This window comes from Kitasatospora sp. NPDC048545, from assembly GCF_040651155.1.
Classification (GTDB): domain Bacteria; phylum Actinomycetota; class Actinomycetes; order Streptomycetales; family Streptomycetaceae; genus Kitasatospora.
On sequence record NZ_JBEZIQ010000018.1, the window covers coordinates 55559 to 111795 of the forward strand.

Annotated in this window: 54 protein-coding genes (2 of these 54 running past the window's edge); 31 read left to right on the forward strand and 23 right to left on the reverse strand. The window is 74.7% G+C overall.

From position 1 onward, the window contains the following. Positions 1–281, reverse strand: partial view of a sensor histidine kinase gene (locus AB0D10_RS18820; protein ID WP_360257427.1) — the 5' end (the start) only. Its footprint begins 1138 nt before the window's first position; the window shows 281 of its 1419 coding nt (coding positions 1–281); it begins with the start codon at positions 279–281; the stop codon falls past the left edge of the window. 291 nt (positions 282–572) lie between these two features. Next, complete coding sequence (locus AB0D10_RS18825) at positions 573–2774, reverse strand: MMPL family transporter (RefSeq protein WP_360257429.1); 2202 nt, start codon at positions 2772–2774, stop codon at positions 573–575. 383 nt (positions 2775–3157) lie between these two features. Between AB0D10_RS18825 and AB0D10_RS18830 the strand changes: the two genes are divergently transcribed. The 4 genes from AB0D10_RS18830 to AB0D10_RS18845 all read left to right on the forward strand — a co-directional run bounded on the left by AB0D10_RS18830 (position 3158) and on the right by AB0D10_RS18845 (position 7475). After that, complete coding sequence (locus tag AB0D10_RS18830; RefSeq protein ID WP_360257431.1) at positions 3158–4282, forward strand: DegT/DnrJ/EryC1/StrS family aminotransferase; 1125 nt, start codon at positions 3158–3160, stop codon at positions 4280–4282. 27 nt (positions 4283–4309) lie between these two features. After that, positions 4310–5254, forward strand: a complete 945-nt coding sequence (locus AB0D10_RS18835) for an NAD-dependent epimerase/dehydratase family protein (protein WP_360257433.1) — start codon at positions 4310–4312, stop codon at positions 5252–5254. 13 nt (positions 5255–5267) lie between these two features. Next, on the forward strand, positions 5268–6359 hold the full coding sequence (locus tag AB0D10_RS18840; protein WP_360257435.1) for a hypothetical protein: 1092 nt from the start codon (positions 5268–5270) through the stop codon (positions 6357–6359). A gap of 285 nt (positions 6360–6644) precedes the next feature. Continuing rightward, on the forward strand, positions 6645–7475 hold the full coding sequence (locus AB0D10_RS18845) for an excalibur calcium-binding domain-containing protein (protein WP_360257438.1): 831 nt from the start codon (positions 6645–6647) through the stop codon (positions 7473–7475). 94 nt (positions 7476–7569) lie between these two features. Here the strand turns inward: AB0D10_RS18845 and AB0D10_RS18850 are convergent, their stop codons facing one another. From AB0D10_RS18850 to AB0D10_RS18870, 5 genes are all read right to left on the reverse strand, one after another. Next, positions 7570–8292 (reverse strand): polysaccharide deacetylase family protein, encoded by a 723-nt coding sequence (locus AB0D10_RS18850; protein WP_360257440.1) that lies wholly within the window; start codon positions 8290–8292, stop codon positions 7570–7572. 7 nt (positions 8293–8299) lie between these two features. Beyond that, positions 8300–9100 carry an SDR family NAD(P)-dependent oxidoreductase gene (locus tag AB0D10_RS18855; RefSeq protein ID WP_360257442.1) on the reverse strand — a complete coding sequence of 267 codons (801 nt, stop codon included), beginning with the start codon at positions 9098–9100 and terminating at the stop codon, positions 8300–8302. A 168-nt stretch (positions 9101–9268) separates the two neighbouring features. Then, on the reverse strand, positions 9269–10156 hold the full coding sequence (locus tag AB0D10_RS18860) for a hypothetical protein (protein ID WP_360257444.1): 888 nt from the start codon (positions 10154–10156) through the stop codon (positions 9269–9271). A gap of 184 nt (positions 10157–10340) precedes the next feature. Beyond that, a complete protein-coding gene (gene bla / locus AB0D10_RS18865; protein ID WP_360257446.1) occupies positions 10341–11288 on the reverse strand; it encodes a class A beta-lactamase in 948 nt (315 codons plus the stop codon). An 88-nt stretch (positions 11289–11376) separates the two neighbouring features. Beyond that, the gene (locus AB0D10_RS18870; protein ID WP_360257448.1) at positions 11377–12180 is read right to left on the reverse strand and encodes an SAM-dependent methyltransferase; all 804 of its coding nucleotides are present in this window, start codon (positions 12178–12180) and stop codon (positions 11377–11379) included. A 226-nt stretch (positions 12181–12406) separates the two neighbouring features. On the opposite strand from AB0D10_RS18870, the gene AB0D10_RS18875 reads away from it, so the two are divergent. Further along, the gene (locus AB0D10_RS18875) at positions 12407–13039 is read left to right on the forward strand and encodes a sigma-70 family RNA polymerase sigma factor (RefSeq protein WP_360257450.1); all 633 of its coding nucleotides are present in this window, start codon (positions 12407–12409) and stop codon (positions 13037–13039) included. Positions 13040–13101: 62 nt separating this feature from the next. Beyond that, positions 13102–13770 carry a hypothetical protein gene (locus AB0D10_RS18880; RefSeq protein WP_360257452.1) on the forward strand — a complete coding sequence of 223 codons (669 nt, stop codon included), beginning with the start codon at positions 13102–13104 and terminating at the stop codon, positions 13768–13770. A gap of 150 nt (positions 13771–13920) precedes the next feature. Here the strand turns inward: AB0D10_RS18880 and AB0D10_RS18885 are convergent, their stop codons facing one another. The 5 genes from AB0D10_RS18885 to AB0D10_RS18905 form a co-directional block, all read right to left on the reverse strand. After that, positions 13921–15750: a condensation domain-containing protein gene (locus AB0D10_RS18885; RefSeq protein ID WP_360257454.1), complete on the reverse strand. Its 1830-nt coding sequence runs from the start codon at positions 15748–15750 to the stop codon at positions 13921–13923. 112 nt (positions 15751–15862) lie between these two features. Then, positions 15863–16540, reverse strand: coding sequence for a 4'-phosphopantetheinyl transferase superfamily protein (locus AB0D10_RS18890; protein WP_360257456.1), 678 nt, complete (start codon positions 16538–16540; stop codon positions 15863–15865). Next, a complete protein-coding gene (locus tag AB0D10_RS18895) occupies positions 16537–17319 on the reverse strand; it encodes a hypothetical protein (RefSeq protein ID WP_360257458.1) in 783 nt (260 codons plus the stop codon). Before AB0D10_RS18895 ends, AB0D10_RS18890 begins: the two co-directional genes overlap by 4 nt. 4 nt (positions 17320–17323) lie before the next feature. After that, the gene (locus AB0D10_RS18900; RefSeq protein ID WP_360257461.1) at positions 17324–17614 is read right to left on the reverse strand and encodes a phosphopantetheine-binding protein; all 291 of its coding nucleotides are present in this window, start codon (positions 17612–17614) and stop codon (positions 17324–17326) included. A gap of 83 nt (positions 17615–17697) precedes the next feature. After that, on the reverse strand, positions 17698–18630 hold the full coding sequence (locus AB0D10_RS18905) for a 3-oxoacyl-[acyl-carrier-protein] synthase III C-terminal domain-containing protein (RefSeq protein ID WP_360257463.1): 933 nt from the start codon (positions 18628–18630) through the stop codon (positions 17698–17700). 190 nt (positions 18631–18820) lie between these two features. On the opposite strand from AB0D10_RS18905, the gene AB0D10_RS18910 reads away from it, so the two are divergent. The 4 genes from AB0D10_RS18910 to AB0D10_RS18925 all read left to right on the forward strand — a co-directional run bounded on the left by AB0D10_RS18910 (position 18821) and on the right by AB0D10_RS18925 (position 22304). Continuing rightward, on the forward strand, positions 18821–19120 hold the full coding sequence (locus tag AB0D10_RS18910) for a hypothetical protein (protein WP_360257465.1): 300 nt from the start codon (positions 18821–18823) through the stop codon (positions 19118–19120). Next, positions 19117–20262: a glycosyltransferase gene (locus AB0D10_RS18915; RefSeq protein ID WP_360257467.1), complete on the forward strand. Its 1146-nt coding sequence runs from the start codon at positions 19117–19119 to the stop codon at positions 20260–20262. Before AB0D10_RS18910 ends, AB0D10_RS18915 begins: the two co-directional genes overlap by 4 nt. Positions 20263–20454: 192 nt before the next feature. After that, complete coding sequence (locus AB0D10_RS18920; protein WP_360257656.1) at positions 20455–21411, forward strand: ATP-binding cassette domain-containing protein; 957 nt, start codon at positions 20455–20457, stop codon at positions 21409–21411. A gap of 128 nt (positions 21412–21539) precedes the next feature. After that, complete coding sequence (locus tag AB0D10_RS18925) at positions 21540–22304, forward strand: ABC transporter permease (protein WP_360257470.1); 765 nt, start codon at positions 21540–21542, stop codon at positions 22302–22304. A 110-nt stretch (positions 22305–22414) separates the two neighbouring features. Here AB0D10_RS18925 and AB0D10_RS18930 read toward each other — a convergent pair whose 3' ends face one another. From AB0D10_RS18930 to AB0D10_RS18945, 4 genes are all read right to left on the reverse strand, one after another. Continuing rightward, positions 22415–23701, reverse strand: a complete 1287-nt coding sequence (locus AB0D10_RS18930; RefSeq protein WP_360257472.1) for a PLP-dependent aminotransferase family protein — start codon at positions 23699–23701, stop codon at positions 22415–22417. Beyond that, entirely contained in the window at positions 23698–24633 is a 936-nt protein-coding gene (locus tag AB0D10_RS18935; RefSeq protein WP_360257474.1) for an alpha/beta hydrolase, read from the reverse strand. The genes AB0D10_RS18930 and AB0D10_RS18935 overlap by 4 nt, the downstream gene beginning before the upstream one ends. Before the next feature lie 186 nt (positions 24634–24819). Continuing rightward, positions 24820–25614, reverse strand: coding sequence for a methyltransferase domain-containing protein (locus AB0D10_RS18940; protein ID WP_360257476.1), 795 nt, complete (start codon positions 25612–25614; stop codon positions 24820–24822). Positions 25615–25659: 45 nt separating this feature from the next. Beyond that, a complete protein-coding gene (locus AB0D10_RS18945; protein WP_360257478.1) occupies positions 25660–26760 on the reverse strand; it encodes an alpha-hydroxy acid oxidase in 1101 nt (366 codons plus the stop codon). Between the two features lie 178 nt (positions 26761–26938). Between AB0D10_RS18945 and AB0D10_RS18950 the strand changes: the two genes are divergently transcribed. From AB0D10_RS18950 to AB0D10_RS19005, 12 genes are all read left to right on the forward strand, one after another. Then, positions 26939–28393 carry an AMP-binding protein gene (locus AB0D10_RS18950; protein ID WP_360257480.1) on the forward strand — a complete coding sequence of 485 codons (1455 nt, stop codon included), beginning with the start codon at positions 26939–26941 and terminating at the stop codon, positions 28391–28393. A gap of 81 nt (positions 28394–28474) precedes the next feature. Next, on the forward strand, positions 28475–28750 hold the full coding sequence (locus tag AB0D10_RS18955) for a phosphopantetheine-binding protein (RefSeq protein WP_360257482.1): 276 nt from the start codon (positions 28475–28477) through the stop codon (positions 28748–28750). Further along, positions 28747–29031, forward strand: coding sequence for an acyl carrier protein (locus tag AB0D10_RS18960; RefSeq protein WP_360257484.1), 285 nt, complete (start codon positions 28747–28749; stop codon positions 29029–29031). Before AB0D10_RS18955 ends, AB0D10_RS18960 begins: the two co-directional genes overlap by 4 nt. A gap of 56 nt (positions 29032–29087) precedes the next feature. Then, complete coding sequence (locus tag AB0D10_RS18965) at positions 29088–30338, forward strand: beta-ketoacyl synthase N-terminal-like domain-containing protein (protein WP_360257486.1); 1251 nt, start codon at positions 29088–29090, stop codon at positions 30336–30338. Between the two features lie 13 nt (positions 30339–30351). After that, positions 30352–30879, forward strand: coding sequence for a hypothetical protein (locus AB0D10_RS18970; protein WP_360257489.1), 528 nt, complete (start codon positions 30352–30354; stop codon positions 30877–30879). A gap of 257 nt (positions 30880–31136) precedes the next feature. Further along, positions 31137–32753 (forward strand): class I adenylate-forming enzyme family protein, encoded by a 1617-nt coding sequence (locus AB0D10_RS18975; RefSeq protein WP_360257492.1) that lies wholly within the window; start codon positions 31137–31139, stop codon positions 32751–32753. Then, positions 32750–34150 carry a beta-ketoacyl-[acyl-carrier-protein] synthase family protein gene (locus AB0D10_RS18980; protein WP_360257495.1) on the forward strand — a complete coding sequence of 467 codons (1401 nt, stop codon included), beginning with the start codon at positions 32750–32752 and terminating at the stop codon, positions 34148–34150. The genes AB0D10_RS18975 and AB0D10_RS18980 overlap by 4 nt, the downstream gene beginning before the upstream one ends. Positions 34151–34228: 78 nt before the next feature. Next, positions 34229–35215, forward strand: coding sequence for a 4-hydroxyphenylpyruvate dioxygenase (gene hppD, locus AB0D10_RS18985; protein WP_360257497.1), 987 nt, complete (start codon positions 34229–34231; stop codon positions 35213–35215). A 31-nt stretch (positions 35216–35246) separates the two neighbouring features. Further along, positions 35247–36161 carry a phytanoyl-CoA dioxygenase family protein gene (locus tag AB0D10_RS18990; protein ID WP_360257500.1) on the forward strand — a complete coding sequence of 305 codons (915 nt, stop codon included), beginning with the start codon at positions 35247–35249 and terminating at the stop codon, positions 36159–36161. Continuing rightward, entirely contained in the window at positions 36158–37231 is a 1074-nt protein-coding gene (locus AB0D10_RS18995; RefSeq protein WP_360257502.1) for a thiamine pyrophosphate-dependent dehydrogenase E1 component subunit alpha, read from the forward strand. The genes AB0D10_RS18990 and AB0D10_RS18995 overlap by 4 nt, the downstream gene beginning before the upstream one ends. Then, positions 37228–38199 (forward strand): transketolase C-terminal domain-containing protein, encoded by a 972-nt coding sequence (locus AB0D10_RS19000; protein WP_360257505.1) that lies wholly within the window; start codon positions 37228–37230, stop codon positions 38197–38199. Before AB0D10_RS18995 ends, AB0D10_RS19000 begins: the two co-directional genes overlap by 4 nt. Positions 38200–38415: 216 nt before the next feature. Beyond that, entirely contained in the window at positions 38416–39204 is a 789-nt protein-coding gene (locus tag AB0D10_RS19005) for a DUF3050 domain-containing protein (RefSeq protein WP_360257508.1), read from the forward strand. Positions 39205–39267: 63 nt separating this feature from the next. Here the strand turns inward: AB0D10_RS19005 and AB0D10_RS19010 are convergent, their stop codons facing one another. Continuing rightward, positions 39268–40617: an acyltransferase gene (locus tag AB0D10_RS19010; RefSeq protein WP_360257511.1), complete on the reverse strand. Its 1350-nt coding sequence runs from the start codon at positions 40615–40617 to the stop codon at positions 39268–39270. A 158-nt stretch (positions 40618–40775) separates the two neighbouring features. Here AB0D10_RS19010 and AB0D10_RS19015 point away from each other — a divergent pair, with 158 nt between their 5' ends. The 5 genes from AB0D10_RS19015 to AB0D10_RS19035 all read left to right on the forward strand — a co-directional run bounded on the left by AB0D10_RS19015 (position 40776) and on the right by AB0D10_RS19035 (position 46034). Further along, positions 40776–43160 carry an ATP-binding cassette domain-containing protein gene (locus tag AB0D10_RS19015; protein ID WP_360257513.1) on the forward strand — a complete coding sequence of 795 codons (2385 nt, stop codon included), beginning with the start codon at positions 40776–40778 and terminating at the stop codon, positions 43158–43160. 172 nt (positions 43161–43332) lie between these two features. Then, the gene (locus tag AB0D10_RS19020) at positions 43333–44028 is read left to right on the forward strand and encodes a hypothetical protein (protein ID WP_360257515.1); all 696 of its coding nucleotides are present in this window, start codon (positions 43333–43335) and stop codon (positions 44026–44028) included. Next, positions 44025–45089 (forward strand): serine/threonine-protein kinase, encoded by a 1065-nt coding sequence (locus AB0D10_RS19025; protein ID WP_360257518.1) that lies wholly within the window; start codon positions 44025–44027, stop codon positions 45087–45089. Before AB0D10_RS19020 ends, AB0D10_RS19025 begins: the two co-directional genes overlap by 4 nt. Continuing rightward, a complete protein-coding gene (locus tag AB0D10_RS19030) occupies positions 45077–45451 on the forward strand; it encodes a DUF1304 domain-containing protein (protein ID WP_360257521.1) in 375 nt (124 codons plus the stop codon). The genes AB0D10_RS19025 and AB0D10_RS19030 overlap by 13 nt, the downstream gene beginning before the upstream one ends. Before the next feature lie 85 nt (positions 45452–45536). Beyond that, positions 45537–46034, forward strand: a complete 498-nt coding sequence (locus tag AB0D10_RS19035; RefSeq protein ID WP_360257523.1) for a hypothetical protein — start codon at positions 45537–45539, stop codon at positions 46032–46034. A gap of 87 nt (positions 46035–46121) precedes the next feature. On the opposite strand, the gene AB0D10_RS19040 is transcribed toward AB0D10_RS19035, so the two are convergent. After that, positions 46122–47498 (reverse strand): streptophobe family protein, encoded by a 1377-nt coding sequence (locus AB0D10_RS19040; protein ID WP_360257525.1) that lies wholly within the window; start codon positions 47496–47498, stop codon positions 46122–46124. 453 nt (positions 47499–47951) lie between these two features. On the opposite strand from AB0D10_RS19040, the gene AB0D10_RS19045 reads away from it, so the two are divergent. After that, the gene (locus tag AB0D10_RS19045; RefSeq protein WP_360257527.1) at positions 47952–49148 is read left to right on the forward strand and encodes a DUF6777 domain-containing protein; all 1197 of its coding nucleotides are present in this window, start codon (positions 47952–47954) and stop codon (positions 49146–49148) included. 221 nt (positions 49149–49369) lie between these two features. On the opposite strand, the gene AB0D10_RS19050 is transcribed toward AB0D10_RS19045, so the two are convergent. Then, a complete protein-coding gene (locus AB0D10_RS19050) occupies positions 49370–49807 on the reverse strand; it encodes a DUF4259 domain-containing protein (protein WP_360257529.1) in 438 nt (145 codons plus the stop codon). Between the two features lie 123 nt (positions 49808–49930). Between AB0D10_RS19050 and AB0D10_RS19055 the strand changes: the two genes are divergently transcribed. Continuing rightward, a complete protein-coding gene (locus AB0D10_RS19055; protein WP_360257531.1) occupies positions 49931–50758 on the forward strand; it encodes a nucleotidyltransferase in 828 nt (275 codons plus the stop codon). Positions 50759–50794: 36 nt separating this feature from the next. Here the strand turns inward: AB0D10_RS19055 and AB0D10_RS19060 are convergent, their stop codons facing one another. Together AB0D10_RS19060 and AB0D10_RS19065 are read right to left on the reverse strand one after the other, a co-directional pair. Next, positions 50795–52447 (reverse strand): LCP family protein, encoded by a 1653-nt coding sequence (locus AB0D10_RS19060; protein WP_360257534.1) that lies wholly within the window; start codon positions 52445–52447, stop codon positions 50795–50797. Continuing rightward, a complete protein-coding gene (locus AB0D10_RS19065; protein WP_360257536.1) occupies positions 52440–53057 on the reverse strand; it encodes a DUF6542 domain-containing protein in 618 nt (205 codons plus the stop codon). Before AB0D10_RS19065 ends, AB0D10_RS19060 begins: the two co-directional genes overlap by 8 nt. 258 nt (positions 53058–53315) lie before the next feature. Between AB0D10_RS19065 and AB0D10_RS19070 the strand changes: the two genes are divergently transcribed. Both AB0D10_RS19070 and AB0D10_RS19075 read left to right on the forward strand, forming a co-directional pair. Beyond that, on the forward strand, positions 53316–53522 hold the full coding sequence (locus AB0D10_RS19070; protein WP_360257538.1) for an antitoxin: 207 nt from the start codon (positions 53316–53318) through the stop codon (positions 53520–53522). A 72-nt stretch (positions 53523–53594) separates the two neighbouring features. Then, on the forward strand, positions 53595–54281 hold the full coding sequence (locus tag AB0D10_RS19075) for a transglycosylase SLT domain-containing protein (RefSeq protein WP_360257540.1): 687 nt from the start codon (positions 53595–53597) through the stop codon (positions 54279–54281). Positions 54282–54414: 133 nt separating this feature from the next. Here AB0D10_RS19075 and galE read toward each other — a convergent pair whose 3' ends face one another. Next, complete coding sequence (galE, locus tag AB0D10_RS19080; protein ID WP_360257543.1) at positions 54415–55428, reverse strand: UDP-glucose 4-epimerase GalE; 1014 nt, start codon at positions 55426–55428, stop codon at positions 54415–54417. 154 nt (positions 55429–55582) lie between these two features. Beyond that, positions 55583–56237: the 3' portion of a hypothetical protein gene (locus AB0D10_RS19085; RefSeq protein WP_360257545.1), read on the reverse strand. The gene runs 8 nt beyond the window's last position; 655 of the gene's 663 nt are visible here — the last part of the coding sequence; its start codon lies beyond the right edge, outside the window; its stop codon occupies positions 55583–55585.

Below are 56237 nucleotides of genomic sequence, written 5' to 3' on the forward strand. Positions count from 1 at the left end.
GGGGTGGCCAGCGTGGGGGTGAGCCGGGGGCTGGCCCAGGCGAGCGTCATCGTGCAGAGCAGCGTGACCGCGACCACCGCGCGCGGGTGGCGGCGGTGGGCGAACACGGCGGCGGCGGAGACCATTGCGATGACGCCGGTGGTCGGGTCGAACGGGGTGAGGTGGCCGCCGGTCTGGTCGATGGTGGCGCCGAGCGCGGTGACCGTGATCATCGCCGCTCCGCCGACGGCGTCGAGCAGCCGGGGGTGGTCGCGGCGCAGGCGCTGCCAGGTGGTGGTCATGCTCGTGCTCTCCGGGTCGGGGCCCCAGGGGAACGGAGGCCCTGGGGTGGGGTGCCCTGAGGGTCGGGGTGCCCTGGCCGCACCCTCGCCGGGCTCCGCCAGTTCGTGCCGTGCCGCCTCCGTGGGGGCGGCGGGCCGGGTCGGGGCCTCCGCACGGGCGGCGGCCCCCGACAGCAACGGTAACGGCAGGTGCTCGAACCGGTGTCCGAGTCGGCCGGTGCCGGGCCGGGCGTTGTCCGCCCGGCCCGGCGGGCCCGTTCCGTTGCCTGGACGAGCGCTACCGCGAGGCCGTCAGACCGTGACCGACTCCCGGGGCGGGGCCGGTTCGGGGGCGAGCGTCTGCAGCTTGCTGCCCTCGACGTCCACGTCGGGTACCAGCCGGTCCAGTCGCCGCGGCAGCCACCAGGCGCGGCGGCCGAGCAGGGCGAGGACGGCGGGGACGATGGTCATCCGGACGACGAAGGCATCGAAGGCGACGGCCGTGGCGAGCCCCAGGCCCATCATCTTGATCATCGGCTCGCTCATCCCGATGAACCCCGCGAAGACGGCGATCATGATGAACGCGGCGGCGGTGACCACCCGGGCGTTGTGCCGGAAGCCCGTGACGATCGCCTGGTCGGGCTCCTCCCCGTGGACGAAGGCCTCCCGGATCCGGGTGACCAGGAACACCTCGTAGTCCATGGCGAGGCCGAAGACCACACCGATCATGAAGATCGGCATCATGCTCATCACCGGACCGGTCTGCTCCACGCCGATCAGGTCGGCCAGCCAGCCCCACTGGAAGACCGCGACCACGGCGCCGAGGGCGGCGGCCACCGAGAGCAGGAAGCCGAGCGCCGCCTTCAGCGGGACCGACACGGAGCGGAAGACCACCAGCAGCAGCAGGACGGCGAGGCCGACCACCACGGCGAGGTAGGGCAGCAGCGCGTCCGTGAGCTTCTGCGAGACGTCGATGTTCATCGCCGTCGTACCGCTCACCAGGACCGTCGCGCCGGTGGCCGACTTCAGGGCGGCCGCGTCACCGCGGATGACGTGCACGATGTCCTTGGTCTCGGCCTCGCTCGGGCCGGTCGCCGGTATCGCGTTGAGCAGCGCCGTGTCACCGGCCTTGTTGAAGATCGGCGGTGCCACGGTGACGACGCCCGACAGGGCGGCGAGCTTCTTGGACACCGCGTCCGCCGCCGCCTTCGGGTCAGCGACGCCCTTGGCGTCCACCAGGACGGTCAGCGGGCCGTTGAAGCCCGGGCCGAAGCCCTCGGAGAGCAGGTCGTAGGCGCGGCGCTGGGTGGTGGAGGTCGGCTTGGCCTCGTCACCGGGCAGGCCGAGCCGCAGGTCCAGCGCGGGCGCCGCGAGCACGCCGAGGCCGATCACACCGCCCAGCAGCACCGCGAGCGGGCGGCGCAGCACGAACCGGGCCCAGCGGGCACCGCCGTTCTCCTTCGCCGCCGCGCGCGCCGGGTCGCCGCCAGCCTTGCGGGCCTTGCGCGGCAGCACCTTGCGGCCGAGGAAGCCGAGCAGCGCCGGGACCAGGGTGAGCGCGACCAGCACGGCGATGACGACCGTCCCGGCGGCGGCCATGCCCATCTTGGCCAGGATCGGGATGCCGACCACGGAGAGCCCGGCGAGGGCGATCACCACGGTGAGGCCGGCGAACACCACCGCGGACCCGGCGGTGCCGACGGCCCGGCCTGCCGCCTCCTGGGGCGTCCGGCCCTCGGTGAGCTCGGCCCGGTAGCGGGAGACGATGAAGACCGCGTAGTCGATGCCGACCGCGAGGCCGAGCATCATGGCGAGCGTGCCGGTGGTGCCGGACAGGCCGAGGGTGCTGCCGAGGGCGGTGATCAGCGCCATGCCGAGGCCGACGCCGACGATCGCGGTGAGCAGCGGCAGGCCGGCCGCGACCAGCGAGCCGAAGGTGATCACCAGGACGACGGCGGACAGCGCCATGCCGATCGCCTCGCTGCTGCCGCCCGCGTCGGGCTTGGCCATCAGCGCGTTGCCGCCGACCTCGACATTCAGCCCGGCGTCCCGGCCGTGCCGGGCGGCCTGCTCCAGCGCGTCGGTGGCGCCCTTGGAGAGCTCGCCCGCCTTGGCGGAGTAGCTCACGGTCGCGTACGCGGTGGTGCCGTCCTTGGAGACGGCGCCGGCCTTGTACGGGCTGACCGCCGCGGTGACCTGCTCGGCGTGGACGAGCTCGTCGACCGTCCGCTCGACCGCCTGCTGGTTGGGCCCGGCGGTGATCTTCTGACCGGAGGGGGCGACGAACACCAGCCGGGCCGAGGCGCCGTCGGCGTGCCCGCCGGGGAAGCGCTCGTTCATCAGATCGAAGGCCTTCTGCGCGTCCGTGCCGGGCATCGCGAAGCCGTCGTCGGGGGCGGCGGGGGCCTTGGCCGCCAGGACTCCGCCGACCGCCAGCACGGCGACCCAGAGGAAGGTCACCAGCCGGCGCCGGACGAAGGCCCATCGGCCCAGGCGGTAGAGGAACGTGGCCACGGGAGAGCGGACTCCTTCGGATGCGGTTTTCGCGGTACGGGCGCGCTGCGGGCGGGCCGTACGTCCCCCGGGGACGCGGTCCGCCGCAGCGTGACCAATCCTTGATCGCCGGCCCCTGCTCCGTCGTCGTCCCGGTGCAGGCCGTTTGCGTACTGCGGACGCAGTACGGCCCTCCCCCGTTCGGAGGAGCGCACGCCCCGCATCGGGAGTAGCCCTCCTACCTGCGGAGGAAGCAGCCGGATCACCCGTGCGGGCGGCGACGACGGGCCGCGACCCGGCCGGGCGAAGTAGCGTGATGTGCCTGACCCGACCGCTTTCCGTGCGGTTCGGGAGGATCCGACCCGATCGGTGCTGCTCGCGCAGCCCGCCGCCGGAGGTGCCCCATGGGCGTTCCAGCCGCCCGCATCGTGTTCGACGAGAGCGACCGCGCTGCCGTCGCCGAGGCGGTGACCGAGATGCTCACCACCGGCGCCCTCACCCTCGGTCCGTGGACCGAACGCTTCGAGCAGGCCTTCGCCGCCGAACACGGCGCCTCGCACGCCGTCGCGGTGAGCAGCGGCACAGCCGCGCTGGAGGTGATCCTGCGCACCGTCGACGTCCGGGGCCGCGACGTGGTCGTCCCCGCCGTCTCCTTCTACGCGACCGCCGGCGCGGTGGTCCACGCGGGCGGGCGCCCGGTGTTCGCCGACGTCGACCCGGCCACCCTCGCGCTCTCCCCCGAGACCCTCGCGGCGGCCCTCACCCCGGACACCGCAGCCGTCGTCCTGGTCCACATCGGCGGGCTGGTCACCCCGCAGGTCGACGCCCTGCGGGCGCTCTGCGACCGGCACGGCGTCCCGCTGGTCGAGGACGCCGCCCACGCCCACGGCAGCAGCGTCAACGGACGCGCCGCCGGGACCTTCGGGCTGGCCGCGGCGTTCTCCTTCTACCCGACCAAGGTCACCACCAGCGGCGAGGGCGGCATGATCCTCACCGAGTCGCCGGACCTGCGCGACGAGGCCCGGATCTACCGCGACCAGGGCAAGGGCTCCTTCACCACCAACCACCACGTGCTGCTCGGCTACTCCTGGCGGATGAGCGAGCTCCACGCGGCGGTCGGCGCGGTGCACCTGCGCCGGCTCAAGGAGTTCATCGAGACCCGCCGGGCCGTCGCCCGCCGCTACGACGAGGCGCTGGCCGGACCTGACGGTCCGCAGCCGGTGCTCGAACCGCCCGGGTGCCGCGGCAACTACTACAAGTACGTGGCGCTGCTGCCGCCCGGCACCGACCGCGCGGCGTTCAAGCGGGCGGTCGCCGAGGAGCACGGCGTGCGGCTGTCCGGCGAGGTCTACGACCTGCCGCTGCACCTGCAGCCCGTGTTCGCCCCGTACCGGCGCGGACCGCTGCCCGTCGCCGAGGACGTCTGCGCCCGGCAGGTCTGCCTGCCGGTGCACTCCGACATGACGGAGGACGAGGCGGAGCAGGTCATCGAGGCCGTCTCGGCCGTGCACCGGCGGCCGGCCCGATAACCGGCCGCGAGCGAAGGGAGCAAGAACGTGCGGATAGCCGTCACCGGGGGCTGCGGATTCATCGGCTCACACGTCGTCGACCACCTGGTCGCGGCCGGCCACGAAGTCCTCGCGGTGGACACCACCGACAAGTACCTCAACCCCGACGCCGAACACGCGCGGATCGACGTCCTCGACCTGAAGGCCCTCACCTCCGCGCTCGCGGGCAGCGAGGTGGTCTACCACCTCGCCGCGATGGCCGACGTCGAACAGATCTCCGCCGACCCGGTCAGGGCCGTGCGGACCAACATCGACGGCACCGAGGCCGTCCTGGAGGCCGCCCGGCGCAGCGGACTCAGCCGGACCGTGCTCGCCAGCACCGTCTGGGTCTACGGCGCCGCCCTCGCCGGCGAGCAACTCGGCGGCGAGGAGCAGGAACTGGACGAGCACGTGCCGATCGAGCTGGAGCACAGCGGCCACCTGTACGTTGCCACCAAGCTCTCCGCCGAGATGCTGGTGCACAGCTACCGCGAGCTGTACGGGCAGCACTTCACCATCCTGCGCTACGGCATCCCGTACGGTCCCCGGATGCGCGACGAACTCGTCGTCGCCCGGTTCGTCCAGGCCGCGCTGGCCGGACGGCCCATCACCATCGCCGGCGACGGGCGGCAGAGCCGCAACTTCGTCTACGTCGAGGACCTCGCCGACGCCCACGTCCGGGCCCTGTCCCCCGCCGCCGAGGACCAGACCTTCGCCCTGGAGGGGTCCACGGCCGTGTCCGTGCGCGACATCGCCGACACCGTCGACGACCTGCTCGGACCCGTCAGCATCGAGCACATCGGCGGCCGGAAGGCCGACTACACCGGGCGGCGGATCTCCTCCGCCCAGGCCAAACGACTGCTCGGCTGGTCGCCGCAGACCAACTTCACCGAAGGCGTGCGGCGGTACGCCGACTGGTACCGGAGCGCCACCGGCGCGTCCGCCACCACCTGACCGGGGCCGCCCGATGCCGCACGCCCTGCTGGTCTCCGGCTCGCTCGGCCAGGGCCACGACGTGATGGCCCAGGCCTGCGCGGACTCCCTGCGGGAGCGCGGCTGGACCACCACCACCGTCGACGCGATGGCCCTGCTCGGCGAACGCTCCGGCGCCGCCGGCGAAGCGGTGTTCCGGCGGCTGCTCGACCTGCCCGGGGTGTACGACGCCTTCCACTTCTCGGCGCTGCGGCCGGGCGCCCGGATCGCGCTGCTCGCCGACGCGGCCGCCCGCGCCCGGCTGGTCCCGGCGCTGCGCCGACTGGTCGAGGCGCAGCGGCCGCAGCTGGTCGTCTCGGTGTTCGCCACCGCGACGTCGGCGGTCAACCGCCTCCAGGAGTGGGGGCGGGGGCGGGAGTTCCGGCACTTCGTGTTCTGCACCGACGTGACGCCGCACCGGCTCTGGGTGCAGGAGGGGACCGACCTGTACCTGGTCACCTCCGAGGTCGCCGCCTGCGCGGTGCGCCGCTACCGGCCGGACGCCGACATCGCCGTCGTGCCCGCGCCGCTGCGGCAGCCGTTCTACCACCCGCCGGAACGGGCCGGGGCGCGGGCCGGGTTCGGCGTGCCGACGGACGCCCCGTGCGTGCTGCTGATGTCGGGCTCCTGGGGGCTCGGACCGCTCGCCCGGACCGCCGCCTCCCTCGCCGCCGCCGGACCGCACGTGCTCGCGGTGGCCGGGCGCAACCGGGAACTCGAACGCCGGCTGCGGGCCGCCGCGCGCCGGCAACCCCGGCTCCACCCGTTCGGCTACACCGACCGGGTCCCCGGGCTGATGACCGCCGCCGACCTCGTCGTCACCAGCTCCGGCGACACCTGCAGCGAAGCCCGCGCGCTCGGCCGGCGACTGCTGCTCCTCGACGTCGTCCAGGGGCACGGGCGCGACAACCTCCAGCACGAACTCGAACTCGGCCACGCCGACGTCACCTCCGCCCGACCGGCCGAGGTCGTGCGCAACGCCCTCGCGGCACTGAAGCGTCCCTCCCCCGCCCCCTCGCCCGGAGCCACCCCGGAAGGGTGGCGGACGGGCTTCGGCGAGGCCCTGCGGCGGGTCGGCCTGGCGTAGCCGGACGGCCGGTCAGCGGGACGACCTGGCATACCCGGACGGCGGGACGACCTGGCGTGGCGGGACGGCGGCCCGGGCCGCTACCCGCCCCTTACCGGTCCTATGCGAATCCTTTACACTCGGCGACGCCCTGCGGCGCCGGGTCCTCCCGGGACGCCCGCACCTTCCCGAGGAAGCAGCACTTTGACGCACGATTCGTTCCGGCCGCCCGCGACGCGGGCATTTCCTCCCCGGACACCCGCGAACCGGCTCGTACGCGCGGCCGCCCTGGTGTTCGTCCCGCCGGTGGCCGCGGTGTGGCTCTGGCGCTCCCGCCGCCTCCACGTCGCCGTCAAGGTGGCACTGACCGTCCTCTGCGTGCTGGGAACGTTCTTCTGGATCGGCGTCATGACCGGGCCGCCGAAGAAGGACCGGCCGGTCGCGGCTCCGACGGTGGCACCGATGACGACCGCCGCGACGCCGGTGCCCGCGCCCACGCTCGCGCCCACCGAGACTCCCGCCCCGGATCCTTCGCCGGTGGCGACGGAGGCACCGCGTCAGACCCTCATGCCCGAGGTCGGCGGACACACCGCCGTCGAGGCACGGACCCTGCTGATCGCCGCGGGCCTGACGGCCGATCGGATCCACGAGGTGAGCCGCTACCAGGACCTCGCGCTCCCGGCCGATCACGGGTCCTGGCTCGCGTGCACGAGCGAACTGCCGCAGGGAAGCCCGCTGGACCCGGGCACCGAAGCGACCCTGCGGCTGGTGCAACCGGGGAACTCCTGCCCCGCCGACCGGCAGCAGGCGCTCTACGCGGACCCGCGGAACGACCCGGCCGCCCCAGGCAACCAGGGCGGTTCCACCGGCGGCGGCGCTCCGACCGGAACCGGCGGCAGCAGCGGCGGGACCTCGGGCGGAACCGGCAGCACCGGCGGCACGACCGGCGGGACCTCGGGCGGCGGCTCCTCCGGCAGTGCGACCGGCGGCGACGGGGGCGGCACCGGCGGCGGCAGCGTCTACTTCAGGAACTGCGCCGACGCGAAGGCCGCGGGCAAGGCGCCCCTGCACCGGGGCGACCCCGGCTACCGGACCGGGCTGGACCGTGACAACGACGGTGTCGCCTGCGAACGTTGAGCCTCTCCGACGGAAGGCCCCGCGCGCACCGGTGCCGGTGCGGGTGGGGCCTTTCGCGCTTCGCCGGACCGTGTCCCGGCCGGGGGCGGTGCGCTCAGGAGGGCACCGCGTGGTCGCGGAGGGGGCCGAGGGTGAGGCGGTGGGCGCGGCAGTGGGCGGCGATCAGGGGCAGGGCGGCGAGGGTGGCGCGCCAGGAGTCGGGGGCGGAGGTGCAGTCGGAGTCGTGCAGGAGGAGGGTCGCGCCGGCGCTCAGTCCTGGGCGGGCGGTCGCGTAGACGGAGGCGCCGGTGGCGTCCGCGGTCCAGTCGCGACCCCAGGCGGTCCACAGCACGCTGCGCAGGCCGAGGCGGCGGGCGGCCAGGGCCGGGCCGGCGGTCAGGACTCCGTACGGCGGGCGGTACCAGAGCGGGCGGGCACCGCAGTGGTCGGTCACCGCCTCGGTGGCGCGCCGGAGTTCGCGCAGGTCACGAGCGGGGGCCGGGTACCACTGCGGCCGGTGGTGCCAGCCGTGGACGGCGACCTCGTGGCCGCGCCGCACCAGGTCGCGGCCGAGCCCCGGGGCGCGTTCCAGCATCGCGCCGAGCAGGAAGAAGGTGGCGCGGGCGCCGAGTTCCTCCAGCGCGTCGAGGACGTACGGGGTGCTGCGCGGGTCGGGGCCGTCGTCGAAGGTGAGGGCGACGTGGCGGGGGGCGGTGCCACGGCCGGCGGTGCGGCGGCACAGGGTGCGGCGCAGCGGCGGGAGGCGGACGGCGGCCGGGGCGAGGTGCAGGAATTCCACGCCGACCGCGGCGGCGAGGGCCCTGGTCGCGACGGTCACCGCGGGCTCACCCGAAGCGGGAGGCCATCCGGCGGAACACGCCCGGCGCGACGCCGTGGACGCGGGCCGGGAAGCCGAGCCAGTGCGGCACGTAGAGGCGGTCGCGCCCGGTGGTGATGGTCGCGACCACGGTGTCCGCGACCCGCTCCGCCGAGACGGGGCGCGGCCGTTCCCGCTGGTACGGAGTGCCGCGCCGGTCGAAGAACGGGGTGTCGACCGCGCCCGGGAGCACCAGGCGCACGCCCACGCCGGTGCCGCGCAGCTCGTACCAGAGGCTCTCCGCGAACATCGCCAGCCCGCCCTTGGTGGCCGAGTAACCCGACTCGTCGCGCACGCCGACCTGGCCGGCGATCGAGCCGAGCAGCACGATCCGGCCGTGGCGGCGCGCCAGCATGCCGGGCAGGAGGAGGCGGACCAGGCGCAGCGGGGCAGCGAAGTTGACCTCGACCATCCGGTCCAGGGTGTCGGAGGGGGTGTCCGCGTACGGGCCCCGCCAGCCGAGGCCGGCGCTCGCGACCAGGGCGTCGACCCGGCCGGTCTCGGCCAGGGCGGCCTCGGCGAGGCGGCTCGCGCCGTCCGGTTTGCTCAGGTCCTCGGGCAGGGCCAGGCCGCCGGTGCGGGCGGCGACCTCGTCGAGGCGGGCGCGGTCGGTGCCGGAGAGCAGGGTGTGCCAGCCGGCCTCGGCCAGCCGGACGGCGGTGGCGAGGCCGATGCCGGAGGAGGCGCCGGTGACCAGCGCGACGGGCCGCTCGGTCGCCGCCGGCCGCCGGGAGTGGGGGTCGGGCTCCGATCGGGGGCCTGGCCCCATTCGTGGGTCGAGGTCCGATCGGGGGCCGGGGCCCACTCGGGGGTCGAGGTCCGATCGGGGGTCGAGGTCCGATCGGGGTTCCTCCGCCATCGCCCACCTGCCGCTCTGAGGCCGTGTCGCCGTCCGTTTTGTCCGGCAAGTCACCTTCGCACGGCCGAGCCGGACGGGCTACCGGGGCGGGACGGCGGGCTCGGCGTCGGCGTCCGGGTGCGGGGCCGACGACTCGGCCGGACCGCCCTCCGGTTCACCGAAGCGGGACAGGAGGAAGGTCCCGCCGACCGCCACCGCGAAGCCCGTCAGCGCGCACCACTCGAACCCGGGGCGCGCGGCGTCGCCGAGCGCCACCACGCCGATCAGGGCCGGGCCGAAGGTCTCGACCACCGTCCCGGCGGCGGTCGCGGCCGTGACCGTGCCGCGCTGCAGGGCCAGCGCGTACGCGAGGTAGCCGCCGAGGCCGCCGGCGGCGAGGGCATACGCGGCCGGGTCGGTGAGGATCGCGAGCGGGCCGGACGCGTCCATGACGCGCACCGCGAGGCTGGTCACCCCGAACCCGACGCCGGCGAGCACGCCCAGCCCGGCGGCGGCCGCGGTGCCGTTCCGGCGCACCAGGACGAGGGTGGCGAGCAGCATGACGACGGTGGTGGCGAGCAGCGACCAGTGGAACGCGGCCGGGGCGTAGTTCCGGCCATCCCGGCCGGACCCGACGGCCAGCAGGGTCAGGCCGACGACGACGGCGATGATGCCCGTGACGTCGGCCCGGTGGAGCCGCGCGCCGAGCAGCCAGACGGCGGCCAGGGCGGTGACGGCCAGGCCCGCGTTGGTCACGGCCTGCACGAGGAACAGGGGGAGGCTGCGCAGGGCGACGATGCTCAGCACGAAGCCGGCGATGTCCAGCAGGGTCCCGACCAGGAACTGCCACGACCGCGCCAGGGCGGCCAGCAGCCCCGCCCGCACGCGGTCGGCGCGCGGGGCCGACCGCGCCCCGCGCGCCTGGAAGACCGCCCCGAAGCCGAAGCAGACGGTCGCGACCAGCGCGGTGGTGAGTCCCAGCAGCATGCGTCTCCCAGCGTCGTGGGGCTGCATCCGGTCCACCACCAGTCTGTGCCCGGGGTGGCGGGGGCGCACGGGTGCGACGGGAGGGACGACGGGGCCTGCCGGGGCCGACGTACGGGCCGGCGGCCCACGTCGAGCGGTGCGGGCCACCGGCCCGCCGGAGCCGGCCGGCGGGCCGTGCGCGGAGCTACCCGAGGGCGGCGGCGAGCAGGGCGGCGGTCGTGGCGACCAGGGGTTCGTCCATGGCGGCGGTGGCGTCCGCGGGCTTGGTGGTGAGGACGGCCAGGAGAACGGGGTCGCCGGACGGGGTCCAGGCGATGCCGACGTCGTTGGTGGTGCCGTAACTGCCGGTGCCGGTCTTGTCGGCGAGGGTCCAGTCCTGCGGGAGGCCCGCGCGGAACCGGCGGGTGCTGGTGGTGTTGGCCCGGAGCCAGCCGGTGAGCCGGTCGCGGTCGGCCGGCGGGAGGGCGCGGCCGAGGGCGAGCCGGCCGTAGGTGCGGCCGATGGCGTGCGGACTGGTGGTGTCGGTGACCCGGTCGGGCTCTGCCGTGTTGAGTTCGGGCTCCCAGCGGTCGAGGCGGGTGACGCGGTCGCCGATCGAGCGGCAGAAGCGGGTGACGGCCGTCGGCCCGCCGAGTTCGCGGAGCAGCAGGTTGGCCGCGACGTTGTCGCTGTAGTCGATGGCCGCCGCGCAGAGTTCGGCGACGGTCATGCCGTTCGCCAGGTTCTCGGGCTTGCCCGTGACCGGCGCGGCGCCGGCCCGGTCGACGTCGGCCCGGGTGTACCGGATCCGCCGGGCGAGGAACTCTCCGTCGCGGTCGAGGTCGCGCAGGACGGCGGCGACGGCGACGGTCTTGAAGACCGAGCAGATCGGGAACAACTCGTCCGCGCGGTGGCGGACGGTCCGGCCGGTGGTGAGGTTCCGGGCGTACACGCCGAGCCGGGCCGAGTGCTGCTGTTCGAGGGCGGCAAGCCGGTGGTGGAGGTCGGTGCCGCCGGGGCCGCCGGGTGTTCCGGTGGTGGCCGCCGCCTGCGCCGGTCCACCGGTCGCGGCCGTGACGGCGACGGCCGCCCCGAGGCCCAGGCCGAGGAGGGCGCGGCGGCTGTGGCGGGTTTCCGAAGGCTGCGCGTGCATGGTGCCCCTCTGTTCGAACGTCGCGGTGCGATACCGCCTACTCGATCACAGGACGCAGTCGGGGCGCCGATGGTTCGTCAACAGTCGGTCAGGGACGCACGGCGACCGCCGCGTAGGCCGAGGCCTCCGGGGCGGGAACGGTGGGCTCGTCCGCCGGCGGGCGCCACTGGGGGGTCGGGACGACACCCGGGGCGAGCAGGTCCCAGCCGTCGAAGAAGCGGGCGAACTCGGCGCGGGTGCGGGCCTGGACGGCGGTGCCGGCGGACCCGTAGATCCGGACCAGGTTGGTGATGTCCTCGGGCGCGAAGTCGGGGGTGACATGGGTCATCACCAGGGCGCTGCCGCGGGCGAGGACGGACTTGAGGTGTTCGACGAGGTCGTACGCGCCGCGCGCGTCGGGCACGAAGTGGAGCAGGGCGTTGAGGGAGAGGGCGACGGGGCGGTCGAGGTCGATGGTGTCGCGCAGCCCGGGGGCGCCGAGCAGGCGGGCGACGTCGGTGACGTCGGCCTCGACGTAGGCCGTGCGGCCCTCGGGGGTGCCGGTGAGCAGCGCCTGGGCGTGCGAGAGGACGATCGGGTCGTTGTCGGCGTAGACGACCCGGGCGTCCGGGCGGACGCCCTGGGCGACCTCGTGGAGGTTGGGCGAGGTGGGGATACCGGTGCCGATGTCGAGGAACTGGTCGAACCCGGCCTCGGCGAGGACGCGGGTCGAGCGGTGCATGAAGGAGCGGTTGGCCCGGGCGCCGGTGCGCAGCCAGGGCGCGACGGCGAGGGCGTGCCCGGCGGCCTCGCGGTCGGCGGCGAAGTTGGTGAAGCCTCCCAGGAAGTAGTCGTACATCCTGGCCGAGTGCGGCACGTTCAGCCGTAGATCCACCCCGTCGTAGAGCCCCATCGTTTCCCCCTCGGTACACCGCTCGCAACCGATCGAATTGCTGCCCACGGTATCCGGCAACCAATCACGGGCGGACCGACTCAAACAGTCACCAGATCACATGAGATGACAATCTGTGTTCGCATTGCAGCCTGGAGTGACAGGCCTGATGGAATGAGGATGGGCACGGACAGCCCGACCCTCGGATGGCCCGGCGAGCAGCCGACGGCCGCGGAAAGCAGGCTCGATGACGATCGACAGGGGCGCCCCCGCACGCGGGTACCGGGGCGGGACGGCAGTGGACTGGACCGGCGGAAGCGGCCCGGAGCGGACGGCCGGCGGGGACCTCGGCCTCCGCCTGGACCTCGCCTACGCCGCCTTCTGCGAGACGCACGAACCCGCCTGGCACGCCCTCGCGTTGACCAGGATAGGCAGCCACGCCGACGCCGCACTGGTGGTCGAGGCGGTGAAGTCCGACCTGGCCCGCTGCTGGCCCCAGGTGCTCCGGTTCGAGGAACCGGCCGCGTACGCCTGGCGGTTGGCCAACCGGCACGTCTCGGACTGGGTCGCCGCCGAGGAGCCGGTGCAGGTGGAGGCGGTCACCTTCGCGGCGGTGATCGGCGCGTTCAAGCAGGTGGCGAAGGGCCTGCTGCACAACGAGGCCGACGAGGTGCGGCTGTACGCGGCGATCCTCGAACTGCCGGACCGGCAGCGGGACGTGGTGATCCTGCGCTACCTGCTGGGCCTGCACCCCCGAGTGATCGCGGCGTACCTGGGACGGCCGGTGGCGACGGTGCACTCCAACCTGCGGCACGCCCGCGAACGGCTGGCGCGCCGACTCGGGGTGGGCGAACTCCCGGACCGCGGAGGCGAGCTGTGACGGAGCGACGGACGACCGGGGCACCGGCCGGGGCACCGTGCGCGACGGGCGGGGGGCGTGCGGTGTTCCGCGTGCCCCGGGCCGAACGCGCCCACGCCGAGCGGATCGCCGCGGTGCGCCAGGCCCGGCTGACCGCCGCGCCGACCCACCTCCCGTCGGAGTACGAGCAGGCCGCCTTCGAACTGGGCCTGGTGGTGGCCCTGGTCCTGGGCGCGCCGGACGCCTCGCGCGGGCTCGACCTCCTGGTGAACGCGCGCCGGATCCAGCCCGAGGGCGCGGAGGTGTTCGGCGCGCTGCTCTACGCCACCGGGAAGGAGGAGGGCGCCGAGTTCTGGTGGCGCTTCGCGGCCGGCTCCGGCAGCGGCACGGCCGCGTACTGCCTGCACCTGCACCACCTGATGCTCGGCGAGACCGACGACGCCGACTACTGGCGGGCCTGGTCGGACCAGCTGTCCACGGTCGAACACCCACCGGGGCCGGGGCCGCTGCGGATGAGCAGACCGCTGCTGCCGGAGGACGTGCGGCGCGACATCCTGTCCCGGGTGCACCGCGGACTGGCCCCGCAACTGCCGCCCGCGCTGGTCGCGGTGATCGACCGGCTGCCGCTGCAGGGGGACGACGACGCGGAGGAGGTCCCGAGCCCGTGGGGGCTCACCTCCGGGGCGACCTCCGCGTGCTCGTGGGACCTCCCCTGGGGGTTCGCCGAGGACGCGACGGACCCGCCGGGGTGACCGGCCGACCCGCCGCGACGACCGACCCGCCGCAACGACCGGCCTACCCGCCGATCTGCCGATCTCCCGGACCGAACGGCGGGCGACCGCCCGGGCGCCCGGCGGGGACCCGTGGGAGTGAGCCGCCCACGGCCGCCCGCGGTCATTCCTTCAGGTGAGCGTGGACAGCCGGGCGACGATCTCCGGATCGCGCCCGCTGCCGGCCTCGACCTCCTCGCCGTCCGGGGTGGTGCGACGGACCACGTAGCGGTGCGGCGCCATCGCGGTGTCCCGGCCGGGAAGGGCCGCCACGACGGCACGGTGCGCGGCGGCCGGGCCGAACGCGGCGTCGACGGTGGCGACCTCGGCCACCAGCTCGCCGTCGGCGAGCACGAGCCGGTGCGGGCCGATTGCGGATTCCAGCAGGGCTTCGACGGCGTCGAGGTCGACCCAGGAGCCGTCGACCAGCCGCCAGCGGTCACCCCGGCCGTCGACCGACGGGCCCAGCACGGCGGGCAGGTCGGCCAGCAGCACCGGGCCTTCGGCGGCGGCAGCGAGCAGGGCGAGCAGCGCCCGGGAGAAGCCCTCGGTCTCCTCCGGATCGAGCACCTGGGGGCAGGCGACCAGGACGAAGTCCAGGCTGCCGGTGATCCGCACGATGGCGAGCATCAGCCGCACCGGCAGCGGCGGACTGGGCATCGGGGTCAGTTCGGGATCGGCGGACGGGGGCGCCTGGGCGTCGGCGACGGCGGCCGGGACGGTGAGGCTCAGGTCGTTGACGACGACCTGCCGGGCGAACCGGGCGCCGCGCCGGTGGGCGATGTCCTCCACCAGCTGCCAGACCTGCTCGGCGTCCAGGATGCTGTGCCAGTAGGCCTTCAGCGAGGCCGCCTTGGCGCGGCCGATCAGCTGGTCGAGGTCGGCCGCGTCGGTGTCCAGCAGGACCAGCGCGTCCTGCGCGAGCGTGCCGACGTGGTCCATCAGCTCGGCCTGGTGCCGGTTGGCGGACAGCGCCGACATCACCAACTCGCCCCGGCGGCCGGCCCGGTGGGCCACCAGGGCGGCGAAGGCGGCGAGCAGGACGACGGACGGGCTCGCGCCGACACGGCGGCAGACGGCCGCCAGGTGGTCGGCCGCCCCGCGCGAGCGCACCAGCAGCGCGGTGTGGTCGCGCGGCGGGCCGGTGATGCGCGCGTCCGCGAAGACGGTCTGCGGGCCCGTGCCCAGCACCCGGGCCCAGTGCCGCAGGCCGGCCGCCGCCCTGCGCCGGCCCTGCGCGCTCTGCTCCGCGGCGGCGAGCCGCAGCGGCGTCGGGGCGACGACCGGCGGCAGCTCCTTCCCCGCGGCGAGGGCGTACCAGTCCTGGATCAGCACGGCGGTGGCGGCGCCGTCCGCGCCCGCATGGCAGACCACGGCGACCAGCCGGAGCAGCCGATCACCCCGGGCCACCAGGGTGAAGCGGATGCGGGGCGCCGCCGCCAGGTCCAGCGGGACAGCGATGTCGGCGCGGCCCAGCACCGCCGCCAGCGCGTCCAGCCGGCTGTCGTCGTGGTCGTCCGCCTCGACCACCGTCACGGCGAACCGGCCGCTCGGGTGCACCACTTGGCGGTCCGGGAAGCCGTCCCTGCCGGGCCCGGCAGGGAAGGAGGTCCGCAGCGACTCGTGCCGCTCGACCAGCAGCCGCAGGGCGACCAGACCGGCCGGGACGGAGGTGCCGGGCGGCACCGGCCAGACGGAGTCCTTGTTGATCTGCTCCGGGGCGTCGCTCCGGATGCAGCGGATCATGTTGTCCTGGCCGCGGGTGAGCGGGCCGGCGCCGCTGCTCGCGGCGGCGAACCGGACGGTGACCCGCCGGTCGGCTGTTCGCGGTGCGGCTTGGGGGTCCGGCGCCCGCGTGTCCGGGGTGGTCGCCCCGGTCGGCGTCGCCTGGCGCGGGGGCGTCTGGTGCGGGGCCGTTCCGTCCGGAGCCGCCTCGCGGGAAATCAGGTCGTGCGGAGTCACGTCGTACGCGCCTTTCGGCTCGCCGGGAGGGGCTCAGGGAGGGTGTGATCGGGACGCTACCAGCGGATCTCCAAGCTGGTCCAGACCACAGCGGGCCGGATTCGATTGAACGTCACATCGGCTTCCACACAAGCGAGTTGACATGTATCGGCGATTCACCGAGGGCCGCCACGGCCGCCCGGAACGGCCCGGGCACGGGCACGTCACAGAGCCGCGCCGGACCCGTTCCGAGCGCGCCGGGATCGGCCACCAGCAGCGGGGATGGGCCGCCCACGGACACACCGAAGGACTGCGCCAGCCGTCCGCCGTACGCCTTCGTACAGGCCTCCCGCCGGCACCACAGCGCGGTGAAGCGGGCCGCCCGCTCGGACGGCTCGGCGGGTTCGGCGACGGCGCACGCCTCCTCGAACGGGAACCAGCGGGCGGCCATCCGCTCGGCCGTCCGGGCCGCGTGGAGCCGCTCGACGTCGACACCGACCGCCCGGCCCTCGGCGAGGGCCAGCACCGCCAGCGCGCCCGAAGCCGACCAGTTCACCCGCAGTCCGCCGGCGTCCGCGGCCTCGGGCTTCCCGTTCGGCCCGTGCCGCCAGACCACCTCGGCCGGGGGCAGCCCGAGCCGGGCACCGACCAACTGCCGGACCGCGCCCCGCACCACCGTGAACCGGTCGCGCTGCCCGGGGTCCGCACCGGCGGTCCGGGCGCGCTCCCGCGCGTCGAGCGAGCGCCACAGCGCCGTGACGACACGCGAAGGCCGGTCGGTGTCGATGACCCAGAACTCGACCTCGGTCACGGCAGGGTCAGCGTGCTGAGCACCCCGAGCCGCCGGTCGTACCCGGCGAGCAGGACGGGCTGCTCCGCCTTCCGCCACCGCGGCAGGTCCTCGGCCACCCGCGCCCAGAGCCCGGTGAACGGCTGGGCCGGCAAGTCCTCGGCGTCGAAGCCGGCGCCGAGCACGACCTCCACCTCGGGCCCCGACTCCTCGGCGCGGGCCCGTACGGCTTCCTCCGGCGACCCGGCACCGGTGACCTGCCGGACCTCCAGGCCCGCACCCGGCGCCTCCTCGCAGACCAGCACGACCGCGGCGTGCCGCTCCGGCAGCGGGACCGGCACCGACGGCTCGTAGTGCAGCGCGGTCTGTTCGGCGAGCACCACCACGGCCCGGCGGCAGCCGCCGGTGCGGTGGTGGTCGGCGGCCAGCCGCAGGGCGGTGAACGCCGCGGCGGTGCCCTGGTCGCAGATCGCGAAGGCGAGCGGGTCGCCCGGGGCGGACCGGGCGAGCGCGAGCGAGGACGGCGCGCCGGGGCGCACGTCCGGGGTGTCGAAGGCGAGGATCAGCAGGTCCACCGGTTCGTCCTCGGCGAGCACCTCGCGCAGCAGTCCGGCGGCGAGCTCCTCGTAGGAGTGGCCGACGCCCTCGCGCAGCAGGTCCTCGCGCAGCGGCAGGCCGTAGGGGCGGACCAGGTCGGAGACGAACACCCGCAGGTCCGGGTCGAGCGAGGTCTCCGAGCGGCCGTCGAAGCGCCGGGCGAGCGCCCTGGTGATCCGCAGGCCGGAGGAGCCGGGGGCCACCCGGTCAGTCCTCGGGGATGACGTGCCCGGCGACGTAGTCGGCGAGCCTGGTGACCGAGCGCAGGTCGTCCTCGGTGATCTGCTCGACGTCGACCTGGATGTCCAGCGACTCCTCCAGCTCCAGGATGAGCTCGATGGTGCCGGCGGAGGTGAGGCCGAGGTCGTCGAAGAGGCAGGCGTCCTGCGGGATCTCGGGCAGTTCGCGCTTGAGGACGCGCGGCAGGAGTTCGCCGATGCCGTGCAGGATCCGCTCGCGCAGCGCGGGGTCAGTGGTCTGGACCACAGGTTCTGACATGGGGGTACCGTCCCGTCGTACGTGGGAAGTGCGCCCTGAGGGCTCTGGGGTGTGGCCGACGATCCCGGATGACTGACCGGTCGTCAGTACCGCATGGCCATCGCGGAGAAGGTGGCTCCGACACCGGCGGCGGCGATCAGGTAGTGGTCGCCGCGGCGGAGCAGCCCCCGCGTGACGGCGGTGTGAAGATTGATGAGGCTGTCTGCAGCGAAACTGTGCCCGACCGACCGCACGTTGTCCAGCACGACTTTGTCGATCGGGAAGCCGATGCGGCGCGCGATCATCCGCCAGGACGCCTGGTTGACGTTGTGCGGGAGGATCGCGGCCAGGTCGGAGAGGTCCAGACCGGCTCGGTCGAGGGCGGCCTCGATCGCCTCGACCATCACGTTCGGGTACTCGCGCTGGTAGCGGGCGAGCAGGTCCGGGTCCCCGGCCAGGCGGCCGTCGAACTCCGGGCGCTGGCGCACCTCGAAGGAAAGCACCCGGTGAGCCCCTCCCCCGGCACTGACCAGACAGGCGGCCGCGCCCTCGGCGAAGATTCCGGTCTCGGGCACCACCTGGGCGTCCTTGGTGAAGGTCTTCTCCCCCGCCAGGACCAGCGCGCGCGCCGCCGGGTCGGGGTCGGACGCGAGCAGCCGGCCGGCCAGGTCGATGGCCAGCAGGCCCACCGCGCAGGCGTGGTGGGTCACCGTGAAGGCGTTGGCGTGCCCGAGCCCGCGCGCGGCGAGCAGGTCGTGCAGCGGGTTGAGCGGGTGGGGCACCGCCACCGGCATGCTGCGGGCGTGGATCACGAAGCGGATGTCGCGTTCGCGTCCGCGCAGCTCCGGCAGGTCGTCCAGGGCGGCTTCGAGCAGGTCGGGCAGCGTCCCGGCCGGATCCAGACGCAGCTGGTCCAGGCCGTGGAAGCGGCGGAAGAGACGGAGTTGACGTGGGGTCAGGCCGATGCGCTCGCCCACCGCCTCGATGGGCACGGCGTGTGGGGGGAGGTGGACGGCCACTGCCTCCAGTGCGGTCACGCGGGCTAGTATTCCGACGCCCGCCGGGTCGCACAAGTGATCCCGGGCCCGTCTTCCGGCTCCCGTCCACGGGAGTCCGACGACGGGGAAGCGGGCCCTCCGCCGTCGTGGCCACACCCTGGAAGTCGTCAACTGCACTCCGGTGCGGCCACGTTCACCCCAGCGCCGTCGAGCAGGTGGGAAATCTCTCATGCCGAATCCTGAACCCCCTTCCTCCGCAGAACCGTTGGATCCCGAGCTGGTCGCACTCGTGGTCGAGGTGGCCGGTGCACCGCCCGGCTGGGCCCGCCACGTCACACCGGCCGCCCGACTGGACGGCGACCTGCTGCTGGACGAGACCGAACTCGCCGCGCTGGCCGGGCGCCTGCGCCAACGCTTCGGCCCGGCCGCCGACCTGGCCGCGCTGCGCGCCGGGCTGGACCTGGCCGGCCTGGAAGCGCTGACCGTCGCCGACCTGCAGCGACTGCTCCCCGAGGAGGGTGCCCGATGACCCGGTTCCTGTTGGTGATGCCCCCGTTGACCGGACACGTCAACCCGGCCGCGGGCATCGCCGCCGAACTGACCGCGCGCGGCCACGACGTCGCCTGGACCGGTACGGAGTCGGTGCTGCGGCTCCTGCTCGGCCCCGGCGCGCGGGTGCTCGGCACCGGCACCAGGGCGTTCCGGGCCCAGGGCGGACACGGGCTGGCCGCACTGCGCTCGCTCTGGGAGGGGTTCATCGTCCCGTACGCGCGGTTCACCGCGAAGCCGCTGGACACGGCCGTGCGGGAGTACCGGCCCGACGTGCTGCTGGTCGACCAGCACACCCCGGCGGGCGCACTGGTCGCGCACCGCCACGGCCTGCCGTGGGCGAGCTTCGCGCCCGGGGCGATGGAACTCGACCGGCCGTACCGCGCGTTGCCGCAGGTCGAGGCGTGGATGACCGGGCTGCTGCGCGGGTTGTGGGAGCGCGCGAGACTGCCCGGGGCGGAGTACGTGGACCCGCGTTTCTCCCCCGCGCTGGTGCTGGCGACCACCGGTCCGGCGCTGACCGGCACCGTCTCGCCGTCGCACCACGCTCCGGTCGGACCGGTGATCGCGGCACGGCCGCACGATCCGGAGTTCCCGTGGGAGCGACTGCGGCCGGACCGGCGCCGGGTGCTGGTCACCATGGGGACGCTGGCCGGGGACCTGGGCGCGGACTTCCTCGCCCGGGCCGTCCGGGCGCTGGAGCTGTGCGGCGAGGACGTGCAGGCCGTGTTCGCGGCGCCGCGCGAACTGCTGCCCGGACTCCCGGCGCACGCGGTCGCGGTGGACCGGGCGCCGGTGCTGGAGCTGATGGCCCGCGGCGAGCTGGACGCGGTGCTGTGCCACGGCGGCATGAACACCGTGGGCGAGGCGCTCGCGCACAGCCTGCCGCTGGTCACCGCGCCGATCCGGCACGACCAGCCGTTCGTCGCCGCCCGGGGGGCGGCGACCGGGGCCGGGCTGCGGGTGCCGTTCGCCCGGGTCGACCCGGAACGGCTGGCGCAGGCACTGCTGGCCGTACTCGGGACAACGGGCTACCGGGACGCCGCGGTTCAGGTCGGGAGGGACCTGCTGGCCGGGGGCGGCGCGGTGGCCGCGGCGGACCGCCTTGAGGCGCTCGCCTGACGGCTCCGGCGCGGGAGTGCCCTTAGCAGAAGCGGAGATCACACGTCTATTGGTCTAGGCCATTGTCTCCGGGCCGCACTTCGCCCTAGGGTGTCGCAGCAGCACCGCCCTCCGCAGGTGCCGAGCACCGCCTTCCCAGGTGCCGTGGCAGCCCACCCCGTCCGGGAGTTCCGGTTGATCAAGACCACGGGACTGCGCAAGTCCTACCGCAAGAAGACCTCCCGCCGCAGCGGCGACAGCCGGACCGTCGACGCCGTCCGCGGCATCGACCTCTCGGTCGCCGCCGGCGAGATCTACGGCTTCCTCGGCCCCAACGGCGCCGGGAAGACCACCACCCTGCGCATGCTGGCCACACTCATCCGCCCCGACGGCGGACAGGCCGACATCGCCGGTGCCGACCTGTTCACCGACCCCGCCGGGGTCCGCCGCCGGATCGGCTACGTCGCCCAAGGCGGCGGCACCACCGACAACGTCAGCGCCCGCGAGGAACTCGTCCTGCAGGCCCGGATGCACGGCGCCGCCAAGGCTCGGGCCGTCCAGGCCGCCGAGGACGCACTCAAGGCCTTCGACCTGGGCGAGTTCGGCGACCGGCCCTGCGCCACCTACTCCGGCGGCCAGCGCCGCCGGGTGGACATCGCGCTCGGGGTGATCCACCAGCCCCGGGTGCTGTTCCTGGACGAGCCGACGGTCGGGCTCGACCCGGCCAGCCGCGCCCACGTCTGGGAGGAGATCCGCCGGCTGCGCACCGAGGGCATGACGGTCGTCGTCACCACCCACTACCTCGACGAGGCCGACGCGCTCTGCGACCGGGTCGCCATCGTCGACCACGGACAGGTGGTGGCCGAGGGCACGCCCGAGGCGCTCAAGCGCGAGATCTCCGGCGACGTCGTCCTGGTCGGCCTGGACGCCGGGGAGGGCGCCACCGAACGCGCCGCGGAGGTGCTGCGCCCGCAGCCGTACCTGCACCGCATGGAGTCCGACGGGGACGGGGGGCTGCGGCTGTACCTGGAGGACGGCGCCGCCGCCATCCCCCAGCTGCTGCGCGCGCTGGACGCCGCGGGCGTGAGGCCCGGCACCGTCCAGCTCCAACGGCCCAGCCTCGACGACGTGTTCCTGGCCCGCACCGGACGCTCGCTGCGGCAGTCCTGACCCGCAGCGGTGGTCCCCGCAGCAGTTCCGGCCCGCCGCGGCACGCTCGCTCGCTGCGGCAGTCCCCGCACCGACACCCGGTGACCCCGCTCCCGCCACCCTGCCCCGAACGACCCCCTGGGGAGACCGTGAAGCTCGCCCGCGACACCTGGCTGGTCTTCCAGCGCCAGCTGCTGCTGATGATCCGCACCCCGGTCTGGATCGCCGTCGGCATCATCCAGCCCCTGTTCTACCTCCTGCTGTTCGCCCCGCTGTTGAAGAAGGTCCTCGCCCCCGACGGCGCGAGCAGCTACGCCGACGCCTACCAGGTGTACGTACCGGGCCTGTTGGCGGTGCTGTGCATCTTCGGCGGCCTGTTCACCGGCTTCAGCCTGCTCGGCGAGCTCAAGGCCGGGATCATCGAGCGCTCCCGGGTCACCCCGGTCAGCCGGCTGGCGCTGCTGCTCGGACGGGCGCTGCGGGAGATGGTGGCGCTGCTGGTGCAGGCCGTCCTGATCACGCTGATCGCGCTGCCGTTCGGACTGCGGGTGAGCCCGCTGAGCCTGCTGCTCGCCTACCTGCTGCTCGGGCTCCTGGCGCTGATGACCTCGGCGATCTCGTTCGGCATCGCCCTGATGGTGCCGGCGGACGCGGCGATGGCACCGGTCGTCAACACCATCGCGCAGCCGATCGCGCTGCTGTCCGGGGTGCTGCTGCCACTCACCCTGGCACCGGACTGGCTCCAGCAGCTCGCCAAGTGGAACCCCTTCTACTGGGCCGTGGAGGGCATGCGCGCGCTGTTCTCCGGGCACGCCGGGGACAGCGCGGTCTGGCAGGGGCTGCTGGTGGTCGTGGCGATGACCGTCCTCGCGGTGTACTGGTCGGCCCGGCTGTTCTCCACCCGGGTGCGCTGAGCCGCCCGGACACCGCGGCCCGCCGGACGCCGGACGCCGCACCGAAGGGGCCCTGCTCCCACGGGAGTTCCCGTGGGAGCAGGGCCCCTCCGCCGTGCTCGGACGCGCCCTCAGGAGGTGATGAAGGCCGCCAGCTTCGCCACCCCGTCGATGATCCGCGCCTGCGTCAGCGAGCTGACGGACAGCCGCAGCCGGTGCGCTCCGCCGCCCGCCGGGTAGAACGGCGCCATCGGCGTCCACAGCACCCCGTGGTCGCGGGCGCACCGCTCCATCGCCGCGTCGTCGGCCGTGAAGGGCACCGTGAGGACGGCGAAGAAGCCGCCGTCCGGCCGGTTCCAGGAGACGCCCAGCCGGCGCCGCTCGGAGGCCGGGAAGTGCCGGTCCAGCTCCCGCAGCAGGGTGTCCATGCCGGCCGCGTAGTGGGCCGTGGCCCGGGCGTTGGCGGCGCGCAGGCGGCAGTCGTGCGCCAGCAGCATGCCGCCGATGACGGCCTGGCTCAGCGCGGGCGTGTTGACCGTCGTCATGCTCTTCAGCTTGGCCAGCTCGTCGGCGAGCAGGCTGCAGCGCCCGTCGGGCCCGGTGACCTCCTGATCGGCGACGACGTAGCCGAGCCGGGCGCCGGGGAAGCAGGTCTTGGCGAAGGAGCCGAGGTAGACGACCCGGCCGTGACCGTCCAGCGCCTTGAGGGTGGGCCGCAGGCCCGGCGTGCGGGCGAAGAAGCCGTACGGGTTGTCCTCGATGACCAGGACGTCCTCCTCGGCGGCCGCCGCCAGCAGCCGGGTACGGGCCTCGACCGGCATGCTGGTGCCGGACGGGTTCGCGAAGTCGGGGACGACGTACAGGGCGCGGGGGCGCCGGCCCTCGGCGCGGACGGCCCGGGCCGCGGCGGCCACGGCCTCCGGGTCGGGTCCGCCCTCCGGCGCCTCGGGGACCGGCCGGGTGGTCAGGTCGAGCAGCCGGGCGGCGCCGGTGACCCCGACGTAGCAGGGCGAGCTGACCAGCAGGACATCGTCGGGGCCCGCGCAGAGCGCGCGCAGGGTGAGCAGCATGCCCTCCTGGGCGCCGACGGTGAGCACCAGCGACTCGGGAGCGACGGCCAGGCCCTCGTCGTTGGCGAGGGTGCGCGCGACCAGGTCGGCGATGATGCCCTTGGTGGGGCCGTACTGGAACAACGCGGTGCGCACGGCGTCCCGGTCGAGGCCGCGGTCGGCGAGGTGGGCGAGGAAGCGGTCCAGGTGCGCGGGGACGTCCTCGGGCTCGAAGAAGCCCTCGTAGGGGCGGCCGGGGGCGAACGAGACGGCGTCGGGGTAGCGGGTGGTGACCTCGTTGAGGAAGGTCATCGCGTCCAGCAGCGGGTCGGCCAGGGAGGCGTGCAGGTCTTCCAGCGGGAGCTTCACCGCAGGGCCTCCCGCAGCCGCCCGGCGGCGTACGCCTGGGCCTCGGCGGCGGCGTCCAGGGTGCCGGTCATGGCGAAGAAGCCGTGCGGCACGCCCGGGTAGCGGCGCAGCTCCACCGGGACCCCGGCCGCGCGCAGCGCCTCGGCGTACTGCTCCCCCTCGTCCCGCAACGGGTCGTACTCGGCGGTGAGCACGGTCGCGGGCGGCAGGCCGGCCAGCGTCGCGGCGCGCAGCGGGGAGGCGTACGGGCCGGCACCGTCGGCCGGGTCGGCCAGGTAGTGGCCCCAGTACCAGGCGACCGAGCGGCGGTTGAAGAGCAGCGGGTCGTCGTGTTCGCGCAGCGAGGGGGTGTCGGCGCCGTGGTCGGTGTTGGGGTAGACGAGCAGCTGGTGGCGCAGGGTGGGGCCGCCCTCGGCGCGCAGCAGGAGGGTCAGGGCGGCGGTGAGGTTGCCGCCGGCACTGTCGCCGCCGACCGCCAGCCGGTCCGGGTCGATGCCGAACTCCTCGGCGCGTTCGACGAGCCGGACGAGGACGGCCCGGCAGTCGTGCAGGGCCGCGGGGAAGGGGTGTTCGGGGGCCAGCCGGTAGCCGACCGAGGCGATGACGCAGCCGACGGCGTTGGTGAGCCGGCGGCAGATCGCGTCGCTGGTGTCGGGTGAGCCGAGGGTCCAGCCGCCGCCGAACAGGTAGAGCAGGGCGGGCAGTCGGCGGCCGGGCGGTTCGGGCCGGTAGAGCCGCAGGGCAAGTTCGCCGCCGGGGCCCTCGACGCGGTGATCCTCGACGGCGGCGACGCGCTCGGGGGTACCGGCCGCGGCGCGGATGTCGGCGAGGTCGGCGGCGCGGGCCTCGGCCAGGGTGAGGGTGTAGAGCGGCGGGGCGCCGCTGCGCGCGCGGCGGGCGCGCAGGGCCTCGGCCTGGGGGTGCAGGGGCATGGGTGGTCCCGTTCTGGAGCGGCGGGGTTCGGCGGGCGACAGAGGGTCGGCGGTCGGCCGGTGTTGCCGGGCGGCCGCGGTGGCCGGTGTTGCCGGGCGGCCGCGGTGGCCGGTGTTGTCCGGCGTGCTCGGCGCGCGGCCCGGGGGTCGTCATGGCCGTCGGCGGTCAGCAGCCGGCCGGGTCGGTCAGCGGTCGGCCTCGACGTAGACGGTCTCGTCGGTGCGGAAGGCCGTGTCGAGGTCGGCGACGTCCGACCGGACGCCCTCGCGGTAGGCGCAGTGGCGGATCTGCTCGGGGGCGAAGCCGGCGAGGGTGAGGACGTGCCGCAGCTCGTCCAGGTCGTAGATCCACTGGTGACCGTAGTAACGGAAGATCTGGTTGACCAGGAAGGCCGGGCGGGCCGGCATCGGCGGGCCGAAGCCCAGGGTGGTCAGGCGGCGCCGGTGCTTGGTGAGGAAGCCGTCGCCGGTGACGTAGCCGGCCAGGTAGCGGGCGAGGTCGGGGGTGGTCAGACGCAGGACGCCGCCGGGGCGCAGCACCCGGCGGGCCTCGCGCAGCCAGCCGACGGCGACCGGCATGGTGACGTGCTCGATGAGGTGCTCGGCGTACACCCAGTCGACGCTGGCGTCGGCGAAGGGCAGCGGCTCGGCGATGTCGAGCTGGGTGAACCAGCGGTCGCCGTCGACCCGGTAGAGGGTGCCGGGCTCGGTGCGGCTGCCGGTCCCGCTGACGGTGCCGGTGCCGCGCAGGGCGGTGAGGTCGGTGCCCAGGCCCTCCGGGTGGGCGGTCCGGAAGGCGGCGAACTCGATTCCGGTGAGGCCGAGTTCGCGGAAGCCCGCGTGGTCGCGCGGCAGCCCGCCGGGGTGAGCTTCGAGCGTGTCGCAGGTGGCGACCTGCGCGCTGAAGTCGTCCAGGCGGGCGGCCAGGCCGTCCTGATCGTCCCAGTCCCAGCCGGGGAATCGTTCGGTCTGTTCGGTCATGTCGGGTCTCTCTCTCGGAACTACGGGGTGCGGCCGCCGTACGGTTCAGCCGACCGCGCACGGCCAGGGAGCGAGGGCCGTGCGGTCCAGGTCGGCGAGCCGGGGGCGGCCCAACAGGGCCATGGTGTGCTCCAGTTCCTCGCGCAGCAGGGCGAGCACCCGGTGTACGCCGGTCTCGCCGTCGGTGGCGAGGCCCCAGAACGCCGGACGACCGACCAGCACGGCGCGGGCGCCGAGGGCGAGGGCCACGGCGATGTCCGCGCCGGTGCGCACGCCGCCGTCGAGCAGCACCGGCAGTTCGGCGGGGACGGCCTCGACCACCTCGGGCAGGGCGGCCAGGGCCGGGACGGCTCCGTCGAGTTGACGTCCGCCGTGGTTGGAGACCAGGACGGCGTCGGCGCCGTGCTCGACGGCCAGCCTGGCGTCCTCGGCGGTGAGGATGCCCTTGAGGACCAGGGGCAGCCGGGTGCGCTCGCGCAGCCAGGCGAGGTCCGCCCAGCTCAGGGTGGGGTCGAACTGCTCGCGGGCGTGCTCGGCGATGCCCGAACTGCCGCCCGGCGCACGGTGGCTGGCGGACATCAGGCCCGGGTCCAGGTTGACCGCGCGGACGGCGGGCGGGATGGCGAAGCCGTTGCGCAGGTCGCGCAGCCGGCGGCCGATCCTGGGGGCGTCCACGGTCAGCACCAACGCGTGGAACCCGGCCGCCTCGGCGCGTTCCACCAGGGCGGCGAGGGCGGCTCGTTCACGCAGCCAGTACAGCTGGAGCCAGAGCGGGCCGGTGGCGGCCCCGGCGATCTCCTCCAGGGTGCGGCTGGCGAACATCGCGGCGACGAACAGGGCGCCGGCCCGGCCGGCGGCGCGCGCGGTGGCGGTCTCGCCCTGCGGGTCGACCAGCCGGTGGTAGGCCATCGGGGCGATGCCGAGCGGGAGGCCGAGCGGTGCGCCGAGCAGGGTCAGCGCCGGGTCGCAGGCGGAGACGTCGACCAGGGTGCGCGGGCGCAGTGCATAGTGTCCGAACATCTGCCGGTTGGCTGCCAGGGTGCGTTCCGCACCGCTGCCGCCTTCGATGAAATCCCAGATTTCCGGGGAAAGTTGTGCGCGCGCCGCGCGCTCGATCCCGGTCAGCGTGAGTGCTCCCACGGGCATTCCTCGTTCCAGGACGGCCACGCGCGGACCAGTCCCGGTTCGGCAGCGTAGGAGCAACGAGCACATTGGTATAGACCTTGATTTGACCAAACGTCTGTGCCATGGTCTGGCAACGGAATTGACCGTTTTGGTTGCGAACGGCGTTCATGTCAAATCCCCTCGCTCGTATGGAGCCGCGTTGACCGGCTTTTCCCCTTCTTCACGTCCGCCCTCCGCTCCGCCGCACTCCGACGCCCCGGACGACTGGGTCGACCGGCTGCTGCTGGCCGGCGCCGGCGGCGAGGAGTGCCTGCACCTCGGCGCGCCGCTCGACCGGGACGCCCTGCGCGCCCTGGTCGACGAGCACTCCGTCCGCCTGGCGGCCGCCGGGCTGGGCCCCGGCGGCACGGCCGCGCTGCGGCTGCCACCCTCGGTGGCGTTCGTCGCGGTGCTGCTGGCATGCTGGCGGCTGGGCGCCCAAGTCGCCCTGCTCGACCACCGGTTGACCGACCACGAGATCGACGCGGCGGTCGCGCGGCTGGCCCCGCAGGTGCTGGTAGGCTCCGCCCACCGGCCCGCGGCGGCGCTGCGCGGCTTCTCCGAGGTGGAGCCGGTGGCCGTCCCGCTGCCGGACGGACGACTGGCCCGCACCGGGCACGCGTTGATCCAGCTCAGCTCCGGATCGACCGGACCGGCCAAGGTCATCGCCCGCACCGCCGGCGACCTGCTCCGCGAACTCGACTGCTACCGCAGGCTGGTGGAGTTTCCCGGCGAGGGCGAACGAGTCGTCCTGCTGTCGTCGGTGGTGCATGTGCTCGGCCTGGTCGGCGGGCTGCTCAACGGCCTGTACGCCCGTGCCGCGCTCACCGTGCCGGAGCGGATGACGGCCGCGGGCATCCTCGCCGCGGTGGCCGGCTCCGACCGGCCGACCACGGTCATCGGGGTGCCCTTCCACGCCGAGCTGCTGGCGGGGGCGGTCGCTCCCCCGCCGCTGCCCCGACTGCGACGGATGATCGTCGCGGGCGAACTGGTCCGCCCTGGCCTGCCCGCGCTGTTCACCGGGCGCTACGGCGTCCCGCTCGGCACCATGTACGGCATGACCGAGACCGGGGTCATCGCCACCGACCTCGACGGCACCCTCCACCCGGCCAAACGCCCCGTCCACGGGATGCGGATGCGCCTGGTGAAGGGCGAGTTGCAGCTCGGCGCTACGGCCTCCCCGTACCCCGGGCCGGACGACCCGACGCGCTGGTCGGACGGCTGGCTGCACACCCGGGACGCGGCCTGGCTGGACGAGGCCGGCGGCCTGGTCACCGTGCTCGGCCGGCTGGACTCCCAGGTGTCGATCGGCGGTCTGAAGGTCGACCTCACCGAGGTCGAACAGACCCTCACCGCACTGCCCGAGGTCCGCGAGGCCGTGGTCGTCTTCGACGGCGGCGCCATCGAGGCCTACCTGGCCACCGAGGCCGACGCCGACCTCTCCCTGCTCCAGGCCGGGCTGGCCCGCCGCCTCGCCGCCTACAAGCGGCCGCGCCGGCTCGCCCTGCTCCCCGTGCTCCCCCGCACCGCCACCGGAAAGCTGCTGCGCGACCCGGCCGCCCTGCGCGACACCGCCACGACCTCCGCGGCGACGTCCGCCGCGAACGTGCGCTGAGCACGCGCCCGACCGTCCGACCCCGCACGCACCGCGGCCCGACCCCGCAGGCACCACCACCCCGACAAGGAGCCCACCACCATGCAGGACCGCATCCGCGCCTTCGTCCTCGCCGCCCTCACCGAGATGCAGTACGACGTCTCCGAGGTCACCGGGGACACCGACCTCGGCCCGGCCGGGCTGGACCTCGAATCGCTCGCCCTGGCCGACCTGTCGGTGCAGGTCGAGGACGAGTTCGGGATCAAGTTCGACCTGGACGAGATGGAGACCACCGCGCTGATGACGCTGGACGAGTTCACCGCCGACGTCGCCCGGCGGATCGACGCGCTCGCCGCCACCTCCGGCAGCGCGGCATGACCGGCACCTCGCGTCCCGACGGCCTCCCGGACCGGGCCGAGGTGCTCACGATGCTGGCGGCGTTCGGGCAGCGCGCCGCCGACACCGTGCCCGAGGAGCTCGGCTCACTCGAACTCACCTGGCTCGTCGCCGAGTTCGAACAGCGTTACGGCCTGCAGCTGGACCTGGACGACGAGCAGTTCGGCGCGGTGCGGACGGTCGACGACGCCACCGCACTGCTGCGCGACGCCGTCCTGGCCGATCGGGCCGGCCCGGCCGAGCGCGCGGGCGCGCAGCCGTGAGCGGCCACGCCACGGGCGCCGGACCGCCCGGGCCGCCGGGGCGGACCCGGCCGGTCGTGACCGGCGTCGGCGTGCTCAGCGCCGCCGGCCGCGGGCTCGCCGCACTGACGACGGCCGCCACGCACGGCAGGGCGGCGTTCGGCGCGGTCACCCGCTTCGACGTCAGCGCCCGCCGCACCACCCGGGCCGCCCTGCTGCCCGCCGACCTGCCGGTCACCGACCTGCCGACCGATCCGCTGCGCTCCGATCCGGTGCTACCCGACCCCGTCCGGTCCGACGCCCCGGTCCAGGACACTCCGCTCCAGGACGCCCCGATCCAGGACACTCCGGGCCCCGACGCCCCGGTCCCGGAGGCCACGCCCGCGGCCGGCGCCGTCCCGTCGGCCGCGGCGGTGCTCGACGCCATCGGCCAGGCCTGTCGGCAGGCCGGGCTGACCGCCACCGAGGGCGCCGCGCTGCCCGTCCTGCTCGCGCTGCACAGTGACGAGCGGACCCGCGCGACCGCCGACGCCGTGGCCGCCGGGGTCCGCGCGGACTGGGGAGCCGCAGGCGTCACCCGGGTCTACACCGGTGCCTGCGTGGCCGCCGCGACCGCCGTCGCCGACGCCGCCGCACTGGTAGCCACCGGCCGGCACGAGCGGGTCCTGGTCGCGGCCGTCCACCTGGTCGGACCGGGCGTGTTCGCCGTCTTCGACGCCGGCCGCGCACTGGCCCGCGACGGCGAGCTGCGCCCGTTCAGCGCCGGACGGACCGGCACCCTGCTCGCGGACGCGGCCGCCGCCGTCGTGGTCGAGGCCGCACCGGCGGCCGAGCGGCGCGGTGCACCCGCACTCGCCCGGCTGGCCGGCTGGGGCCGCACCGGGGACGCCCACCACGTCTGCCGCCCCGAACCGGACGGCACCGGAGTGGCGCGCGCGGTCGAGGCCGCGCTCGCCCGCGCGGGCGTCGCACCGGCCGAGGTCGGCTACGTCAACGCCAACGGCACCGGCTCCGGCCTGTCCGACCAGGCCGAGGCCCGCGCCCTGCGGCGGGTGTTCGGCCCGCACACCGACCACCTGCCGGTCAGCTCCAGCAAGTCCGTGCACGGGCACGCCCTGGAGGCCTCCGCCCTGCTCGAACTGGCCGTCACCATCGGCGCGTTGGACAGCGGACTGCTCCCGGTCAACGCCGGTTGGCTGGGTCCGGACCCGGACGTCGGCCTGGACCTCGTCCTGGACGGCCCGCGAGCCGCCCGCCCCGCCTACGCACTCAGCCTCAACTCCGCCTTCGGCGGCGCCAACACCGCGCTGCTGCTGGCCCCTGGATGACACCGACACCACCATGACCACCCCTGCCGACGACACCCACCGCCTGCGGGTCCTCGCCGAGGCCCGCCGCCCCGCACCCGGCCTGGACGGGCCGCCGCCACCGCTGCCCGGCTTCTCCGCCTCCGGCTTCAACCCACTGGTCGCCGACACCGCCGACCGCTGCCTGCGCGAGCACCACGGCGCGCCCCCCGCCCCCGGGCGGACCGCCCTGCTGCTGGCCAGCGCGAGCGGCGACCCCGCCACCGCACGGGCCATCGAGCAGAGCTCCGAACCCGGACGACGGACCGGCCCGCTGCTGTTCTTCCAGTCCAACCCGAACGCCGTCCTCGGGCACATCGCCGCCCGCTGGGGTCTGACCGGCCCGGTCGTGGCGATCTGCCCGGCCGGGGCCGAACCCGGCCGCGTCCCGGCGGAGGCGTACGAACTCGCCGCGCTGCTGCTCGCCGACGGCGACGCCGACCGGGTGCTGGTCATCGCCGCCGAGCAGACACCCGACGGGGACCACGCCGCCGCGGTGCTGCTCACCGTCCCCGCCGCCTGAGCCCCCGAAGCGAACGAGGCCGACACCACCGACCCGAACCCGCCGAGAGCCTCCGGCCGTACCCGGCAGCGAGGCCCGGCGCCTGACGCAGCCGCACCCGGCACACCAGCCGCCCCGCCGACACGCCTCACCCCGACATGCCTCACCCCGACACCGCCCGGTCACCCGCCGCCCACACGGCCGACCGAACCCTGCCACCCGATCAGCCGATCAGCCGCCCGGGCCGTCCACCGGCCCCGATGGAGGGATCCACCCCCGTGACCATCCGCAGTCTCCGCACCCTGCTCGCGGACGACCCCGACGTCGGCGCCGGCAACGTCCTGACCGCCCGGATCGCGCTCGGGCTGGACGTCGACGAGCCGCTGCTCACCTTCGACACCCCGGTGGACGACCGCCCCGCCTGGCAGCCGCTCACCCTGCGCGAACTGGACCGTGCGGTCCGGGCCCGCGCCGCCGCCCTGCACTCCCTCGGCATCACCCGGCGCGACCCGGTCGTGGTCTACGCCGACGCCGCCGCCGACCACGTGCTCGCCTTCCTCGCGCTGGCCCGGCTCGGCGCCATCCCCGCCCTGCTCAACCCCAACCTGGACGGCGAACGCGCCGCCCGCTACATCACCCGCCTCGGCGCGGCCGGCGTCCTCGCCGACCCGGCCCACCTGGCCGCGCTGGCCGGCCACGACCCCGGCGCGCCCCTGCTGCCCGAGATCGGCACCCTCGGCGCGGGCGACCCGGAGGACGCGCTGGCGCCGTACCGGCACTGGTCCGGCGACCCGGTGGCGATCACCCACTCCTCCGGCACCACCGGCATGCCCAAGGCCGTCGTCCACTCCCACGCGAGCCTGTACGCGGCGATCCGCCACCGGCTGCGGCTGCCCCGCCCGCAGGGCCAGGACCGGATGCTCAGCGCCCTGCCCGCCCCGCACGCCGCGACCCTGATCGCGCTCAACCTCGCGCTCAGCTCGCACACCCGACTCGCCTTCCTGTCCCGGCAGTCCGGCGACGGCGTGCTCCGGGCGATCGAGCAGTGGCGGCCCACCGGGGTGGTCGGCTTCGCCGCCACCTGGGCCGACCTGGCCCGCCACGACCTCACCACCCGGGACCTCACCTCCGTCGCACTCTGGTGGAACACCGGCGACTGCGCCCACGAGGTGCACATCCGCCGGCTGATCGCCACCGGCAGCCGGGAGACCGTCACCCGCGCGGGCCGCGCCCGCACGCCCGGCTCGCAGTTCGTGGACGGCCTCGGCTCCACCGAGATGGGCCACTCGCACTTCTTCATCACCCACGGCCCCGGCACCGAGCGTTACGGCCGCTGCGTCGGACGCCCGCACACCTTCGTGGACTGCGCGGTCGTCGGTCCGGACGGCGAGCCGCTCGGGCCCGGCGAGGTCGGCGAACTCGCCACCGCCTCACCGACCCTGGCGCTCGGCTACTGGAACGACTCGGCCACCACCTTCCGGACCCGGATCCGCGGCCGCTTCCTCACCGGGGACCTGATGTACCGGGACGAGGAGGGCTACTACTACCACGTCGACCGGGCCGTCGACTCGGTCGAACTCGCCGACGGCGGAAGGCTGTTCACCGCGATGTCGGAGGAGCGGGTGCTGGCCGCCTGCCCGGACGTGCTGGACTGCACGGTGGTGGCGGTGCGGGACTGCGGGCGCGTGGTCACCGACGTCCTGCTGCTCCTCGCCGAGGACGCCGACCGGGCCGCGGACCGGACCGGGGCGGTCGTGGCCGCGCTGGACGAGGCCGCCGCCGCGACCGTCCGCCGGGTGCTGGTGGTCTCCCCCGACGACATCCCGCTCGGCCCGACCGGCAAGGTCCGCAAGGTCCTGCTGCGCGAGCGCCACCTCGCGGCGGTGGGCGCGTGAACGGCCGGAGCGAACGAGGCGCCGAACGAGCCGCCGAACGAGGCGACGGCCGGAGCGAACGCGTCGACGGACCGGGCGAGCCTGGTCACGGACCGAGCGGACCGAGCGGGCCGAGCGGGCCGAGCCGGCAGGGCGGGCGCACCGCCGCGCGCCGCGGAGCCGTCGTCACCGGCATCGGCCTGGTCTCCCCGCTCGGCCGCAAGCCCGCCGAGGTGTTCGAGGCCCTGGTTGCCGGGCGCTCCGGCGTCCGCGCCGTCCCCGAGGGCCACGCCGCGTACGGCTGGCTGCCCGCCGCCGGGATCGCCCCCGCCGTGGACGGCCGGGAGGTGCTGCCGCCCACCGAGACCCGCTGCGTGGACCGCTTCGTGCTGCTCGGCCTGGCCGCCGCCGACGACGCGCTCGCCGACGCCGCGCTGGTGGTCGGCCGGGACGCGGACCCGCACCGCACCGCCGTGGTCCTGGCGACGGGCGGCGGCGGGCTGGAGACCTTCGAGCAGCAGTCGCACCGTCGGCTGGAGCGCGGCCGCCCGGGCGTGAGCCCGTACCTGCTGCCGGGCATGCTCTCCAACATGGCCGCCGCCAGGGTCGCCATCAAGCACGGCATCCGGGGCTACAGCTCCGCCGTGGTGACGGCCTGCGCGGCCGGCGCCCAGGCGATCGCCGAGGGGCTGCGGCTGATCCGCGCCGGTGACGCGGACGTGGTGGTGTGCGGCGGCACCGAGTCCTCACTGCACCCGACCATCGCCGCCGCCTTCACCAACGCCCGTGCCCTGGCGCAGGGTTGGGAGGACGCCGAGCAGGCGAGCCGGCCCTTCGACACCCGCCGCAACGGCTTCGTGCTCGGCGAGGGCAGCGCCGTCCTCGTCCTGGAGAGCGCCGAGCACGCCGAGGCGCGGGGCGCCGCCGGCTACGCGGAGGTGATCGGCTGGGGCGCCTCCACCGACGCCCACCACCCGACCATGCCCCGGCCGGACGGCAGCGGCGCCGCCGACGCGATGCGCGCCGCGCTCGCCAACGCGGGCCTGGCCCCGGGCGACATCGACTACGTGAACGCCCACGGCACCGGCACCAAACTCGGTGACGTGGCCGAGACCGCGGCCCTGCACGCCGTCTTCGGCGCGCACCAGCCCGCGGTCAGCTCCGCCAAGGGCGCGACCGGCCATCTCCTGGGCGCCGCGGGCGCGTTGGAGGCGGCGGTCACCGCCCTGGCGGTGGCGAGGGGGACGCTGCCGCCCACGCTCAACCTGACCGACCCCGACCCGGCCTGCGACCTGGACCACGTCCGGGGCGCCGCCCGGCCCGCCCCGGTGCGCGCCGCGCTGAGCAACGCCTTCGCCTTCGGCGGCCACAACCTCAGCCTCGTCCTCGGCCCGACCAGCACGCGGGCCTCCCGGTAGCGACCGGGAGCGCCCAGCACCCGATCGACCGGCAACGCGCCGATCCACGACCTGCCATCCCTCCGGGGGGAGATCCCGATGTCCGTCCAGACCATCGCCCACACCGAGTTCCACTGCGCCGACGCCGACAAGACCGCGGCCGGACTCTGCGCCGACTACGGCTTCACCGCCGACGCCCCGGCGACCGCGCCCGACGGCACCCGCACCGTCGGGCTGCGCCAGGGCACCATCCGGCTGCACCTGTCCTCCGCCGCCGACCCCGCGCACCCGGTGGCCGAATTCGTCACCCGCCACGGGGACGGCGTCGCCGTCCTCGCCCTCGGCTGCACCGACCCGCGGGCCGCGCTGGAGCGCGCCGAGCGGCACGGCGCCCGGGTGCTCGACCGGGACGGCGCCCTGATCGCCGGCTTCGGCGACACCGCGCTGCGCTTCGTCCCGCTGCCGACCGGGGAACCCACCCCGGAGCCCCGTCTGCTGGACGAGCTCGACCACGTCGCGATCTGCCTCCCGGCCGGTCGACTGGTCGAGTCCGTACGGTTCTGCGAGGCCGCGCTGGGCTTCCGCACGATCTTCGAGGAGTACATCGAGGTCGGCGAGCAGGCCATGGACTCCAAGGTGGTGCAGAGCCCCTCCGGCGCGGTCACCTTCACCCTGATCGAGCCCGACACCGGCCGCCGGCCCGGCCAGATCGACGACTTCCTCGCCGCCCACGGCGGCGCCGGCGTGCAGCACCTCGCCTTCAACACCCGCGACATCACCACCGCCGTGCGCACCATCCGCGCGCGCGGCGTGGAGTTCCTGACCACCCCGGGCGCCTACTTCGACGTCCTGGCCGAACGCTTCGGCGAGACGGTCATCCCGGTGGAGACGCTGCGCGACCTGCACGTCCTGGTCGACCAGGACCACGGCGGCCAGCTGTTCCAGATCTTCGCCCGCTCGACGCACCCCCGGCGCACCTACTTCCTGGAGCTGATCGAGCGCCAGGGCGCCGGCACCTTCGGCACCGCGAACATCAAGGCCCTCTACGAGGCCATCAAGCGGCACAGCTCCGCCGCCTCGGTCTGACCACCCCCGCGCACCCGAAGGAGGCCCACGCATGACGACGACCGCCGAGTTCCGGCTCACCGAGGCCGAGCAGGCACTGCTGCCCACCCCCGACGAGGTGGCCCACTACCGCGAGCACGGCTGGTACCTGTCCCGCCGGCTGTTCAGCGACGAGGAACTGGACACCCTGCAGGCCGCCACCGAGCTGTACTACGCCGGCCACCGGGACCGCGAACTGCCCGTCCGCCCGCCCCGGTTGGCCTCCTGGAAGCCCTCGGACGGGCCGGTCCAGCGGCACAACGACTACGTCCACCACGAGAGCGACGCGATCGGCGCGGTCCTGCGCAAGCCGCTCGTCGGCGCGGTGGCCGCGCTGCTCGCCGGGGCCGAGGAGATCCGGATCTTCCAGGCGACCCTGATCTACAAGCCGCCGGTGCCCGGGGAGCCCAGCAACCGGGTGCCGTGGCACTTCGACAAGCACTACTGGCAGACCTGCACCTCGCAGGAGATGCTCACCGCCTTCGTCCCGTTCCACGACTGCCACGAGGAGAACGGCACCATCACCATGGTGGACGGCAGTCACCGCTGGCAGGAGCTGCCCTCCGGCGAGGACTCCACCCGGCACTTCGCCGACCGCGACGGCTCCGAGCTGGACGGCATCCTGGCCGCCAACGCGGCCCACAACGGGGCGCGGGTGACCAAGGTCCCGATGCGGATCCCGCGCGGCCACATGTCCTTCCACCACTGCCGCACCTATCACGGCAGCGGCCCCAACCTGGCCTCCTACCCGCGCCGCGCCGTCTCGCTGCACCTCCAGGACGGCGCCAACGAGTACCAGCGGCACGACAGGGCGGACGGCAGCCCGGTGGTGTACAACCACGACGTGCTGGTGCGCCGCACCGCGGACGGCCGACCGGACTACGCCGACCCGGAGTTCTGCCCGACGGTCTGGCGGGGACGGCCGTGACGGCCCCGCCGGCCGGCCCGGTCCGGCCGGCCACCGCGGCGGGCGGGCCGGGCCGGCCCGCCGACCTGGGCACGACCGCCGGGCGTTACCGGATGCTGCGGCTGATCCGCGGCTTCGAGGAACTGGCGCTCGGCCTGGTGAAGTCCGGCGCGATCCCCGGCGGCATCCACCCGTACATCGGGCAGGAGGCCGTCGCGGTCGGCGTCTGCTCCGCGCTGGGCCCGGCCGACCGGCTCACCAGCACCCACCGCGGCCACGGCCACGTGCTCGCCCGGGGCACCGCGCCGCACCGGCTGCTCGCCGAACTCCTGGGCCGCGTCGGCGGATCGAACGGCGGCCGGGGCGGCTCCATGCACGCCGCCGACGTCTCGCTGGGCATCCTCGGCGCCAACGGCATCGTCGGCGCCGGTGCCCCGATCGCGGTCGGCGCCGCCTGGGCGGCCCGCCAGGCCGCGGCCGACCGGGGGCCTGCGGAACCGGGGCCGGCGGAGCGGGTTCCGGTGGCCGTGGCCTTCTTCGGCGACGGCGCGCTCAACCAGGGCGTGCTGCTGGAGTCGTTCAACCTGGCCGCGATGTGGCGCCTCCCGGTGCTGTTCGTCTGCGAGAACAACGGTTACGCCACCACCCTGCCCGCCGCCACCGCCGTCGCGGGCAGCGCCACCGGGCGGGCGGCCGGCTTCGGCATCCCCGCCGAGGAGGTGGACGGCATGGACACCGAGGCCGTCCGCGCCGCCGCGCTGCGGGCCGTCGAACGGGCGCGTGGCGGCGACGGCCCCGGCTTCCTGGAGTGCCGCACCTACCGCTACGAGGGCCACCACACGATGGAGCGCCGGATGAAGCTGCGCTACCGCGCCCCCGAGGAGGTCGAGGCCTGGCGCGGGCGCGATCCGCTCCCCCGGGCCGCCGCCCTGCTCGATCCCGCGACGGTCGCCGAGCTGGACCGTTCGGTGGCCGAACAACTGTCGGCCGCCGAGGAGTTCGCACTCGCCTCCGAACACCCGGACCCGGCGGGCGCGTCGGACCACCTGTACGCCGACGGGCTGCGGCCCCGGGCGGGAGTGACACCGTGACCAGGCTCTCGTACACCAAGGCGCTCAACCGGGCGCTGGCCGACGAACTCGCCGCCGACCCGGCGGTCTGCGTCTTCGGCGAGGACATCGGCGCCGGCCTGGCCGGTCCCACCCTGGGCCTTCTGGACCGGTTCGGGCCGGGCCGGATCGTCGACACCCCGCTGTCCGAGCAGGCGTTCACCGCGATGGCGGTCGGCGCCGCACTGGCCGGCCGGCGGCCGGTGCTGGAGTTCCAGATCCCCTCGCTGCTGTTCCTGGTCTTCGAGCAACTCGTCAACCAGGCACACAAGTTCTCGCTGATGACCGGGGGCCAGGCGAGCGTTCCGCTGACCTGCCTGGTCCCCGGCTCCGGCTCCCGGGACGGCTGGGCCGGGCAGCACTCCGACCACCCGTACAGCCTGTTCGCGCACGCCGGGCTGAAGACCGTGGTGCCCGCCACCCCGACGGACGCCTACGGGCTGCTGCGCTCGGCGATCCGGGACCCGGACCCGGTCGTGGTGTTCGCGCCCGCCGCCGCCCTGCCGGTGCGCGAGACCGTCACCTGGGATCTGGTACCGGTGCCGCTCGGCCGGGCCCGGATCCACCGCCCGGGCACCGACGTCACCGTGGTCGCCCTCGGGCACCTGGTGCACGACGCGCTCGCGGTGGCCGAGGAGGTCGCGGCGGACATCTCGGTGGAGGTGTTCGACCCCCGCACCGTCCACCCCTTCGACTGGGACGCACTCGCCGATTCGCTGGAACGCACCGGCCGGCTGGTCGTGATCGACGACTCCAACCGCAGCTGCGGCTTCGGCGCGGAGGTGCTGGCCACCGCCGCGGAGGAACTGCGCCTGGTCGCCCCGCCGCGCCGGATCACCCGGCCCGACGGCGCCGTCCTGCCCTTCGCCCCGGCCCTGGACCGGGCCGTGCAGCCGAACCGCGAGCACCTACGGGCCGCGCTGCACGCCGTCATGAAACAGCCGTCATGAAACAGCCTTCATGGCACAGTTGAGGTGAAACAGCCGGCGCGGATCAGCCGTGACCGTCCCTTCCACGGCGCGGCCCGACCCGAACACCCGCCCCGCACCGCACCCGTCCTGGCCCCGCACCCGTTCTGGCCCCGCACCCGTTCTGTACCCGTCCTGCGCCCGTTTCCCGCCCGTTCCCCGCACCCGCGAAAGCCCGTGACCGACAAGGAGATCCGCATGTCCGCCAACCGCTACCACTGGGACCGCTCGCACCCCGGACTGACCAGCCTGCAGCAGGCCATCGACCCGCTGCGCCGCGAGGTGGTCGGCCACTCCGTCTACCACCGGCTCACCAGCATCGAGCGCGTCCGCACCTTCCTGGACAGCCACGTCTTCGCCGTCTGGGACTTCATGTCGCTGCTGAAGAGCCTGCAGCGCGACCTGACCTGCGTCGAGGTGCCGTGGGTCCCGAGCGGCCCGACGGCCAGCCGTCGGCTGATCAACGAGATCGTGCTGGTCGAGGAGAGCGACGAGCTCGGCGAGGGCTACACCAGCCACTTCGAGCTGTACCTGGAGGGCATGCGTCAGGCCGGCGCCGACGCCCGCCCGGTGGAGGAGTTCCTGACGCTGCTGGGCACCGGCACCGCCGTGCCCGAGGCGCTCAAGGCGGCCGAAGTCCCGCGGGCCGCCGTGGACTTCACCGGGACGACCTGGTCCATCATCGAGACCGCCCCGGTGCACTGCCGGGCCGCCGCCTTCGCCTTCGGCCGCGAGGACCTGATCCCTGACATGTTCGCCCAGGTGATCGCGATCGACGACCCGGCCGGTGTGCTGACGGTGTTCAAGGACTACCTGGCCCGGCACATCGAGGTCGACGGCGAGCAGCACACCCCGATGGCGATGCAGATGCTGATCGACCTGTGCGGCGACGACCAGGACAAGTGGGACTCCTGCGCCGAGACCGTGCGCACGGCGCTGAAGGCCCGCTCCCGGCTGTGGACCGCGATCGAGCAGTCCTTCCGGTAACCGTCCCTGCCGGTAGCCGTCCCGCCGGTAACCGTCCTGCGGTAACCGTCCGTCCGGCAGCGGTCAGACCACCTTCGGCAGCACGGCGGCCGACGCGGGCGGCTCGTCGGCCGCCGTCCGGTACCGGTGCAGCGCCGCCCGGCCCTCCGCCCCGCGGACCCGGGCGGCGAGCCGGGCCGGCAGCACCACCGTGGCGAGGTATCCCTCGCCGCGGAACCCCTCGACCGTCCAGCACACCCACGGCAAGGGGTAGTTGGCGGCCGGGCTGAAGAACACCGGGCGGTTCCCCTGGAAGCTGACCAGGTAGGCGCCGAAGCGGCTCCAGTTTGAGAAGCTGAACCGACGCGCCTGCGGGTCGAAGCCCAGCGGCACGCACTCGCGCAGCCGCGCCCGGCCGAGCGCAGCCAGGAACCCCAGATTGGCACGGAGGTTGAGGTGCGCGCTCGGGAACTCCTCGACCGCCGTCCGCAACGCGCCCGCGAGCGCCGCCGGCCCGTCCTTGGGCCGGTGCGCCACGTGGACCTCGCTCAGCAGGTTGCCCACCAGGGCGGGTGAGAGGCCGAGCCAGCGGCGCGCGTTGACCGGGACGGTCAGCATCCGCTCGGCGTCGTCGCCGTCCAACTCCCGCAGGGTGTCGACGAGATGGGCGCAGAGCACGTCCCCGGAGGAGAGCCGGCGCCCGGCCGCTGCACCGAACTCCTCGCGCATCCTGGCCACTTCGGCGTCCGTGAAGGCGATCTGGACGGTCCGGTTGGCGCGGGGACCGACGGCCACCTCCCGGGCCAGCAGCTCCGCCTCCGCCGCCGAGGGCACCCGGAAGCCGGGCCGGCCGCAGTCCTCGGCCGGCAGCGCCCGGTCCAGCAACTCGTCCTGGTCGCCGACGAGTTCGGCCTCCGGGAGCGGCTCCCCCTCGACCGCCGCCGACCAGATCCGCAGCAACAGCATGAAGCTGTTCAGATCGCCGATCGCGTGGTGCCAGGAGCAGCCGAGCACCGTCCCGCCGTCGGCGGTGCGGGTGACCCGGACGGTGAGCAGCGGCGCTCCGCCGCGCCGGGCGCCCGGGGCGTCGACCCGGTCGACGAGTTCGGAGCCGGCTGCCGTCACCCGGCCCATCGCCTCGGCGAGGGTGCCGTCCACGGTGTAGACGTCGAGCGGCACGCCGGAGTCGTCGCAGACCGCCTCCAGGACGCCGTCGACCGTGCGCAGCCGCCCGGCGAAGACCGGTACCCGGTCCAGGGCGCGGGCCAGGCCGGCCGCGAGCCGGTCGTCGTCCAGCGGCCGCTCGAAGCAGAGCACGACCGAGACGGCGAGGTCGGCGAGCATGGTGTCCATCAGGCCGCAGCGCAGCACCCGGCCGGTGGCGCGCCCGGCTCGGACGGTCCGGGATCGGCGCAACTGGGTCCAGATGCTCATGGGTTCCGTTCCGAAGCACTCGATGACACTCGGCGACACCCTGCGCTCGGCGACCCGCGCGGGCATGCCGAACGATAGTGCCGCCCCGGGGAAGTGGTCCAGTCCAATCCCGGAGTCCGAAGGGGCCGTCGGCATCCGTCGGCGATAGAATGCGCAGCATGGGAGAGCGCTCCGGCGCGCTCACCGCGCCACCCCTCGTCCTGGTCACCGACACCGACTCCCAGCTGATCGATCCGGCTCGGGCCTACCACGTCGGCCGCGACCCGACCAGCGAGATCGTGCTGGACGACCCCCGGGTGTCCTGGCACCACGCGGTCCTGCGCGCCACCGATGGTCACTGGCTGCTGGAGGACGTCGGCAGCACCAACGGCACCTACGACGAGGGCCACCGGGTCAGCCGCGACGACGTCGGCCCGGGCACCCGGCTGCGCTTCGGCGATCCGGTCGACGGCCCGGCCGCGAGCTTCGCCGGGCTCCCCGGCGCCGCCCCGGACGGCGGTCCGGGCCCGGGCGCGCGCACCGTCCTGCTCGCCCCGCAGTCCTCCGGCGTCTTCCGCAGCCCGAGTTCCGTGCTCCAGCTGCCCGGCCGCACCGTGCGGATCGGCCGCGCGCCGGACAACGAACTGGTCCTGGACGACCTGGTGGTCTCCCGCCACCACGCCGAGCTGCGCGAACTGCCGGACGGCGGCCACGAGATCGTCGACCTGGACAGTCACAACGGCACCTACCTCAACGGCCGCCCGGTCAGGCGCGCCCCGGTCGGCCCGGCGGACATCGTCGGCATCGGCCACTCCGCGCTGTGCCTGGTCGACGGCCGACTGGTCGAGTACACCGACACCGGCGAGATCTCGCTGGACGTCCAGCACCTGGTCGTCCACGTCGGCCCGGACCGGCGGGTCCTGCTGGACGACGTCAGCTTCCCGCTGCCCGAGAAGACCCTGCTCGCAGTGGCCGGCCCGAGCGGAGCGGGCAAGTCCACCCTGCTCAACGCGCTCACCGGGCTGCGCCCCGCCGACGAGGGCACCGTGCTGTACGACGGGCGTGACCTCTACCGCGACTACGCCGAGTTGCGCCGCAGGATCGGCCTGGTCCCGCAGGACGACATCCTGCACACCCAGCTCACCGTCCGCCGCGCGCTGTCCTACGCCGCGGAGCTGCGCTTCCCCGGCGACACCGACCCGCACGAGCGGGAGGCCCGGGTCCTGGAGGTGATGCACGAACTGGGTCTGGACAACCGGGCCGACCAGGTGATCGCCAGTCTCTCCGGCGGCCAGCGCAAGCGGGTCAGCGTCGCCCTGGAGCTGCTCACCAAGCCGTCCCTGCTCTTCCTCGACGAACCGACCTCGGGCCTGGACCCGGGGATGGAACGCTCGGTGATGCGCATGCTGCGCGGGCTCGCCGACGACGGCCGCACGGTGGTCGTGGTGACGCACAGCGTGCTGAGCCTGAACGTCTGCGACCGCCTGCTGGTCCTGGCGCCGGGCGGTCGCACGGCGTACTACGGACCGCCCGGCGAAGCCCTCGACTACTTCGGCCACGACGAGTGGCCGGAGGCCTTCGAGGCGTTCGAGAACGACACCGAGGGGGTCTGCCGGTCCCGCTTCCTCGCGTCCCCCCAGTACCAGCGGTACGTGACGGCCGAAGCCGCGCACCCGCTGCACCAACCCGCGGCCGCCGCGCCGACCATCGGCCACGAGAAGCCGCAGAGCTGGCTCTCCCAGCTGGGCACCCTGGTCCGCCGGTACGCCGCGGTGCTCGCCGCCGACCGGTTGTTCCTCACCGTCATGACGGTGCTGCCGTTCGTCATCGGCCTGATGTGCCGGGTGATGGCGGGCTCCCGGCTCACCGACGAGAACGCCATCAACTGCCTGCTCACGCTCTGCCTCGGCGGCGTGCTCACCGGCTCGGCCAACTCGGTGCGCGAGGTGGTCAAGGAACGCGCGATCTACCGGCGCGAACGCGTGGTCGGGCTGTCCAGATCGGCGTACCTGGTCTCGAAGGTCGTGGTGCTCGGCGCGGTCACGGTGGCGCAGGCCGCGGTGCTGACCGTGGTCGGCCTGGCCGGGGTCAAGCTCTCCGCGCTGCCGCGCCCGGGCGCCCCGCCGGGCGTGACGACGGGCGTGGTGATGCCGCAGCTGCCCGAGCTGATCATCGCGGTCGCGATGCTCGCGTTCACGGCGATGATGCTCGGCCTGGTGGTCTCCGCGTTCGTCGACAAGGAGGAGACCACGATGCCGCTGCTGGTGCTCCTCGCCATCGTGCAGATCGTCCTCAGCGGGCTGATGCTCAAGCTGTACGGCGTGCCCGGCCTGGAGCAGTTCGCCTGGCTGTTCCCGTCCCGGTGGGGCCTGTCGTCCATGGCCAGGACGGTCGATCTGAACCGGCTCACCGTGCCGTCCCCGATCACCGCGGACCCGCTGTTCCGCCACGACCGCACCGGCTGGCTGGTCGGCATGGGCGCGATGATCAGCCTGTCGGTGGCGTACGGGCTGGCGGTCCTCGCCCTGCTGCGGCAGCACGAGCCCGCGATCATGCGCAAGTAGTCCGGTGACCGTGCACCGTGCACCGCCCGCGACATCGGGCCGGCCCTCGACATCGGGTCGGCCCGCGACGCCGGGTCGACCGGGGCCCGCGCCGGTAGAGTGAGAACAGCCCTGTGGTGCGAGTCGTGCCGCGCGCGGCGGGGGTCGCGCGGCGGAGGAAATGTAGCCGCCCATGGACGAGTTCGCGTTCAACCCCACCCACGTCGTCCCGCCGGGCGGTCTGGCCTCCTGGACGGCCCCCGATCCGGCCCGGCCCACCGCCCGGCTCGACGAGCTGCTCCCGCTGCAGCTGCTCGCCCGCCAGGGCGACTGGGCGCAGGTCCTCTGCTCCAACGGCTGGATGACCTGGGTCGACGGCCGGCTGCTGGTCGCCCTGCCGCATCCACCGCCGGCGGCCGGGGGGCCGCCCGCCCGGACCGCCGACCCGCGCCCGGCGCTCGCCGAGGCGGAGGCCGCACTGGCCCGCTACCGGGCCCTGCTGGAGGACCTCGCGGCCGGGACCCTCGACCTGGAGGCCTTCCGGGAGCGCTCGCGCGGCCTGCGGGTGGGCCTGGCGGTCGACGGCGAGGCGCTCTGGGTGTTCGACCCCGTGCACGACCGCTGGTGCTACTGCGACGGGCTGCAGCTCCAGACGTACGCGGCCACCGACCGGCGCCCGCCGGCCTCCACGCCCACGCCCTCCCCCGCACCGTCCACGACGCCGCCCACGGCCGCACCGTCCGCGACGCCCTCCGAGACGCCGCCCACGGCCGCGGCACCGGCACCATCGCCCACTCCCCCGCCCGGAGCCGCACCGACGCCGGCCGCCTCGCCCGGACCCGCGCCGACGCCCGGCCCGTACGCCCCCACCCAGGCCGGTGAGCCGTGACCCCCGACGAACAGCTGTCCGCCCCGAGCCTGCCCGCCGGCCTGGTCGGGAGGAAGGTCGCGGGCTACCGGCTGGAGGGCGAGATCGGGCGCGGCGGCATGGCCGTGGTCTACCGGGCCAAGGACCTGCGGCTCGGGCGGACCGTCGCGGTCAAGCTGCTGGCACCGGAACTGGCCCGCAACGAGGTGTTCCGGAAGCGCTTCATGCACGAGTCCGAGGCCGCCGCGGCGATCGATCACCCGAACATCATCCCGGTCTTCGAGGCGGGTGAGCACGAGGGCATCCTGTTCATCGCGATGCGCTACGTCGACGGCGGGGACCTGCGGGCCCTGATCAACCGCAGCGGCCCCTTGCCGCTGGACCGGGCCACCCGGCTGGCCCTGCAGATCGCCTCCGCGCTGGACGCCGCGCACGACCGCGACCTGGTGCACCGGGACGTCAAACCGGGCAACGTGCTGGTCGCCGCCGGAACGGACAGTGAGCACCCCGAGCACCTGTACCTGGCGGACTTCGGGCTCACCAAGAAGTCCCTCTCGCTCAGCGGGCTGACCAGCGTCGGCCAGATCGTCGGGACCCTGGACTACGCGGCGCCCGAGCAGATCTCCGGCAAGCCGCTGGACGGCCGCTGCGACCAGTACAGCCTGGGCTGCGTGGTGTTCGAGATGCTCGCGGGCACCCCGCCGTTCCGCCGGGAGAGCGACCTCGCGCTGCTCTGGGCGCACCTCAACGACCCGCCGCCCACACTGGACGAGTACCGGCCCGACCTGCCCGCCCCGGTCGCGGCGGCGGTGGCCCGGTCGCTCGCCAAGACGCCGGGCGAACGGTTCGAGAGCTGTCGGCAGTTCGTCGCCGAGCTGCGCGCGGCGACGGCACCGGCCGGATCCGCCCCGAGCCCGTGGGAAGCGGGCGGTCCGCCCACCCGGGTCGTCCCGGCGGTCGCCCGGGGCGGGCCGCACGCGCCGCCGGAGCCGCCCGCCTGGGCCGCGCCGGTGGTCCGTCCGCCGTCCGCACCGCTGTCACCGTCGACCTCGGGAGGGAACCGCCCGCCATGGACGCCGTGAGCCAGGTCTTCGCCATGGTCGCCGCCGCGATCCACCTCGTCGCGTGGCCGCTGGAGAGCTTCCTGTACGGGCACCCGCGGGTGCGCTACCTGCTCACCGGCAACACCGCCGACGCCCCCGAGGTCCGGCTGTGGCGCTTCAACGTGGGTTTCTACAACCTGTTCCTGGCCCTCGGCCTGGTCACCGGCCTGGTCCTCCTGCACTCCGGGCACAGCGGCTCGGGCCGAGCGGTGATCCTCTACATCGCCGCGTTCATGGTCGCGGGCGGGATCACCCTGTTCGTCTCGGAACCGAAGCTGTGGCACGGCGCACTCGCTCAGATCGTCCCGGCCTCGGTCATCCTTTTGACCGAGGCTTTTTGACGATCAGTCACAGGTTTTACCACCCTTTTGCGCGGCTACAATCCGCCTGCCCCGCGACGGTCGCGGCGGCTGGGGGGAGACAACAGTGGCCGGATTCCCGATCACCGACCGGTACGTCGTCGGCCTCGGCTGCCGGGTGAGCGTCGAGCACAAGACCGGCATGACGAAGGTCAACTGGAGCATCTCGCACCTTCCGGAGGGCGGCTCGCCCCGGCCGACCGGCGGGTCCGAGGAGATCGGCGTCATCTGCCCGCGCTGCCGACGGTCGTTCTCGGTCCGGGTGGAGACCGCCGCCAGGGCGCGGGCCAAGCGACAGGTCCAACGGGTGCTGGGGTGGATGCTGCTGCTCTCGCTCCTGGCCACCGTCCCCATGCTGATCCACCTGGGCGGCCAGACCGTCGAGGAGGGGGACGACCAGGCCGTCGGCAACATCGGCATGCTCCTCGGCCTGGCCGCCCTGGGCGTGATCGTCGGCCCGTCGCTGGTGCTCAGCGCCGGCATGCACGACGGCGTCAACAAGCTCCGGCTCATTCGGAACACCGGCCGGAAGACCGTGTGGGTGCAGGGGCACCGACTGTTCTGAACACCCCGGCCGACCCGAGCGCCCCGGCCGGTCCGCCGGCCGGCGGCCCTCCGTCCGTCACCCGACCGACCGACGGCCACCCCGTCGTCACCTGCCCGACCACCCGTCCTCCGCCGCCTGCCCGGCAGCGCCTCCGTCGTCGACCTCGCCCCGGTGCTGCACCCGGGTGGCGAGCAGCGCGCCGAGCCCGCCGGTGACCAGCCCCCAGCCCGCCGCCAGCGGCACGGCCGTCCACAGTGACAGGTGCAGCGTGATGCTGCCGCCGCCGAGACCGGCCACCGGGTTCGAGTCGCCGAGGACGGAGCCGAGCAGGTCGCCGAGGCCGCCCTGGTCGAGGCCGACGCCGAGCACGGAGAGCCCGTACTCGGCGTCCATCCGGGTCCACAGGCCCACCAGCAGCATCGTGACGGCCGCGGAGAGCGCGAACCGTACCGCGTGCCGCCAGAGCCGGACGGTGCGGGGCGAGCGGCGGGCCGCCAGGAACGCGGCCGCGAACAGCACCACGGCGGCCAGCGGCAACAGCCACCAGCTGCGGGCGTCCTGCTCGGCCAGGGTGCCGAGGTCGACCGTCGCCGTCTGCCCCTTCGGGACGCGCAGCACGTCCGCAAGCGGCTTGGGGACCGGGAGGCCGAGCGCGCCGGAGAGCCTGCCCTGCCAGTCGGCGCCGAGGCCGATCCCGAAGGCCATCCAGACCAGGTCGGGCAGCACCAGCAGCACCACCGCCATGGTCTGCCGGGCGTTGCCGTTCACGATCGCGGTCAGCACCCCCGCCACCACACCGAGCGCCAGGTACGCCAACAGCACCATCCAGAGAGCGAACGCGGCCGGGCGGACGGCGAGTTGGTAGCGCACCAGGGCCGGCGGCAGCGGCGCGCGCCGGGACACCGCGAAGGTCGCCGCGAGCACCACCAGCATCCAGGCCAGGCCGATGCCGATGGTGCTCAAACCGTCCGCGTGGAAGCCGACCTCCGGGGTGAGCCCGAGCGCGCCGCCGATCGACTCCGCGAGGCCACCGCCGAGCGGGACGACGAAGCTGTGCCGGGCGGCGAGGGTCAGCAACACGAGGGCGAGCACCCAGAGCACGACCGTCCGGGCGATCCGGCCGAGCAGCTCGCCGCCGCCGGCCACCGCGCGAAAGCGCAGCTGCCGCAGGAACACCTCGGCCATCACGACCGCCCCGACCACCGACACGGACAGCGGCATCGCACTGATCCCGGCGTCCACGGCCGCGAAGTTACCCGCGCCACCGTCGAGTTGGACGGAACCGCCGACGGCGAGCGCCAGCGCCGCGGCGACCACCGAGGGGAAACCGCCGCCCGGGAGGTCGGCGGCCCCGGCCAGCCAGAGGCCGAGCGCGGCCACCGCCGCCATCGCGACCATTCCGGCCAGCACGACGGCGAGCGCGTCCAACCAGCCGCGGACGGCACCGGGTGGGCCCGCGGCCCCGGTCGTGGGCTGCTGCATGCCACCTCCTGGTCACTCGACGGGCGTCCCGGCCCCTCCGGCCCGGCCGCCTTCCCAGAGTGACCGACGGTGGCCGCGCACGCTCGGCGACCGCCGGGGCACCTGCTGTTGCGGCGATCGGGGCGCCGGGGGAGAAATGGAAGCCAGTGGCAGGAGCTTCCCGTGCCGGACGTGATCGCCGGCCGCCTGCGAAACGGAGCCTCGATGACCTCCCAACCGCCGCCGTCCGGCCCGCCGAGCGAGCCACCGTACGGCCCTCCCTCCGGTCCCCCGTCCGGCCCGCTGGCCGGTCCGCCCTCCGGCGGGGGGACGTCCGGACCGCCGTCCGTGCCCCCGCCGCCCTCGGGCCCCGGGGGTTCCAGGCCTGTCGGCGGAGGTGGCGGGCGGCGCAGGCCGTGGTGGCGCTCCGGGAAGGGGCTGGCCGCGGCGGCCGGGACCCTGGTGGTGGCCGTGGTGGCCACCGTTCTGATCGTCAGCAACCAGGGCAGCCACACCGAGGCCATCCCGGCCGCGAACGAGGTCGCGCTCCAGGCCCCGGCCGACCCCGGGCCCGCCCCGTTCACCCCGTCGGTGGAAACCCAGGGGATGACCGCCCCCGCCCCCGCGACCTCGGCGGCACAGCAGCCCGGCGGCGCGTCCCCCCACCCGGGCGGCGCAACCTCCAAGGGCGGCTCTCCGGCCACGCTCCACAGCGTCGAGGGCAGCTCCGCCGGGCTGTACGGCGCGCAGATGGGCAAGTCCAGCTGCGACACCGAGCGCCTGATCGGGATGGTCTCGGGCGGGGACACCGGGCGGGCCTGGGCCTCCGCGGCCGGCATCGCACAGGCCGACATCCCCGCCTACCTGCGGTCGCTGACCTCGGCGTACCTGCGGGTGGACACCCGGGTGACCAACCACAGCTACAAGAGCGGCGCCGTGGCCGAGTACCAGTCCGTGCTGCAGGCGGGCACGGCCGTCCTGGTGGACGCCCACGGAGTGCCCCGGGTGCGCTGCGCCTGCGGCAACCCGCTGGGGCCGCCGAAGCTGATGAGCAATGCCAAGTACACCGGCAAGGCCTGGACGGGCTTCCAGCCGAGCTCACTGATCGTGGTGGTGCCGGCGCCGCAGCCGGTGACCGAGATCGTCCTCGTGAACGTCGAGACCGGCAGCTGGTTCGCCCGGCTGACCGGACGGATCGAGGTCGTGGACAAGCGCGTCGAGCCGCCGAATGTGCTGGTGCCGGGCATCCCGCCGCCGGCGCCGTGGCAGCCGTCCACGCCGTCGGGGCCGGGGAAGACCTCGGGCCCCACGACGTCCGGCCCCACGACGTCCGGCTCGACCACCTCGGGCTCCACCACGTCCGGCCCCACGACCTCGGGATCGACGACCTCGGGCTCCACGACCTCGGGATCGACCACCTCCGGCTCCACGACGTCCGGCCCCACGACCTCGGGAGCGACCACCTCCTCGGGCGGGCCGTCGTCCCCCCCGGCGACCACCTCCACGGGCACTCCGTCCGAGACGAAGTCGACGTCGAGCGCCGCCACCTCGACCGCCACCACGGGTACGCCGACGAGCGCGGTCGCCACCACGACCACCGGCAAGCCCACCGTCACCAGTACGTCGGTCGCGAGCACCACCATCTCCCCGAAGACGCCGACCGCGACCTGAGCGACCACGGCGCCGTCGACCTCCCGCCGTGCCCGACCACGGTGACCGCCGCGTCGAGCTGACCCGGCGCCAGGCCGACCCCCGCTGCCACCGCCCGCCTCCCCGGCCGGTGGCAGCGGCACGTCCGCCGGGATCGGCTCCCTCGGTCTCGCCGGTCTCGCCGGTGCCGCCGGTGCCGCCGGTGCCGCCGGTGCCGCCGGTGCACCATCGTCGCCGGCCGCTCAGACCTCGAACAGCGGTCCGCCCACCGTCGGCGGCACCGGCTCCAGCACGTCGCGCAGCGCCCGAACGCCCCGCCGCCACGCCGGGCCCTCCTCCGTCTCGTCCCAGAGCTCCGCGAGCTCCGACTCCTCGGCCACCACGCGGTCCAGTGCCTCCACTGCGAGACCGCGCAGCTCGACGGCCGGCGGCGGTATCTCCGCCCCGGGACCGTAGGCGCTCTCCACCGCCGCGCCGCCCGGGCACTGCGCCGCCACCAGGGCGGCGGCGGCCACCGATTCGGCGCCCTCGTCGAAGTCCAGGTACTCCCCCGCCCGGGCGGCGCCCAGCAGCGCGGACCGGAGGATCGACTTCCGCTCGGCCGACTCCGCGTCGTCGAGGGCGCCGGCGAAGTCCGCCGCCGTGTCGTTGTCGAAGTGCCCGATGTCCCAGGTGCCCACGCCGATCCCCTCGCACGCCGTCCGTCCTCGTGTGCGACGCATGCTGGCACAGGCCGCTGACAATCCCTCGGACGGGCGGAAATTCGCTGGTCAGCGGTGCCGCCGTGGGGCAGGATGCGCCTCATGACGACCACCCGGGGACTGGACGCCGACGGACACATCGCGCGGGAGGGCTCGCTCGCCCGCGTGCCGGCGCCGTTCGCCCCGGTGGTGGCCGCCGCCCGGGAACGGATCGCCGAGGCATTCGGCCCCGGCCGGCTGCACAGCGCCTACCTCTACGGCAGCGTCCCGCGCGGCACCGCGGTGCCCGGCGTCTCCGACCTCGACCTGCTGCTGGCCCTGCACCACGAGCCCACGGCGGCGGACCGGGCGGACGCCGACGCCCTCCAGGCCGTGCTGGACGCCGAGTTCGCGCAGGTCGACGGCGTCGGCGTGCTGCTCTTCGACACGGGCACGCTGCTCAGCGAACTCGAACGGCACGACCTGGGCTGGTTCGTGGCCTGCCTCTGCACCCCGCTGCTGGGCCCGGACCTCGCCGCCGGGCTCCCCCGTTACCGCCCCACCTCGCTGCTCGCCCGGGAGACCAACGGCGATCTGGCCCTCGCCCTGCCGGGCTGGCGGGAACGCGCGGCTGCCGCCGCCACGGACGCCGACGTCCGCGTCCTCACCCGCACGGTCACCCGCCGGATCGTCCGCACCGGCTTCACGCTGGTCATGCCCCGCTGGGGCGGCTGGACCAGCGACCTCACCGCCTCCGCCGAGGCCTTCGCCGCCCACTACCCCGGGCGCGCCGACCAGATGCGCCTCGCGGCCACCACCGCCCGTACTCCCGCCGACGCCCGCACCGCCGACGCGGAACGGGCCGTGCTCGCCGTGCTCATCGACGACCTCGGCCCCTGGCTCGCGGCGGAGTACACCGCCGTCCACGGCGAGAAGGCCCCGCGCCCCTGACCCCTGCCCCTGACCAGCACCCCGGGCCCGGGCCCGTCAGTCCACGCAGGGGATCCCGCCCGCCTTCACCGCGGGCCCCTGCATCGGCAGGGCCGCCGCCGGGTCGGCGGACGGGGTGCCCGGCGCGGCGCCCCCCGAGGGCGCGGGAGCGGCCGCGGTCGGGGTCCGGGTGGTGGCGAGGGTGAGCAGGACGTGGCCCGGCGCCACGGCACCTGAGGACACCGCCGTGACGCCGTAGCGGGTGGCGAGTTGCTGGGCGTCGGCCTTCGCCCCGGGGCCGTAGGCCACGGTGGTGACCTTCGTCCTGGCCGGGGCATCGCCGATCCTGCCCGCCGGATAGCCGAGTTCGGCCAGTGACCTGGACTCGTTGGAGGCCGCACCGGCGCCGGCCGCCGCGTTGACGTCGACCACCGCCTTCGCCGGACCGCCCGACGCGGAGGGGAGCGGGGCGGCGGTGGGCGCGGCGGCGTCGCCCGAGGTGCCCCCGGGGGCGGTGCCCGACGCCGACTCGTGGTTGAACAGCTGCCGGACGATCTTCTTGATCAGGTCCGGGTTGACGGTGTTGACCTCCTGCCCGCCGACGGTCTTGAACCCGGCGATCGGCAGGGTGTTGAACTCCACGTTGCCGCCCGTCAGGTTGGGCGCCTGCCGGGCGAAGTCGAGGATGTTCCACTCGTTGTCGATGACGACGTCCTTCTTCACCACCGCCAACAGCTTCTGCATCTGCCCGAGGTCGTTCAGGATGCCCTGCTGTTTGAGCTTGTACTCGACGGAGGAGATGAAGGCCTGCTGCCGGTGGGTGCGGTCGAGGTCGCCGTTGGTCAGGTGGTGGCGCTGGCGGACGAAGGAGAGCGCCTGGGCGGCGTCGAGGGAGCTGATTCCGGCCGGGAGTCTGAGGCCGGTGCCGCCGCCCTCGTGGGTGGCGGTCCGCGCGATGATCGGATCGTCCACCGGGTGGTTGAGGCAGACCTGGATCGGTTCGACCGCCCTGGCGATGTCGTAGAAGCCGATCAGGTTGACCTCCGCGAAGTGGTCGATCGGGATGTCCAGGAGGCTCTGAACGGTCTGGATGGTGGCCGAGCGGCCGGCCTCCCGGCTCTGCCGCTCCAGCTCCGCCTTGGAGAGCCCCTTGCCGGCCAGCTTCGGCTCGGCGGCCTCCTTGGCGATGCCGTACGCCTCCTTGATCTTGTGCATCCTGCCGTCGGCGCCCACGGTCTGCACGTAGTCGTCGCGCGGGACGGACAGCGCGGTGACCTTGCCCCCGTCGGCCGGGATGTGCAGCACGATCAGGGCGTTGGTGTTGTAGCCGCCGATCTCGCTGGATCCGGCGTGCAGTTCGTCCTCGACGAACTGCTTGGGCAGGTCGTTGCCGTCCATGTCCTTGCGGCTGTCGAGACCGATCAGCAGCAGGTTGACGGACTTGTCGAGGTGCGGCGGGGCGTTCTTCTTGGCCTCGCTCAACGCGGTGGACTTGAACATGCCGTCGTCCAGGCTGCGGTACTCGTACCAGGTGAAGCCGCTGGCACCGAGCACGGCGACGGAGACGGCGCAGGCCAGGGTGCGCCCGGCGACGGTCAGTGGGGCGGCCCCGCGCCGCGGGGCGCGACCGCGCGGAACGCCGCCGCGGCCCGTCCGTCCCGCGGTGCCGCCGGTGCGGTTGCCGTTCCGGCTCCGGTTGCGCTCAGCCACGGCGGCTCGCCCCGGCCGGAACGCCGGGACCGCCGGATCGTCGACGGCCGAGCACGGCCCGGCGGCGGTCGGCCACCGCCCGGCCGACGGCCACCGCCAACGCCAGGCCCACCGCGGCGGCCATCACCGGGAACGCCTCGACCACCCAGCGCAGCGCACCGGTGCCGAGGTTCCCGCCCCGGTACCGGTCGGGCCGCGCCGCGTACTCCACGCCCGACGCGACGAGCAGCACCACGACCGGAGCCGCCGTCACCACCCACCACCGGCCCGCCCGGCTGCACACCGCCGCCGCGGCGCCCGTCCCCAGCACCGAGGCCACCGCGAACAGCGGGCCGACCCCGGGCCCGCCGAGTTCGTCCGCGACACCGCCCAGCACGGGCAGTCCGATCGCCGCACACAGGGCCACCAGGCCGCCGCGCCGCCGCGCCTGCTGCCGTCGGCGCGCCGCCCCCGCCCGCAGCACCCGCGCCGACCGCTCCGCGCCGGCGCGCCCGGCGTCCGCCGCGCCTGCCGGGCCGTCGGCCGTGCGGGAGCGCTGGGCCGGGAAGGCACGGTCCTCGGTGCGCGGTCCCGCATCCTGGTACGGCGTTCTCGCCCGCTGGCCGGCCATGCGCACTTCCCTCGATCGTTGTGGCTGCGGCGGCGCGATCGCACCGTCGCCGCCGCCGGGACGCCTTCGGTCCCGGCGGCGATCCCGTCCTCTACAGCTCTGTAGAAGTCGGTTTGGAGCATACAAACCCGAGTCGACCACGTCACTCGCCGCCGACCGGCAGCAGGCGAACCGTTCGGCGCGCCGTCGTTAGGATGGTCATGATCCCCGCCACGTCGGCACACCATCAGGAACGCATCGGAGGAGCAGAGCGTCACCATGTTTCAGAGTCTGGAGAACCTCGCGGACAAGGCCACCGACCTCGCCCGCGAGCACGGCGACGTGATCGGGCAGGGCCTGGAGAAGGTCGGTGACGCGATCGACGATCGCACGGACGGCAAGTACAGCGGGCAGATCGACACCGGCGTCGCGAAGGCGAAGGACTTCCTGCACAACCTCGACGACGACCGGAAGCCCGCCGAGTAACCTGCCACCGGGCACGACCGACCGTACGGCGATCGAACGGACACACGGGCGAACGGGGAGGGGCCGGCAGCGGTGAGCGAGGAACAGAAGGGGTCGGGCTGGGGGCGCTGGCTGGTGATCGGCGTCGTGGTCGTGGCCGGGCTCGGCCTCGTCCGCGGGAACGGCCACGACGGCCCGACCTCCGCCGACCCCTCGCCGTCCGCCGCCGCGTCGTCCCCGGCGTCCGGCACCGCGCCGTCGCCCGGAGCCCCGGCCGAGCCGTCGAAGCCCCCGGGCCGGTACGACCCCGCCGACTACGCCGCGCCGGTCCGCCAGTACGCCGCCGAGGCCGGGGTCAACCCGCAGCTGCTGATGGCGATCCTCTACAACGAGTCGTACAAGCCGCACGACCCCGAGTTCGAACGCGCCTGGCAGCGCAGCAAACCGGACGCCTCCTTCGGCATCGCCAACATGCACCGGGCCGCGTTCGACGACACCAAGCCGGGCCGCCCGTTCGCCTCCCGTCAGTGGGAGGAGCTCCCGGACGACCGCAACCTGGCCGTCCAGGCGGCCGCCTGGCACCTGCACGACCTCGCCGCTCGACTACCCGCCCACCCGGGCGTGTCGCTGAGCCGGGACGAACTCGTCGCCCTCGGCTACAACGCGGGCGCGGGCAACATGCTGGCCTTCGCCCGGGGCGTCAAGATCGGCTCCCAGGCGCAGTCCTACCTGGACCGGCTGCGCGACAACTGGGCGAAGTCCGGCGACGCCGTGAAGTGAGACCCGTGAAGTGACGCCGTGAAGTGACGGCGTGCAACGGCGGAGTGAAGTGACGGCGTGAAACAGGACCGTGGCGCGCGGCATGAGCCAGGGGAGCCGAGGCCGGCTGCCGTCGGCCCCGGCTCCCCTGGTGTCAGACGCCGAGGCGGGCGGCCCACGCGGCGCGCCAGGCGAGCGCGTCGGCGACGCCCTCGGCGATGCCGCGCCGGGGCTGCCAGTCGAGCAGCTCGCGGGCGGTGTCGACGGCGGCGTAGCAGCCGATCACGTCACCGGGGCGAGGCCCCGCCTCCCGGACGTCGAGCCGGGTGCCGACGGCCTGTTCGAAGGCGGCGATCAGCTCACGGACGGTGGTGCCGTCCCCCGTCCCGACGTTGATCACGCGGTAGCGGTCCGCCGCGTCCGGGGCGATCACCCCGTCGAAGCGGAGCAGCGCCGCGACATGCGCCTCGGCGAGGTCCTGGACGTGGACGTAGTCGCGGATGCCGGAGCCGTCCCGGGTCGCCCAGTCGACGCCGGTCACGGTGAACGGCGCGCCGGTGGTGTGCGCCTCGATCAGCTTGCCGAGGGCGTGGGTGGGGTGGAGGTCCTGCAGGCCGGTGCGCAGCTGCGGGTCGGCGCCGATCGGATTGAAGTAGCGCAGGGCGATGACGCGCTGGCGCTCGGCCCCCTCGCCGCGGGTCCAGTCCTGGAGCACCTGCTCCATCATCTGCTTGGTGCGCGCGTACGGGCTGTTGGCGTCGACCGGGCTGCTCTCGTCGACCCGGGCGTCCGGGGTCGGCGCGTAGATGGAGGCGGAGCTGCTGAAGAGGACGCGGGTGCAGCCGTGCCGCTGGAGGGAGTCCAGGAGCTCGATGGTCTTGGCCACGTTCTCCCGGTAGTAGTACAGCGGCTTGGCCACCGACTCCGGTACGACGATCTTCGCGGCGCAGTGCACCGTCGCGTCGATGTCCGGGTGGTCGGCGAAGATCCGGTCGAGCAGGGCCGTGTCGGCGATGTCGCCCCGGTAGAAGATCCGGTCCTCGACGAACTCGGCGCGGCCCTTCGACAGGTCGTCCAGCACGACCGGGGTGATTCCCCGGTCGATCAGCGCGGACGCCACCGTGCTGCCGATGAACCCCGCACCGCCGGCGATCAGGACCTTCTTCATGCGCGGACGCTCCCCTGGATCGGCCGGGCGCCCGGTGGCGCCCGATGACAGGAAGGGACGTCGGTTCGTACCCGGGTGGTTCCCGCGGAGGCGTCCCGGAGCCGGGGGCGTCCGGGGGCGGGCCGGGCGGGCCGGCCGGGCGGGGCCGGGCCGTTCAGGACCGGCGGCGGCGGAGCCAGAAACCGGCGGCGGTCAGGAGGACGGCCGCAGCGGCGGTGCCGACGGCGGCCCAGGTGGTGCTGTCGAAGGTGGACCCCCCGTCGGGGGCGGCCGTGGTGTCACGGGTGGCCCCGGCAGTGGTCGGCTGCGCGGGACCGGACGTCGGGGCGGAGGCGGACCCGGTGACCGGTTCCAGGGTCGGCCCGGTGGCCGGTTCCGGGGCGGGCCCGGCGGTGGAGCCGGCCGACGGCGAGGCCGCCGTGCCTGCGGGCACGGGGTCGTTGATGACGGTGGCATCGACGTCGAGTTCGCGCTGGGCGTGGCCCAGGGAGGGGAACGCGCAGTCCACGGTCACCTGCCAGTGCCCGGCGGGGAGGATCTCCCGGGTGGTGTAGGTGCCCGGGTGGCCCGGGACGGTGACCAGGCGCCACGGGCCCACCGCGCGGCCGTCCGCGGCGGTGGCGGAGAGGGTGCCGGCGAAGCCCTCGGTGACCGGGTCGCGGTCGTTCTCCCAGGTGGCGACGGTGCTGACATGGCCGTTCTGCTGGCCGGTGACGTCGAGGTGGACGCTGTCCCCGTGGGCGGCCGCGGGCACGGCGACGGGCAGGACGGCCGCCACGGCGAGCGCGGCGGCGGCGAGGATCGGGCGG

Coding starts and splice junctions, on each gene's coding strand:
- AB0D10_RS18940 (WP_360257476.1), bottom strand. CDS start 25,614: ATGACCGAACAGACCGAACGATTCCCCGGCTGGGACTGGGACGATCAG.
- AB0D10_RS18945 (WP_360257478.1), bottom strand. CDS start 26,760: ATGCCCGTGGGAGCACTCACGCTGACCGGGATCGAGCGCGCGGCGCGC.
- AB0D10_RS19070 (WP_360257538.1), top strand. CDS start 53,316: ATGTTTCAGAGTCTGGAGAACCTCGCGGACAAGGCCACCGACCTCGCC.
- AB0D10_RS18955 (WP_360257482.1), top strand. CDS start 28,475: ATGCAGGACCGCATCCGCGCCTTCGTCCTCGCCGCCCTCACCGAGATG.
- AB0D10_RS19030 (WP_360257521.1), top strand. CDS start 45,077: ATGGACGCCGTGAGCCAGGTCTTCGCCATGGTCGCCGCCGCGATCCAC.
- AB0D10_RS19055 (WP_360257531.1), top strand. CDS start 49,931: ATGACGACCACCCGGGGACTGGACGCCGACGGACACATCGCGCGGGAG.
- AB0D10_RS18915 (WP_360257467.1), top strand. CDS start 19,117: ATGACCCGGTTCCTGTTGGTGATGCCCCCGTTGACCGGACACGTCAAC.
- galE (WP_360257543.1), bottom strand. CDS start 55,428: ATGAAGAAGGTCCTGATCGCCGGCGGTGCGGGGTTCATCGGCAGCACG.
- hppD (WP_360257497.1), top strand. CDS start 34,229: ATGTCCGTCCAGACCATCGCCCACACCGAGTTCCACTGCGCCGACGCC.
- AB0D10_RS19065 (WP_360257536.1), bottom strand. CDS start 53,057: ATGGCCGGCCAGCGGGCGAGAACGCCGTACCAGGATGCGGGACCGCGC.
- AB0D10_RS18935 (WP_360257474.1), bottom strand. CDS start 24,633: ATGCCCCTGCACCCCCAGGCCGAGGCCCTGCGCGCCCGCCGCGCGCGC.
- AB0D10_RS18840 (WP_360257435.1), top strand. CDS start 5,268: ATGCCGCACGCCCTGCTGGTCTCCGGCTCGCTCGGCCAGGGCCACGAC.
- AB0D10_RS18860 (WP_360257444.1), bottom strand. CDS start 10,156: ATGCTGCTGGGACTCACCACCGCGCTGGTCGCGACCGTCTGCTTCGGC.
- AB0D10_RS18910 (WP_360257465.1), top strand. CDS start 18,821: ATGCCGAATCCTGAACCCCCTTCCTCCGCAGAACCGTTGGATCCCGAG.
- AB0D10_RS18855 (WP_360257442.1), bottom strand. CDS start 9,100: ATGGGGCCAGGCCCCCGATCGGAGCCCGACCCCCACTCCCGGCGGCCG.
- AB0D10_RS18870 (WP_360257448.1), bottom strand. CDS start 12,180: ATGGGGCTCTACGACGGGGTGGATCTACGGCTGAACGTGCCGCACTCG.
- AB0D10_RS19040 (WP_360257525.1), bottom strand. CDS start 47,498: ATGCAGCAGCCCACGACCGGGGCCGCGGGCCCACCCGGTGCCGTCCGC.
- AB0D10_RS18875 (WP_360257450.1), top strand. CDS start 12,407: ATGACGATCGACAGGGGCGCCCCCGCACGCGGGTACCGGGGCGGGACG.
- AB0D10_RS19020 (WP_360257515.1), top strand. CDS start 43,333: ATGGACGAGTTCGCGTTCAACCCCACCCACGTCGTCCCGCCGGGCGGT.
- AB0D10_RS19015 (WP_360257513.1), top strand. CDS start 40,776: ATGGGAGAGCGCTCCGGCGCGCTCACCGCGCCACCCCTCGTCCTGGTC.
- AB0D10_RS18900 (WP_360257461.1), bottom strand. CDS start 17,614: ATGTCAGAACCTGTGGTCCAGACCACTGACCCCGCGCTGCGCGAGCGG.
- AB0D10_RS18990 (WP_360257500.1), top strand. CDS start 35,247: ATGACGACGACCGCCGAGTTCCGGCTCACCGAGGCCGAGCAGGCACTG.
- AB0D10_RS18960 (WP_360257484.1), top strand. CDS start 28,747: ATGACCGGCACCTCGCGTCCCGACGGCCTCCCGGACCGGGCCGAGGTG.
- AB0D10_RS18830 (WP_360257431.1), top strand. CDS start 3,158: ATGGGCGTTCCAGCCGCCCGCATCGTGTTCGACGAGAGCGACCGCGCT.
- AB0D10_RS18970 (WP_360257489.1), top strand. CDS start 30,352: ATGACCACCCCTGCCGACGACACCCACCGCCTGCGGGTCCTCGCCGAG.
- bla (WP_360257446.1), bottom strand. CDS start 11,288: ATGCACGCGCAGCCTTCGGAAACCCGCCACAGCCGCCGCGCCCTCCTC.
- AB0D10_RS19010 (WP_360257511.1), bottom strand. CDS start 40,617: ATGAGCATCTGGACCCAGTTGCGCCGATCCCGGACCGTCCGAGCCGGG.
- AB0D10_RS19005 (WP_360257508.1), top strand. CDS start 38,416: ATGTCCGCCAACCGCTACCACTGGGACCGCTCGCACCCCGGACTGACC.